Raw genomic sequence first — 56,726 nt, 5'->3', positions numbered from 1 at the left:
GCCAAAGACGTCGCCCATCCGGGTGGTGACGGTGCCGAACGCGATGCCGACGCGCAGCGCGGGCATCGACTCGTCGTGCGTCATGGTCTCGATGAGCCGCAGCGCGATCTCCGCGGCCGTGCCCGCGTCGTCTGCCGCGTACAGGACCTCGTCGCCGAGGGTCTTGATGAGCCGGCCGCCGTGCGCGGCCACCAGGTCCGCGCAGGTCGTCTCGAACGCCTCGACCAGCTCGCCTAGCTCCTCCTCCTCCAGTCGGCGGGTCAGCCGCGTGAAGCCGACGAGGTCGGCGAACCCGACGGCGAGACGGCGGTCCACCATCTCCTCGTCGTCGGCGGCCTGGACGACCCGTCCGGTGGCGGCGGCGAGCTGGCGCCGCCACACGTACACCAGGAACTCCTCCAGTTCCGGGAGCAACAGCTCGACCAGGGGATACGTGACCTCGGTCCGTGTCATCCCGGGCTCGGGCGGCTCCGTGAGGCCGGCGAGGAAGGAATCGATCTGCCACTCCGCCAGGCGGGCGGTGGTCTGTCCGGTCGACCGGGCGACCTGGATCGCCATCGGCTCGCTCAGCAGACCGGCCTCGACGAGGCCGGCGAGCCGCCGCAGCGCCAGGACGTCGGCCTCGGTGAGTGCCCGTGCCTGGCCGATGTCGGCGAAGCCCATCGCCCGCCAGAAGCGGGACGCGAGGTCCATCGAGACACCGGCGGTACGGGCGGCCTGGAAGGGGGTGTAGCGGCGCTCGGCGCCGAGGATCAGCTGTTCGAGCCGGATGGCGAGGGGGTCGTCGGTGGGCTCGGCCGTGTGGTCGACGGCGTGGTGCGGGGTGGGGTGACCGGAGGACTCCGACGGCGGCTTTTCGTCCCCACCACCGGAGGTCGTGTCGTCGACCGTCACCAGCCGCCTCCTGCCCGTTCCCTGCGCACTGCCCTGCCGATCTGTCGTGGGTCGCCTCAACGATACGGCAGGTCGGGGCTGCCGGGGTCGCCTTCGGACGCGGGCATTACGGCCGCTTGACCGGGGGTTCTCCGGGGTGGGGTCGCGCGGCGGCGGAGCGGGTGTGCCGTGCCCGTCCGGTGATCGCGGACACCGCGCGGCGGGACGAGGCGCCCCGGCGCCGGCGCGCCCTACGCGGCACGCAGATGCACCACGTCCCCCGCGCCCACGGCCTCCCGGCCGCCGCCCTCCGTCGCGATCACCAGCCGTCCGTCACCGTCGACCGCCACCGCGTCCCCCACCAGTCGCCGTTCCCCCGGCAGCTCCGCCCGCACCGGGCGGCCCAGCGTCGCGCAACCCGCCGCGTACGCCTCCTGGAGTCCCGACACCGCCGGGTCGCCCGCCGCGTCCCGCCACGCGCCGTACCAGTGCTCCACCCCGCGCAGCACCGCCCGCAGCAGTGGATCGCGGTCGACGGACACCGCGTTCGCGAGGGCGAGCGAGCCGGCGCCGGGAACGGGCAGTTCCGATTCGGTGAGGCTGACGTTCAGGCCGATGCCGACGACCACAGCGTCGTCGCCCGCGCGCTCCGCGAGGATGCCGCCCGCCTTGCGTTCCTCGCCGCCGACCGTCACCAGCAGGTCGTTGGGCCACTTCAGGGCCGTGTCCACACCGGCCGCACGCGCGACGGCCGTCGCCACCGCGACTCCGGTGAGCAGCGGCAGCCATCCCCACCGCCCGACGGGGACGTCCGGTCCCGGCCGCAGGAGTACGGAGAGGAACAGTCCGGACCGGGCGGGCGCCGACCAGGTACGGTCCAGCCGCCCGCGCCCGCGCGTCTGCTCCTCGGCGACGAGGACCGCGCCCTCGGGCAGCTCGCCGGCGCGGGCGGCGAGGTCGGAGTTGGTGGAACCGGTCGCCGTGACGATGTCGAGCGAGGTCCACAGGCGCCCCGGCACGATCAGGCCGCGCCGCAGCGCGGTCGTGTTCAGCGGCGGGCGTTCGAGATCGGTCCAGCGGCTGCCCGCGGCATTGTGCTCCGTCATGCGCGCCACCCTAGGGTCTGGGGTGCGGTTCGGTGTTGGTGCGGTGCGGTGCGGTGCGGTCGAGGGCGATGAGGGCGGTGTGTGCGGGTACGTCGCGGGCCGTGCGTGGTGTGGCCAACGACGCACTGCCGATCGCCGGACCCGCCGATACGCTACGGATCGGTAGCCACACGCCGAGCCGCAGCAGACAGATCCGCAGACCCGCAGGGAGCCGCATCCCCATGTCCGAGCCGGAAATCGACCGCGGAACAGAGCACAGCCACACCACCGCGGGCAAGATCGCGGACCTCCAGCGCCGAATCGAGGAGGCCACGCACGCGGGCTCCGCGCGGGCGGTGGAGAAGCAGCACGCCAAGGGCAAACTGACGGCTCGCGAGCGGGTCGAGCTCCTCCTCGACGAGGGGTCGTTCGTCGAACTCGACGAGTTCGCCAGACACCGTTCCACCAATTTCGGCATCGAGAAGAACCGCCCGTACGGGGACGGTGTCGTCACCGGTTACGGCACGGTCGACGGCCGCCCGGTTTGCGTCTACTCGCAGGACTTCACGATCTTCGGCGGTTCGCTCGGCGAGGTCTACGGCGAGAAGATCGTCAAGGTCATGGACTTCGCGCTGAAGACCGGCTGCCCGGTCATCGGCATCAACGACGGCGGCGGCGCCCGTATCCAGGAGGGCGTGGTCGCGCTCGGCCTCTTCGCCGAGATCTTCCGCCGCAATGTGCACGCGTCGGGCGTCGTCCCGCAGATCAGCCTCATCGTGGGCCCGTGCGCGGGCGGCGCCGTCTACTCCCCGGCGATCACCGACTTCACGGTGATGGTGGACCAGACCTCGCACATGTTCATCACCGGGCCCGACGTCATCAAGACGGTCACCGGTGAGGACGTCGGCTTCGAGGAGCTGGGCGGGGCGCGTACGCACAACACGACGTCGGGCGTGGCGCACCACATGGCCGGTGACGAGAAGGACGCCGTCGAGTACGTGAAGTCGCTGCTGTCCTATCTGCCGTCGAACAACCTCTCCGAGCCGCCCTCCTTCCCCGAGGTGGCCGAACTGGAGCCCACGGCCGAGGACTTGGAGCTGGACACGCTCATCCCGGACTCGGCGAACCAGCCGTACGACATGCACACCGCCATCGAACACGTGCTGGACGACAGCGAATTCCTGGAGACGCAGGCGCTGTTCGCGCCGAACATCATCACCGGCTTCGGCCGGGTCGAGGGCTATCCGGTCGGCATCGTGGCCAACCAGCCGCTCCAGTTCGCGGGTTGCCTGGACATCGACGCGTCCGAGAAGGCCGCGCGGTTCGTCCGCACCTGCGACGCGTTCAACATCCCGGTCATCACGTTCGTGGACGTACCGGGCTTCCTGCCCGGTGTCGACCAGGAGTACGGCGGCATCATCCGGCGCGGCGCCAAGCTGATCTACGCGTACGCGGAGGCGACGGTCCCGCTGATCACCGTGATCACGCGCAAGGCGTTCGGCGGCGCGTACGACGTGATGGGCTCCAAGCATCTGGGCGCCGACCTCAATCTGGCCTGGCCGACGGCGCAGATCGCGGTGATGGGCGCGCAGGGCGCGGTCAACATCCTGCACCGGCGCACGATCGCCGCCGCCGAGGACCAGGACGCGACGCGGGCCGGTCTGATCGCGGAGTACGAGGACGCGCTGCTGAACCCGTACATCGCGGCCGAACGCGGCTACGTCGACGCGGTCATCATGCCGTCCGAGACACGGGCGCACCTGGTCAAGGGGCTGCGGCAGCTGCGTACGAAGCGGGAGAGCCTGCCCCCGAAGAAGCACGGCAACATCCCTCTGTAGGACGGCAGGAGGCCGGAATGATCAAGGTCGTACGAGGCAATCCGACCCCCGAGGAGCTGGCCGCCGCGCTCGCGGTGGTCCGGGCGAGGGCGGCGGCGGGCGCGGAGCGGGCACCGGGCTCCACACCACCGCCTCCGGGCTGGTCGGACCCGGCCCGCATCGCCCGCCGCGAGACCCACCGCCCGGGACCGCGGGCGTGGGCACGTACGTACTGGCCGGGCTAGACCGCGCCCGCGAAGCGGCGCCGCCCGCCCGCAGGGCGGGACCCGTGGGCCGCACGCCAAGCGCGCGCCCCACGGGGTGTCCGCGACATGGCGCCGCCCGCCCATAGGGCAGGGCGCACGGCGTCGCCCGTGCCGCGCGCCAGGCGGGAACCGCCGGACACGACCCACGCGGTGTCCCCGAAGCGGCGCCGCCCGCCCGCAGGGCAGGGCGGCGTCCGGTGCGGTGCGGCGCGAGGCGGAGGGCCGGCCTCGTACCGGGCGTCGCGGTCCGGGCGGGACGTCGCGGACACTGCCGGGCGGTCCGGCGGGAGGCTTTGAGTACGGGTACTCAGGCGTCCCGCCCGGCACGGCCCCAGGATCGAAGGCATGCTCTGGTCCGATCCCGAGAACGAACCCCCCGAGGACATGCGGGACATGCAGGCGATGATGCGCCGCGCGGGCGTCATCCTCGCCCTGGCGATGATCCTGGGAATGCTCGCGGCGGGTATCCGCTAGCCCACTGAGCCCGCCGGGGGCTGACCCCACCCCCGCACGGCGGGCACGTCGAGCCCGTCCGGCGATCGGGGACAGCCGGCCTCCGGGGGACGCCCCCGATACCGGGCCCGCCACGGCAGGACGCGCCGCGTGCCCGCGTCCCCGCCGTCTCGTTGAGCCCCGCGTACGGGCCCGGCACCGCCCCCGGGCGTGAGCCACCCTCCCGGAGAGCCCATGACCGCGTCCCAGGTGATCGTCGTCTCGCTGCCCGGCAGCGGCACCCCGCTGCTCGCCGATCTCACGTCCGCCCTCGGCTACCTCTCGTACGGAACGATGAGCGCCACCCCCTCCCCCGGCGCCCGCCCCACCCGCGCCCCCGAGATCGTGGCGATGCGCCCGCTCCTGACGGCGGCTCACGGCAAGGACGAGGCCGAGTTGCTCGTCAAGCGGGCCGCCGACGAGCGGGAGGCGCTCGACACGGCCTTCCGGGAGGCGTCCGACGCCCTGTGGCGCGTCTGGTGGATGCGGCTCGGGCAGCCCGTCGCCGTCGCCTCCCCCGCGGATCCGGGGCTCGAAGGCCGGCTCGCCCGGCTGCCGGACGCCGAACTGCCGGGCCTGCTGCCCGGCCACGGCTGCTGGTACGTCGACAGCCTCGACCTCCAGCGTGCGGACGCCGGCTTCCTGCGCGCCTGGCGGCACGGCGGGCAGCCGCCGATCGTCTTCCACCACCGGGACGTACGGGACCGGATCGTCAGCCAGATCCGCTCGCTGTCCCGGCCCGGAAGCCCCTCGGGCTCGCCGCCCGGACAGCTCATCTACCGCGACATCGTCGGCGCGCTCCCGACGATGGACGCGAAGATCACCTTCGCCCTGACGGACCCGGGCTTCCCGGGCATGGAGGAGGCCCGGCGCTGCCAGTGGCTCCTGCACCATCCGGCGGTGACCGTGATCAGCCACGAGGACCTGGCGGGACCGGCCCACGGCGGTACGGCGGGGGGCCGCGACCGCGCGGTGGCCCAGCTGCTCGGCGCCGGGCTCACCACGCCCGCGGCCGAGCACCCCACCACGCAGGTCACCGAGCAACTCCGGTGCGAGGAGGACGATCTGACGGTGGGCCAGTGGCGCGACTGCTTCACGCCCGCCCATGAGCGGCTGCTCGAACAGCGCCACGGCGACCTGCTGGCCACGCGCCCCGAGTTGAGCCCGTACGACGGCTGAGGACCGCCGCCGCTCGCGGAGACTCCCCGGGACCCTCGCCGCCCCGGTCCGGTGGCTACCCTGCTCGTCATGACCGATCAGCGCCGCCGTCTCGTCCTCGCCTCCGCCTCCCCCGCCCGCCTCGCACTGCTCCGGCAGGCGGGTCTCGCGCCCGAAGTGATCGTCAGCGGCGTCGACGAGGACGCGCTGTCCGCCGCCACACCCGCCGACCTGGCGCGGGTGCTCGCCGAGGCCAAGGCCGCGGCCGTGGCGGCCCGGCCGGATGCCGCGGGCGCGCTCGTCGTCGGCTGCGACTCGGTGCTCGAACTGGACGGCGAGGCCCACGGCAAGCCCGCCGACGCGGAGGCCGCCACGGCGCGCTGGAAGGCGATGCGCGGCCGGTCGGGCGTGCTGCGCAGCGGGCACTGCGTGATCGACACGGTGACGGGGCGGGCCGTGTCCGAGACCGCCTCGACCACGGTCCGCTTCGGTGAGCCCACGGACGCGGAGATCGCCGCGTACGTCGCGACGGGTGAACCCCTGCACGTGGCGGGGGCGTTCACGCTGGACGGACTCTCGGCGCCGTTCGTCGACTCGATCGACGGCAACCACGGGAACGTGCTCGGGCTGTCGATGCCGCTGCTGCGCACGCTCCTGTCGGCGCACGGTGTCGCGATCACCGATCTCTGGGCGTGAGCCCTCAGGCGGCGGAGGGACCCGTCTCGGCGGGCCCGGCCGCCCCGTTCGCGGCAACGGCGCCCGCACCCGCGCCCGCGCCCGCACCGGGGGTGCGCGCGTCGCCCTTCGGCGGCTCGCCGTACGCGACCAGCGTCAGCACCAGCAGCGCCAGTACGACCATCATGACCACGAACGCGGTCCAGCCCACCAGTCCCACCGCCAGCGCCCCGAGCACCGCGTGCAGGACGGCGCAGCAGATCAGGGCGGGTCGCGCGACGCGGCCGAAGCCCCGGTCGGTGAGCGCCGCGCGTATCAGCAGGGCCGCGCACACGACCAGGTAGAGGCCGAGCGCGACGCCCGCCGCCCAGGCCCCGTTGGACATGGCGTCGGGGTCGAGTCCGGCGAGGGACATCTGCTGGTTGTCCACGATCGTGGCCATCAGCCCGTTGACGAAGACGAAGCCGACGGCCTCCGCGAGAAGCACGATCGCGGCCACCCATGCCACCGGTCTGCGCACCACGGCACCCACCCTCTCCCCTGTTACCCCAAGTACGTACGGCACCGGGAAGGCTACTCACCGGTAAACCCCCGGACAAGGGCCCGGACAGAGGCAAAGAATCCGGCACGCGTTAGTTGGAACTCCACAAAGATTCGAGAGACGCGCCGGGGCTCCCTGACAGAGACCTTGAGCACATACGGCGATTACTGTGCCCGTGTGAGTCCGGGCGTACCCTGGCGTCACAAGGGATTTCGCGACTTGAGCGGGCCTCGGGTCACACTCCGTGTGGGCAAGCTCACCATTGGGGACGGGTCGATCGGTCGTGTCGGCAGTCCCTAAACTCAGCTTGTTTCCAGGAGGGAGCCATCGTGCGCAAGGTGCTCATCGCCAACCGTGGCGAAATCGCTGTCCGTGTTGCTCGTGCGTGCCGGGACGCCGGGATCGGTTCGGTGGCTGTGTACGCCGATCCGGACCGGGACGCGTCGCATGTGCGCGCGGCCGACGAGGCGTTCGCGTTGGGTGGTGACACTCCCGCGGCCAGCTATCTCGACATGGCCAAGGTCCTCCAGGCGGCCAAGGACTCCGGCGCCGACGCGATCCACCCCGGCTACGGATTCCTGTCCGAGAACGCCGAGTTCGCCCAGGCGGTGCTGGACGCCGGACTGACCTGGATCGGCCCCCCGCCGCACGCGATCCGCGATCTGGGTGACAAGGTCGCCGCGCGGCACATCGCCCAGCGCGCCGGCGCCCCGCTCGTCGCGGGCACCCCCGACCCGGTCTCCGGCTCGGAGGAAGTGGTCGCGTTCGCACGTGAGCACGGTCTGCCCATCGCGATCAAGGCCGCGTTCGGCGGTGGCGGGCGCGGTCTGAAGGTCGCCCGCACCCTGGAGGAAGTACCCGAGCTGTACGACTCCGCCGTCCGTGAGGCGGTGGCTGCGTTCGGCCGCGGCGAGTGCTTCGTGGAGCGTTACCTCGACAAGCCCCGCCACGTGGAGACCCAGTGCCTGGCCGACACCCACGGCAACGTGGTCGTCGTCTCCACCCGTGACTGCTCGCTCCAGCGCCGCCACCAGAAGCTGGTGGAGGAGGCCCCCGCGCCGTTCCTCTCCCAGGAGCAGAACGAGAAGCTGTACGCCGCGTCGAAGGCGATCCTGAAGGAAGCCGGCTACGTCGGCGCGGGCACGGTCGAGTTCCTGGTCGGGACGGACGGCACGATCTCCTTCCTCGAGGTCAACACCCGCCTCCAGGTGGAGCACCCGGTCACCGAGGAGGTCACCGGCATCGACCTCGTACGGGAGATGTTCCGCATCGCCGACGGCGAGGAGCTGGGCTACGACGACCCGCCGGTCCGCGGTCACTCGATCGAGTTCCGTATCAACGGTGAGGACCCCGGCCGCGGCTTCCTGCCCGCCCCCGGCACCGTCACCCTGTTCCGGCCGCCGACCGGCCCCGGTGTGCGGCTGGACGCGGGCGTGGAGAGCGGCTCGGTCATCGGCCCCGCCTGGGACTCGCTCCTGGCCAAGCTGATCATCACGGGCGCCACCCGTAAGCAGGCGCTCCAGCGCGCCGCGCGTGCGCTGGCCGAGTTCCAGGTAGAGGGCATGGCCACCGCCATCCCGTTCCACCGCGCGGTGGTGACCGACCCGGCCTTCACCGCCGATCCGTTCACCATCCACACCCGCTGGATCGAGACCGAGTTCGTCAACACGATCCCGCCCTTCGCCACCCCCGCCGACGGGGAGGCGGAGGACGAGGCGGGTCGCGAGACGGTCGTCGTCGAGGTCGGCGGCAAGCGCCTGGAGGTCTCGCTGCCCTCCAGCCTCGGCATGAGCCTGGCCCGGACGGGTCTGGCCGCCGGTGCGCGCCCCAAGCGCCGTGCCACGAAGAAGGCCGGTTCGGCGGCGACGGGCGACACCCTCGCCTCGCCGATGCAGGGCACGATCGTGAAGGTGGCGGTCGAGGAGGGGCAGCAGGTCTCCGAGGGAGATCTCGTCGTCGTCCTGGAGGCCATGAAGATGGAGCAGCCTCTCAACGCCCACCGTTCGGGCACGATCAAGGGCCTCACCGCGGAGATCGGCGCGTCGCTCACCTCGGGCGCGATGATCTGCGAGATCAAGGACTGACCCTCGTCGTCGCCGAAGGCCCCGCCGGCTGTGCCCGGCGGGGCCTTCGGCGTACGCGGACGGATCCCGCCGCCCGCGGTGGCATCCTGGGACGCACACCGGAGCGGGCCCGTGGGGCCCGCGCGCAGCGACAGGAAGGACCGCGATGGCGAGCAGCAGCGGCGCGCCGCCCCGGCCCATGCGGGCCGACGCTCGGCGCAACTACGAGCGGGTGCTCGGCGAGGCCCGTACCGCGTTCGCCGAGCACGGCACCGACGCCTCGCTGGAGGATGTCGCGCGCCGCGCGGGAGTCGGCATCGGCACGCTGTACCGGCACTTCCCCACCCGGCACGCCCTGATGAACGCGGTCTTCCAGGAGGCGCTGGCCGATCTGCTCGACCGCTCGCGCGAACTCGCCGACGCGGACCGGCCCTGCCACGCACTGGTGGCGTGGCTGCGCGCACTGATCACTCACGCGGGTGAGTACCGCGGTCTCGCCCGCGCGCTCATGTCGGCGTCGCACGACGCGAGTTCGGCCCTGACGCAGTGCAGTTCGGGCCTCCGTGCGGCGGGCGAGCTGCTGCTCGTACGGGCGCAGGAGAGCGGCGCGGTACGGGCGGACACGTCGATCGACGACCTGATGCAACTGACGAACGCGATCGCCCTGGCGGCCGAACAGTCCCCGACGGACCCGGAACTGGCGGACCGCCTGCTGACCCTGACCCTCACGGGCCTGGCCAACACGCCCTGAGAACCGGGGATCGCCTTGCCACAGCCCCGCCGCCGACGCACGACCACGGCCCACCGAGGGGCCGCCCCCGGCGGTGCGGCGCGGGCGGCGAACGGGCCGGTCGAGTCCACGCAGACGCGCTGGAACGGCCGGAGCCCGCGCCCGGCCAACACCTGGGCACAGCCCACCGACAACCCGTCGGAGAACACGCGACGTGCAACGGGCACAGCCCAGCGCCGGCCCGTCCTGGCTGGCGCAACGACCTCCGAGGGGGGCACCCCGGCAGCGCGGTGTGGGCAGTGAGCACAGCGGGCGAACGGTCGGGCAGACCGCCCGTCGGCCCGGACCGGCAGAGCCCGCGCCCCCGGCCAACACCTGGGCGAAGCCCACCGACAAACCGTCCGGGCAGACACACCGGGCGGGCGCACGGCCCCACCGAAGGGCCATCCCCGGCGGCGCGTCGCGGGCGGCGAACGGGCGGGCAGACCACCCGACAGATCCACGCCGACGCGCTGGAACGGCCAGAGCCCGCGCCCCCGGCCAACACCTGGGCACAGCCCACTAACAGCCCGTCCGGGCAGGCGCACGGCCCCACCGAGAGGCCGCCCCCGGCGGCGCGGGTGGCGGCCCGGCCCGTGCCGGACGCGTCAGCGGTGGCGCAGGTCCGTCACCCGGGCGCGTTCGCCCGGCTGGTCGGCGAGCAGCCCCGCCGACGCGCCGCGACGCGTCTGCGGGCCCGGTCCGGCGCCCCCGTGGGTACGGCGCTGGCCCGGCAGTGGTGTGTCCCGCCGGGGCCGGCTCCCCGGCGGGGCGCCCTCACCGCCGGACCCCGACCCCGCCGACCCGCCCGCGACCGTGATCTGCACGCCCTGGTCGGCGAGCGCCTGGAGTTCCGTCGCCGCGCGGTCGTCGTGCGCGGGCGGGTCGTCGGTGACCAGCCGGGTGATCACATCGGTCGGCACCGTCTGGAACATCGTGTCGGTGCCCAGTTTGGTGTGGTCGGCGAGCACTACGACCTCGGCCGCCGCCTGCACCAGCGCTCGGTCGACGCTGGCCGAGAGCATGTTGGAGGTGGACAGGCCGCGCTCCGCGGTCAGCCCGCTCCCGGACAGGAACGCACGGGAGACCCGCAGCCCCTGGAGCGACTGCTCCGCGCCGCTGCCGACCAGCGCGTAGTTGGAGCCGCGCAGGGTCCCGCCGGTCATGACGACTTCGACCCGGTTGGCATGGGCCAACGCCTGGGCGACGAGCAGGGAGTTGGTGACGACGGTCAGTCCGGGGATCCGCGCGAGCCGGCGGGCCAGCTCCTGCGTGGTCGTACCGGCACCGACCACCACGGCTTCGCCCTCTTCGACGAGGCTCGCGGCGAGATCGGCGATGGCCGTCTTCTCCGCCGTGGCGAGATGGGATTTTTGCGGAAAGCCGGATTCTCGCGTGAATCCGCCCGGCAGTACCGCACCGCCGTGCCGGCGGTCGAGGAGTCCTTCGGCCTCCAGCGCCCGCACGTCCCGACGTACGGTCACTTCGGAGGTCTGGACGACGCGGGCGAGCTCACGGAGCGACACGGCTCCGTTGGCGCGCACCATTTCGAGGATTAACTGGCGACGTTCTGCAGCGAACACGAAACTGACAGTAACCCCAACACCCGTCTGCTTTCAGCGGTTCGCCCCGAAATACGGAAGGTGAACATACGGAGCTGCGCCAAGTGGTATAGGAGCGCGGGCCGATGCCCGCGCACGCCCATGACCTGCGTCAACCCTCGTCGTCGCTCTTGCGGCTGTGCAACTGCCGCGCCACCTCGGCGATCGAACCCGAAAGAGAGGGGTACACAGTGAATGCGTTTGCGATCTGTTCGACGGTCATATTGTTGTCGACCGCGATCGAGATGGGATGAATCAGCTCGCTGGCGCGCGGCGCCACGACGACGCCGCCGACGACGATCCCGGTGCCCGGCCGGCAGAGTATCTTGACGAAACCGTCCCTGATGCCCTGCATCTTGGCGCGCGGATTGCGCAGCAGCGGCAGCTTGACGACCCGCGCGTCGATCTTCCCGCTGTCCACGTCCGACTGGCTGTAACCGACGGTCGCGATCTCCGGGTCGGTGAAGACGTTGGACGAGACGGTCTTGAGGTTGAGCGGGGCCACCGCGTCGCCGAGGAAGTGGTACATCGCGATACGGCCCTGCATCGCGGCGACCGAGGCGAGCGCGAAGATGCCGGTCACGTCGCCCGCCGCGTAGACGCCGGGCGCGGACGTACGCGACACCCGGTCGGTCCAGATGTGGCCCGAGTCCTTGACGCGGACCCCCGCCTCCTCCAGTCCCATGCCCTCGGCGTTGGGGATCGCTCCGACGGCCATCAGACAGTGCGTGCCGGAGATGACCCGGCCGTCGGCCAGCGTCACCTCGACGCGGTCGCCGACGCGCTTGGCGGACGAGGCGCGGGAGCGCGACATCACGTTCATGCCGCGGCGCCGGAAGACGTCCTCCAGTACGGCGGCGGCGTCCGGGTCCTCGCCGGGCAGCACCCGGTCGCGCGAGGAGACGAGCGTGACGCGGGAGCCGAGCGCCTGGTAGGCACCGGCGAACTCGGCGCCGGTGACACCGGAGCCGACCACGATCAGCTCCTCGGGCAGCTCCGTGAGGTCGTACACCTGCGTCCAGTTGAGGATGCGCTCGCCGTCGGGGAGCGCGTCGGGGATCTCGCGCGGGTGCGCGCCCGTCGCGATCAGCACGGCGTCGGCGGTCAGCGACTCCTCCGAGCCGTCCGCCGAGGTCACGATCACCTGGCGGGAGCCGTCGGTGGCCTGCCGGCCGTCGAGCCGGCCCCGGCCGCGGAGCACGCGGGCGCCGGCCCGGGTGACGGAGGCGGTGATGTCGTGGGACTGGGCGAGCGCGAGACGCTTGACCCGCCGGTTGACCTTGCCGAGGTCCACGCCCACGACTCGGGCGGCCTGTTCGAGCGGCGGGGTGTCGTCGGCGACGATGATGCCCAGCTCCTCGTAGGAGGAGTCGAAGGTGGTCATCACCTCGGCCGTCGCGATGAGGGTCTTGGACGGTACGCAGTCGGTGAGCACCGAGGCCCCGCCGAGGCCGTCGCAGTCCACGACGCTCACCTCGGCGCCGAGCTGTGCGGCCACCAGGGCCGCCTCGTATCCGCCGGGTCCGCCGCCGATGATCACGATCCGGGTCACGAAAAAGTCCGCCTACCGTTGTCGACCCGACCCGTCTGCCGTCCCGGCCGGGAGTCCGGGGAGCCCCCGGAGGATGCAGTACGTACGCCATTGTCCCGCACTCTTCAAGTTGCTTCGCCCCGGGTCCCTCCCCGCGGGTAACGCGGAGCCCGCGCACGTGTGATTCACCGTGCACGCGCGTCCCTCCCGTACCCTCGTCCCCATGTCGCTCTACGCCGCGTACGCCGGCAACCTCGACGCGCGGCTGATGTCCCGCCGCGCCCCGCACTCCCCGCTGCGCGGCACCGGCTGGCTCAACGGCTGGCGGCTCACCTTCGGCGGCGAGCACATGGGCTGGGAGGGCGCGCTGGTCACCCTCGTGGAAGCGCCCCGTTCCCAGGTGTTCGTGGCGCTCTACGACATCGCCCCGATGGACGAGGACTCGATGGACCGGTGGGAGGGTGTCGGCCTCGACATATACCGGCGGATGCGGGTCCGCGTGGACACGCTGGACGGCAAGGAGCCGGCCTGGCTGTACGTGCTGAACGGGTACGAGGGCGGGCTGCCCTCCGCGCGCTATCTGGGCGAGCTGGCGGAGGCGGCCGAATCGGCCGGGGCGCCGCACGACTATGTGATGGAACTGCGAAAGCGCGCGTGCTGAACGGTCACCCGACCCGCACGCGCGGGTCCTGACAGGCGGCTGACCCGGGCGTTCGTCGAAAACGACAACACAACGATCCGAAGACCGTATGCTCGATCATCTACGCGCGTAGGGCCTGAGCGGTTACCCTCTTCCGCGTGAACGCATCTGTTATCCCGGCCACGGCCGACGGATCCGCCGACCCCCACGCCGCAGCCTCCGCCGCCGCGGTGCGCCTGCGCGAACTCACCGGCGCCGAGACCCATGACGTCGCCCTGGTGATGGGCTCCGGCTGGGCACCCGCCGTCGCCGCGCTGGGCGCACCCGAGGCCGAGTTCCCGGTGACCGAGCTGCCGGGCTTCCCCCCGCCGGTCGTCGCCGGCCACGGCGGGACGATCCGCTCCTACGCGATCGCCGACAAGCGCGCCCTGGTCTTCCTGGGCCGTACGCACTACTACGAGGGCCGTGGCGTCGCCGCCGTCGCCCACGGTGTCCGTACGGCCGTCGCCGCCGGCTGCAAGACCGTGGTCCTGACCAACGGCTGCGGCGGGCTGCGCGAGGGCATGCGTCCGGGGCAGCCGGTGCTGATCAGCGACCACATCAATCTGACGGCGGCCTCGCCCATCGTCGGCGCGAACTTCGTGGACCTCACGGACCTGTACTCGCCCCGGCTGCGCGCGCTGTGCAAGGAGGTGGACCCCGCTCTGGAGGAGGGCGTGTACGTCCAGTTCCCCGGCCCGCACTACGAGACGCCCGCCGAGATCAACATGGTCCGGGTGATGGGCGGCGACCTCGTCGGCATGTCGACCGTGCTGGAGGCCATCGCGGCCCGTGAGGCGGGCGCCGAGGTGCTGGGCATCTCGCTGGTGACGAACCTGGCGGCGGGCCTGTCGGGCGAACCGCTGAACCACGAGGAGGTCCTCCAGGCCGGCCGGGACTCGGCCACGCAGATGGGGGCCCTGCTGGCGCGGGTGCTCGAACGCATCTGACAGCTTGCCGACAGCTTGTCGTGACCTCCGAGCGGGCCCAGGAAGGGACATCCACAGTGCAGCAGGACCTCATCGCGCGGGCCGAGGCGTGGCTCGCCGAGGACCCGGACGGCGACACCCGGCGCGAGTTGCGGGAGCTGATCGACTCCGGTGACCCGGACGCGCTCGCCGAACGGTTCGGCGGCACGCTCCAGTTCGGCACGGCCGGACTCCGCGGCGAGCTGGGCGCCGGGCCGATGCGGATGAACCGGTCGGTCGTCATCCGCGCCGCCGCCGGTCTCGCGGCGTACCTCAAGGCCACCGGCCAGGCCGGCGCTCTCGTCGTCATCGGATACGACGCCCGCCACAAGTCGGCCGACTTCGCGCGGGACACCGCCGCCGTGATGACCGGGGCGGGGCTGCGGGCCGCCGTACTGCCGCGTCCGCTGCCCACGCCCCTGCTCGCGTTCGCCGTACGGCATCTCGGGGCCGTGGCCGGGGTGGAGGTCACCGCGAGCCACAACCCGCCGAGGGACAACGGCTACAAGGTCTATCTCGGCGACGGCTCCCAGATCGTGCCTCCCGCGGACGCCGCGATCGCGGCGGAGATCGACGCCGTCGGACCCCTGGACTCGGTACCGCGCCCCGGGGACGGCTGGGAGATCCTCGGCGACGAGGTGCTCACCGCGTATCTGGAACGCACGGACGCCGTGCTGAGCGCCGGGTCGCCCCGTACGGCGCGCGTGGTCCACACGGCGCTGCACGGGGTCGGTACCGGGACGCTGAACGCCGCGTTCGCGCGGGCCGGCTTCCCCGCGCCCGTGCCGGTGGCCGAACAGGCCGAGCCCGACCCGGACTTCCCCACCGTCGCCTTCCCGAACCCGGAGGAGCCGGGCGCGATGGACCTGGCCTTCGCCACGGCCCGCCGCGCCGCCCCCGACATCGTCATCGCCAACGACCCGGACGCCGACCGCTGCGCGGTGGCCGTCCCGGACGCGGACGCCGAGAGCGGCTGGCGGATGCTGCGCGGCGACGAGGTGGGCGCGCTGCTGGCGGCGCACCTGGTGAACAAGGGCGCGACGGGCACGTCGGGCGTCTTCGCGGAGTCGATCGTGTCGTCGTCGCTGCTCGGGCGGATCGCGGAGGCGGCGGGGGTCGGCTACGAGGAGACGCTGACCGGCTTCAAATGGATCGCCCGCGTCGAGGGCCTGCGGTACGGCTACGAGGAGGCGCTCGGGTACTGCGTCGACCCCGGCGGCGTACGCGACAAGGACGGCATCACGGCGGCGCTGCTCGTCGCGGAGCTGGCGTCCGAGCTGAAGGAGCGGGGCCGGGGACTGGCGGACCTCCTGGACGACCTGGCGGTCGCGCACGGCCTGCACGCGACGGACCAGCTCTCGGTGCGGGTGAAGGACCTGTCGCTGATCACGCGGGCGATGGACCGCCTGCGTGACGACCCGCCGACGGCCCTGGCGGGTCTGACGGTCACGTCGACGGAGGACCTCTCGGCGGGCGCGTCGGGCCTGCCGCCGACGGACGGGCTGCGCTACCGGCTGGACGGGGCGTACCGGGCCCGGGTGATCGTCCGCCCGAGCGGTACGGAACCGAAGCTCAAGTGCTACCTGGAGGCGGTGATCCCGGTCCCCACGGCGGCGGACCTGCCCTCGGCGCGCGGGACCGCCGCGGAGCTGCTGGCGTCCCTGAAGCAGGACCTGTCCCGGGCGGCGGGCCTCTCAAGCCCGTCGGCCACTTGAGGACACACCCCACGCCCAGCCCACCCGGCGGCACCTATCAAGCCCGCCCGCCGGGGACTCTCAAGCCCGTCCGGCGATTGAGGACGGACCGGCCTCCGGGCGGGCCCGGGCAAGGACCCGCCCCCGGCATCACCCCGTCGCGAGCAGCACCAGCATGACCACCAGCCCCGCCAGCGCCGGCGCGATCACCTCGTAGGCCCACCGCACCTGCGGCTCCCCCCGCGCGGTGTCCCGCGACGCGCACCGCTCCGCCTGCTCGCGCAGCCCCGCGACGGTGTGATCCGCGTCCGCCGTCCTCGCGCTCGCGTCGGACACGTCCACGCTCACCGACGTCCTGCCGTGCGGGTCGTCGTGCGCGCGCTGCGACTGCCGCCGCGCGGCGCGCTTGCGCTTGCGGAGCGAGACCGGCACCGCCCACAGCTGGTACTTCGCACCGCCCTTGGTGAACACCTCGCTGGAGTAGCCGGCCCGTACGTCGGCCACGGACGCCCACGGCAGGAGGATCGTGCGGAACGGGTTCCGGATCCGCAGCCGGTCGTCGTTGGCGAACACCGCCGGCCGCATGGTGAAGGCCACCACCAGCGGCACGACGAGCAGCAGGGCGGCGAGCGCCAGCCACGGTGTCCTGCCGTGGCCCCGGACCACCGCGTCGATCCCGATCCAGGCGCCGAGCCCGAGCAGCAGCACACCGCCCGCGATACCGGCGGGCGACCGGAAGACGCGCTCTGCGTAGGCCGGCTCGGGGGACTGATCGGGACTCGTCATGCCTCCGATTCTGCCGTACGCGCCGCGGTCCCGGTCCGGCCGCCCGGCCAGGGCCGGGCACCGTACCGCGGCCCCACCGGGGCCCGCCTCCCCGCCGTTGCCTCGCCCCGGACCCGCCCCCGAGAGACAATGGCCACTGCGGGCCCGTGGAAGAAGCCACGTCGATTGGCGGGCGAGTGCATGACCGTGAACCCACGAAACGGACAAGGTCCGCGGCCGACAGCGGCACGATCGGCGACCGATCGCTTGCGCATACTCGCCGCGGTGGGGGACGGCGTCTCCGAGACCGAGGCGTTGCGCTGTGCGCTGCACCACGCCGTCGCCGGTCTGGGCGGACCCGGCGGGATGGTGCATCTGCGGAACCTGTGGCAGGAGACCGGACTGCATCTGATGCTCACCGACGGCCTGCCGCCGGCGGGGACGAAGCGCTGGCTCGACCTGTCGGGGAAGGACACGACGGTCCCGGCCCGCGCCGCGCGCGGCGGTGAGTACGCGTGGAGCCCGGCGCCCGCTTTCGCCGACCGGCCAGCCGGTGACGGCCCGGCACGCGCGCGGGCATCCGGCGGCCCACGGGACCCCGGGCCCGGCGACCCTCCCGACCCTCCCGAGTCCACCGAATCCCCCGAGGACGCGGTTCCGGACGTGCTCGCCGCCTGCGGCCTCGCCTCCGTACCGCTGCTCGCCCCGACCGGACCGCTCGGTCTGATGGGCGTGCTCTCCGTACTGACCCCCGCCGGCGGGGAACCGACCGCCGATCAGCGTGCCTTCCTCGATGAGGTGGCCCGTTGGGCGGCCGGGCATCTCGCCCACTCCCTCACGGCCCGGCGCGGCTCGAATCCCGAGCTGTGGCCGGAGCCGCCGAACGGCTCCCGTCTCCAGGAGGCGCTCAAGGCCGTCAGGATCGGCGCCTGGGACTGGAACATCCGGACGGGTGAGCTGAACTGGGACGAGGCGGCGATGACGGTCCTCGGCGTCGATCCGACCACCTTCGACCACCGGATCGAGACCTGGCTCGGTCTGGTGCACCCCGACGATCTGCCCTGGGTGATGGTCGACACCGACGAGGCGATCCGCACCCGCCGGGTGTACGGGGTCGAGTACCGCGTACGCCGCCCGGACGGGACGTCCGGCTGGGCCCAGGCACGCGGGCGCGTGATCCTCGGCAACGACGGGGAGCCTCTCCACATGGTCGGCACCGTGTGGGACACGACGCAGACCCATGTCGCCCGGGAGTCGGTGGACCACGCGCTGCGGCACATGAGCGACGGGTTCCTCGCGGTCGACACCGACTGGCGGGTCACCTACACCAACATCGAGGCCCAGCGCGCGCTCGGCTCCTCGCACGAACTCCTCGGCCGGGTCCTCTGGGAGATCCCCTTCGCCCGCGAGCCCGGTCTGGAGGACCTCTGCCGGCAGGCCGTCGCCAGTCACCGGCCCGTCGGTCTCGACGTCCTGTCACCGGCCAACGAGCGCTGGTACCACCTGCGTCTGGTCCCCGTACCGGGAGGTCTGACCGTCTACCTCACCGATGTCACCGAGAAGCGGGCGCGCGAGGCCGAGCGCACGGCCAGGGAAAAGGAGGCTGCCGAACGGGCCGCCCGCATCGTCGAGTTGACCACAGCACTCGCGGAGGCGCTCACCACCGACGATGTGGTGAAGGCCGTCGCCCAGCAGTGCATACAGCCGTTCCACGCCACCGGCCTGGTCGTCCTGGCCTTCGAGGGTGATCTGACGCGGCTGATCGGTTCCGTGGGATACGAAGCGGCGGACCTCGAACGGATCCTCTCGTTCCCACTCACCGCGACCACCCCCCTGTCGGACGTACTGAGCAGCCGCGCGCCCCTGTTCATCTCCTCCGTGGCGGAGATGAGGGCACGCTATCCCGCACTCGCCGATGCACCTGGCCAGGAACGTCAGGCGTGGGCTTTTCTGCCGCTGATCGCCTCGGGGCGGGCCACAGGCTGCTGCGTCGTCGCCTTCGGCACACCCGGACTGCTCACCGAGGAGGAGCGCACCCTGCTCGGCGCGCTCAGCGGACTCTTCGCACAGGCCCTGGAGCGGGCCCGGCTCTACGACTCCGAGCACCTGCGGGCGAAGGAGCTCCAGCGCGGTCTGCTCCCCCGGCACCTGCCCTCGCCACCCGCCGCGTCCGCCGCCGCCCGCTATCTGCCCTCCGACCGGCGACTGGACGTCGGGGGTGACTGGTACGACCTGATACCGCTGTCGGCCGAGCGGGTGGCCCTCGTCATCGGCGATGTGATGGGACACGGTCTGTCGGAGGCGGCGACGATGGGGCGGCTGCGGACGGCGGTGCGGACGCTCGCGGATCTCGAACTGCCACCCGACGAGATCCTCGGCCACCTCAACGGCATCGTCAGCGACCTCGGCGACGACTTCTACGCGACCTGCCTCTACGCGGTGTACGACCCCACCACCCACAGCTGCGTGTTCGCGAGCGCCGGGCATCTCCCGCCGGTCGTCGTGCACCCCGACCACACGGCGCGCGTCCCGGAGATCTCCGCCAATCCGCCGCTCGGCGCCGCTGTTCCGCCCTTCGACACCGTCGAGCTCGCGGTACCCGACGGCAGTCTGCTGGCCCTGTTCACGGACGGGCTGGTGGAGGCGGGCGGCCGGGACGTGGAGGCCGGTACGCGGGAGCTGACCCGGGTGCTCACCGGCGCGCTGCGTGCCGGCGGCGAACCGGACCTGGACCAGCTGTGCGACACCGTCGTCTCCGCGCTGCTGCCGGCCGGTGAGCGGACCGCGGACGACGCCGTGCTGTTCATCGCGAGGCTGCACCGGTTGGCCGCCGAGGACGTCGCGTCCTGGCCGCTGCCGCAGGATCCGGTCGCCGCCGGCCAGGCGCGGGAGCACATCCGTACCCAGCTCGACGCCTGGCACCTCGACGACCTCGCCGTGACCACGGAGCTGCTCGCCAGCGAGCTGGTCAGCAATGTCATACGGCACGCGCAGGGCCCGGTGCGGCTGCGGCTGCTGCGTGGCCGGACCCTGGTGTGCGAGGTCTCCGACGGCAGCCTGACCACACCGCATGTGCGACGGGCCTCCGCCACCGACGAGAGCGGACGGGGGCTCCAGCTCGTGTCCGCCCTCGCGCAGCGCTGGGGCGCCCGTTACACCGCGTCGGGCAAGTCCATCTGGACCGAGCAGCCGCTGCCCGCCGACCCGGCCCCGGCTCCGGCCGCGTGATCGTTGCCCGCGGAGGCGGCGGGGACGGCGCCATCGCCCCCGAGGGTGCGACGAATGTGAGGTGTTCGTGCCGTGCGTTGTCGGGTCACCCCCTGTACATGCTGCTACGCGCGTAGATATGCTCATGTGGTGACCATGCCCACGACTGCACCCTCGCCCACAGGCTCCGCCGTGGGCGGTGCCCCCCTCGCCGACGTGACCGCGTCCGACAGTTCGCTGCGCCGGTTCCTCCACGGGCTGCCCGGCGTCGACGCCGTCGGCCTGGAGGCGCGCGCGGCATCGCTCGGTACGCGCTCGATCAAGACGACGGCCAAGGCGTACGCCATCGACCTGGCCATCTCGATGATCGACCTGACGACCCTGGAAGGCGCCGACACCCCCGGCAAGGTCCGCTCGCTCGCCGCCAAGGCGCTGCGCCCGGACCCGACGGACCGCACCGTCCCGACGACGGCCGCGCTCTGCGTCTATCCGGACATGGTGGAGACCGCCGTCGCCGCTCTCGCCGGGAGCGAGGTGAAGGTCGCCTCGGTCGCGACCGCCTTCCCCGCCGGGCGCGCCGCGCTCGCCGTGAAGCTCGCCGACGTACGGGACGCCGTCGCGGCCGGTGCCGACGAGATCGACATGGTGATCGACCGCGGTGCGTTCCTCGCGGGCCACTACCTGAAGGTCTACGAGGAGATCGCGGCCGTGAAGGCCGAGTGCGGCGCCGCCCGCCTCAAGGTCATCTTCGAGACCGGCGAACTGTCCACGTACGACAACATCCGCCGCGCCTGCTGGCTCGGCATGGTCGCCGGCGCGGACTTCATCAAGACCTCGACCGGCAAGGTGGCCGTCAACGCCACCCCGGCCAACACGCTGCTGCTGCTGGAGGCCGTACGGGACTTCCGGGCGCAGACCGGCGTCCAGGTCGGTGTGAAGCCCGCGGGCGGGATCCGTACCAGCAAGGACGCGATCAAGTTCCTCGTGCTGGTCAACGAGACCGTGGGCGAGGACTGGCTGGACAACCACTGGTTCCGCTTCGGCGCCTCCAGCCTCCTCAACGACCTGCTGATGCAGCGCCAGAAGCTGGCCACCGGCCGCTACTCCGGCCCCGACTACGTCACGGTGGACTGATACACGATGGCTTTCGAATACGCACCGGCCCCCGAGTCGCGCTCGGTCGTGGACATCGCGCCGAGCTACGGCCTGTTCATCGACGGCGAGTTCACCGACGCCGCCGACGGCAAGGTCTTCAAGACGGTCTCCCCCGCCACCGAGGAGGTCCTGTCCGAGGTGGCCCGCGCGGGCGCCGAGGACGTCGACCGGGCCGTGAAGGCGGCCCGCAGGGCGTTCACGAAGTGGTCGGCGCTGCCGGGCGCCGAGCGCGCCAAGTACCTCTTCCGGATCGCCCGGATCATCCAGGAGCGCTCACGCGAACTGGCCGTCCTGGAGACCCTCGACAACGGCAAGCCGATCCGGGAGACCCGCGACGCGGACCTCCCGCTGGTCGCCGCGCACTTCTTCTACTACGCGGGCTGGGCCGACAAGCTCGACCACGCCGGGTACGGTCCCGGTCCCCGCCCGCTGGGTGTCGCGGGCCAGGTCATCCCGTGGAACTTCCCGCTGCTGATGCTGGCGTGGAAGATCGCCCCGGCGCTTGCCACGGGCAACACGGTGGTCCTGAAGCCCGCCGAGACGACCCCGCTGAGCGCGCTGTTCTTCGCGGACATCTGCCGCCAGGCCGGTCTGCCGCGCGGCGTCGTCAACATCCTTCCCGGGTACGGCGACACGGGGGCCGCCCTGGTCGAGCACGAGGACGTCGACAAGATCGCCTTCACGGGTTCGACCGCCGTCGGCAAGGCCATCGCCCGGCAGATCGCGGGCACGGAGAAGAAGGTCACGCTCGAACTCGGCGGCAAGGGCGCCAACATCGTCTTCGACGACGCCCCGGTCGACCAGGCCGTCGAGGGCATCGTCACCGGCATCTTCTTCAACCAGGGCCAGGTGTGCTGCGCCGGATCGCGGCTGCTGGTCCAGGAGTCGGTCCGGGACGAGCTGCTGGACTCGCTCAAGCGCCGGCTGTCCACGCTGCGCGTCGGCGACCCGCTGGACAAGAACACGGACCTCGGCGCCATCAACTCCGCCGAGCAGCTGGCCCGGATCAGGACACTGGCCGACACGGGCGAGGCCGAGGGCGCCGAGCGCTGGTCGCCGGAGTGCGAACTCCCCTCGTCCGGCTACTGGTTCGCGCCGACCCTCTTCACCAACGTCACGCAGGCGCACACCGTCGCGCGCGACGAGATCTTCGGCCCGGTGCTCTCCGTGCTGACGTTCCGCACGCCGGACGAGGCGGTCGCCAAGGCCAACAACACGCAGTACGGCCTCTCCGCCGGCATCTGGACGGAGAAGGGCTCCCGGATCCTCGCCGTCGCGAACAAGCTCCGCGCGGGTGTGGTGTGGGCCAACACGTTCAACAAGTTCGACCCGGCCTCGCCCTTCGGCGGCTACAAGGAGTCGGGTCACGGCCGCGAGGGCGGTCGCCACGGTCTGGAGGCGTATCTCGATGTCTGAGTCCGAGCGACTGTCAGTCTTCAAGACCTACAAGCTGTACGTCGGGGGCAAGTTCCCCCGCTCCGAGAGCGGCCGGGTGTACGAGGTGACGGACTCGAAGGGCAGGTGGCTGGCCAACGCGCCGAAGTCCTCCCGCAAGGACGCGCGTGACGCGGTCTCGGCCGCCCGCAAGGCGTTCGGCGGCTGGTCCGGCGCCACCGCCTACAACAGGGGCCAGGTGCTCTACCGCGTCGCCGAGATGCTGGAGGGCCGCGGCGCGCAGTTCACCGCCGAGGTGGCCGCCTCCGAGGGCGTCTCCAAGGCGAAGGCGGCGGCCGTCGTGGCCGCGACCGTCGACCGCTGGGTCTGGTACGCGGGCTGGACGGACAAGATCGCCCAGGTCGCGGGCGGCGCCAACCCGGTGGCGGGCCCGTTCTTCAACCTGTCCACGCCGGAGCCCACCGGTGTCGTGGCGGTCCTCGCGCCGCAGGACTCGTCGTTCCTCGGGCTGGTCTCGGTCCTCGCCCCGGTGATCGCCACCGGCAACACGGCGGTCGTCGTGACGAGCGAGCGCTCCCCGCTGCCCGCCCTGTCCCTGGGCGAGGTGCTGGCCACCTCCGACGTACCGGGCGGCGTCGTCAACATCCTCTCGGGCGGTACGGCGGAACTGGCCGCACCGCTCGCGGCGCACCAGGACGTCAACGGCATCGATCTGTACGGCGCCGACGAGACGCTGGCCAAGGAGTTGGAGATCGCGGCGGCGGACAACCTGAAGCGGGTACTGCGTCCGTCGCCGGTGGACTTCACCGCCGATCCCGGTGTCGGGCGCCTGACGGCGTTCCTGGAGACGAAGACCGTCTGGCACCCCACGGGCAGCCTGGGCGCGTCGGGCTCCGGCTACTGATCCCCCACCGGTCGCGGGCGGGCGGTGCGCGGCCCGTCCCGCGGCCGGGGGAACGGGATCTGCGCGCTCAGCCCGGCAGCAACCCGGTGACCGGTCCGACCAGCGGCAGGTCCTCAAGACCGCCGCCCTGGGTGATCGAGTCCGTCACCAGCGCCGTCGACAGCGGCTTGAAGTCGGCGATCTGCGTGCCCACCGCGTTGTCCAGCGGGTCCACGCCCGTCTTGGCCAGCGGGTTGAGCTGAAGGCTCTTGACCGGTCCCAGACCCCCGGCGAGGGTGTGCCCGACCGCGCCCCCGAGCCCCTGACCGGCCGCCGCACCGGCCGCGGCGAGTTCGCTGTCAGGTCCGGAAGCGGGCACGGGCGCGGCCGGCGCGGCCTGCGCGGCGCCACCGCCGAGACCGATGACCGCGCCCGCCGCGGTGAACGTCAGCCCGGCGCGCAGCAGGGCGCGGCGCCGGGAGGTGGGAGCTGAGTGACGTGCCATGGGGTTCCTGCCTGGGCGAGGGAGACGAGTAAGCGGAATGACACGCACAGTAGTTGAGATGTGACGCTCGATACCAACACCGCAGGCGGGGGTCCCCTGGGCGGGTGTATGCCTCACACTGGTGTCCCGTGAGTCCCCACCGAACCGCCTCCGCGCGCGTCGTCCTGCTCGCGGGCCCCTCCGGCTCCGGCAAGTCGTCGCTCGCCGCCCGCGCGGGCCTGCCCGTGCTCCGTCTCGACGACTTCTACAAGGAGGGCGACGACCCGACGCTGCCGCTGGTCGCGGGCAGCACGGACATCGACTGGGACTCCGCGCTGTCCTGGGACGCGGACGCGGCGGTCGCCGCGATCCTGGAGCTGTGCCGTACGGGCCGTACGACCGTCCCCGTCTACTCGATCGCCACCAGTTCCCGTGTCGACACCGAGGAGTTGGACATCGGGCGTACGCAGCTGTTCATCGCCGAGGGCATCTTCGCGGCCGATGTCGTCGCGCGCTGCGAGGAGTTGGGGGTCCTGGCGGACGCGCTCTGTCTGCGGGGCCGTCCCTCGACGACGTTCCGCCGCCGGCTGGTCCGGGATCTGCGCGAGGGCCGGAAGTCGGTGGCGTTCCTGCTGCGGCGGGGCTGGCGGCTGATGCGCGCGGAGCGCGGCATCGTCTGCCGTCAGACGGCGCTGGGGGCGCATCCCTGCGCGAAGGCGGAGGCGCTCGGCCGGATCGCCAACGCCGCGGCGGGCAGCACCCGGCCGCGTACGGCGACGGCGGACCCGTCGGCGCCGGTGCGTCCGGCGAGCACCGGCCGCTGAGCGCCGGACGGACCGCGCGCGGGGCCCTTGAACGCGCGAAGACCGGACAGGCCCCCCAGCCTGTCCGGTCCTGCTCGGTGCACCCCCGTGCCCCCGTACCGTTCCTGCCGTCTCCCCCGAAACGGCAGCCCTTCCCCGGGCCCCCCGGCCCCGGGTCCTGCTCCCCCCGCCGCCTTCAGGCCACCAGCTCGCCGAAGGACTCCTCCTCGTCACGTCCGAAGCTGAGGACCTCGTCCTCGCGCAGCCGGCGGAGCGACCGCCAGATGCTGGACTTCACCGTGCCGACACTGATGTCGAGGATGTCCGCGATCTCGGGATCGGTGCGGCCCTCGTAGTAACGCAGCACCAGCATGGTGCGCTGCGTCTCGGGAAGGCGCGAGAGCGCCTGCCAGAGCACCGTGCGCAGCTCCGTGCCGCGCATCGCGTCGGTGTCGCCGACCGTCTCCGGCAGCTCCTCCGTCGGGTACTCGTTGAGCTTGCGCCTGCGCCAGGCGCTGATGTGCAGGTTGGTCATCGTGCGGCGGAGATAGCCGCCGACGGCCGCCTTGTCACTGATCCTGTCCCAGGCGCGGTACGTGGAGAAGAGCGCGCTCTGGAGCAGGTCCTCCGCCTCGAACCGGTCCCCGGTCAGGTGGTAGGCGGTGGCGTACAGAGAGGCCCGGCGCTCCTGGACGTAGGCCGTGAACGCCGTCTCGGCGTCCGTGACCTCCGTCACCCTGTCGCGCTCCCCCGTGGCCTCTCCGTACGCCGCGCCCTCTTTCCCCCGTCCCTCGGCGTTGTCCGCCGTGGGCCTGCGCGCCGCCTCGACCACCGTGATGTACGGCGGCCGATGCTGACGCCCGGCGCCGCGAACGCACCCCCGCCCGTTCACGGCGCCGGACTTCTCGGTGCTCCGTGCGACGTCGTGGAGACGCGTGATTACTGCGCTAGAGGTCGTGCTGTGCAGTGAGTTCATCTCGCGCCCCCCGTCGGCTGGAGTCTGCTTGTTCCGTCTGCCAAAGAGATTGCCGGGCCAGTTTCATGGGCCTGTCCGCCGACTGTCACAGGGCTGTCACAGGGGTTCTGGATCATGGCGGGATATGTGGTGGAACTGTGGGAGCGCTCCGACTGTCGAACTGTGGTCCCCCCATGGGCCAGAATGACCTACGTGCCTTTCCTGTTGCTGATCGAGGACGACGACGCCATCCGCACGGCCCTCGAACTCTCGTTGTCACGCCAGGGCCACCGAGTGGCCACTGCGGCGACGGGAGAGGACGGCCTGAATCTGCTGCGAGAACAGCGGCCAGACCTGATCGTTCTGGATGTGATGCTGCCCGGTATTGACGGTTTCGAGGTATGCCGTCGTATCAGGCGGACCGACCAGTTGCCGATCATCCTGCTGACCGCGCGCAGCGACGACATCGACGTGGTCGTCGGGCTGGAGTCCGGGGCGGACGACTACGTGGTCAAACCCGTGCAGGGCCGGGTGCTCGACGCCCGCATCCGGGCCGTACTGCGGCGCGGGGAGCGGGAGTCGACGGATTCGGCCACCTTCGGCAGCCTGGTCATCGACCGCTCCGCCATGACCGTCACGAAGAACGGTGACGACCTCCAGCTCACACCCACCGAGCTGCGGCTGCTCCTGGAGCTGAGCCGGCGGCCCGGACAGGCGCTGTCCCGGCAGCAACTGCTTCGGCTGGTGTGGGAGCACGACTATCTGGGCGACTCGCGGCTGGTCGACGCCTGTGTGCAGCGACTGCGCGCGAAGGTGGAGGACATTCCGTCGTCGCCGACGCTGATCCGTACGGTCCGAGGCGTGGGATACCGGCTGGACGCGCCTTCGTGAGCGGCGGGGAACCCACGGCCGGCGGGTCCGCCGGGGGAGCGGACCCACCGGGCGGACCTGACGGCGCGGACGTCCCGGACGGCCCGGACAGCTCGGGCGGGGACGCGGCCGGCGGAACGGCCCGGCGGCGGACGCGGAAGCGCGCGATTCTGGCGGGGCTGCGCTTGACGAGCCTGCGGCTGCGGCTGGTCGTCGTCTTCGGCGCCATCGCGCTGACCGCCGCCGTCTCGGCGTCGGGGATCGCGTACTGGCTCAACCGCGAGTCGGTGCTGTCCCGTACGCAGACGGCCGCGCTCAAGGAGTTCAAGCAGGAGATGCGGGACAAGGCCGCGCGGCTGCCGCTGCGGCCGACCCAGCCCGAGCTGGAGTACACGGCGCGGGAGATGGCCGACGGCGGCTCGGGCTTCAGCGTGCTGCTGATCGGTGAGCGTGCCGAGGACAAGCCGGTGGCCGGCGTCTCCGACCAGGACGCTTTCACCCTGGACGACGTGCCCCAGTCGCTGCGGACGGCGGTGAACGACCGGCAGGAGGTCACGTCCGGCAACTCGTCGCCGTACCACGTCTTCTGGCAGCGCACGGAGCGCGAAGGGACGCCCTACCTGGTGGGCGGCACCCGTATCGTCGGCGGCGGGCCGACCGGTTACGTCTTCCTCTCGCTGGAACAGGAGCGGGAGGACCTCAACGCGCTGGCGTGGTCGCTGGCGATCGCGACGGGCCTGGCGCTCATCGGGTCCGCGCTGCTCGCGCAGGCGGCGGCCACGACCGTGCTGAAGCCGGTGCAGCGGCTCGGTGACGCGGCGCGGCGGCTCGGCGAGGGCAAGCTCGACACCCGGCTGCGGGTGTCGGGGACGGACGAACTGGCCGATCTGTCGCGGACGTTCAACAACGCCGCCGCCTCCCTCCAGAAGAAGATCGACGACATGAGCGCGCGTGAGGAGTCGAGCCGCCGCTTCGTCGCCGACATGTCGCACGAGCTGCGCACCCCGCTGACCGCGCTGACGGCGGTGACCGAGGTGCTGGAGGACGAGGCGGACACCCTCGACCCGATGATCGCGCCCGCCGTGACCCTGGTCGTGAGCGAGACCCGCAGGCTCAACGACCTGGTGGAGAACCTGATGGAGGTGACCCGCTTCGACGCGGGCACCGCCCGGCTCGTCCTCGACGACGTCGACGTCGCCGACCAGGTCACCGCCTGTATCGACGCGCGGGCCTGGCTGGACGCGGTGGAGCTGGACGCCGAACGCGGCCTGATGGCCCGTCTCGACCCGCGCCGGCTCGACGTGATCCTGGCGAACCTGATCGGCAACGCGCTCAAGCACGGCGGTTCGCCGGTGCGGGTGTCGGTGCGCACGGTCGGCCGGGAGCTGCTCATCGAGGTACGGGACAACGGGCCGGGCATTCCCGAGGACGTACTGCCGCACGTCTTCGACCGCTTCTACAAGGCGAGCGCGTCACGGCCGCGGTCGGAGGGCAGCGGTCTGGGTCTCTCCATCGCGATGGAGAACGCGCACATCCACGGGGGCGACATCACCGCGGCCAACGTCCCCGACGGAGGCGCGGTCTTCGTCCTGCGGCTGCCGCACGAGATATCCGAGGACTCCGCCGAGGGGTTCACGGACGGCTTCGACGAGGGTTCCGGAGACGGACGCGGAGCCGGAGACGGACGTGGAGAAGGAGGCGGGGCGCGGTGAGGCGCGGAACACCGGCCGGGCGGTCCCTGGCCGTGCTCGCGGGCGCGCTCGCGCTGGCGGGCCTCGCGACGGGCTGCGGGATCAGGACGACGGCGGTGCCGGTGAACGCGGGCGCCGCGCCCTCCCGGGTGCCGTGCGAGGTGTCGGAGGGGAATCTGACCACCCAGGCGCAGCCGGGGGTGGCGGTCAGGGTCTATCTGGTGTGCGCGTCGGAACTGGCGCCGGTGGAGCGGGCGGCGTCCATCCCGGCGGAGAAGGCGCTCGGCGACCGCGTGCAGGTGGCTCAGGCGCTCCTGGACGAGCTGACGGAGGAGCCGTCGTCCACCGAGCGGGACGCGGGCTTCGAGTCGTACGTACGGGGGCCCCTGACGGTCACCGGGGCGCGCGCGGACGATCCGCTGGGGACGCTGCGGCTGAACCGCCAGCCGGAGGACCTGCCGACGGCCGCGCTGGCGCAGATCGTGTGCACGCTCATCGAGGGCACGGCGACGGACGGTTCGGTGGTGCTGGGCGGGCCGGGGGCGTACGGAGCGCGCGGGTACCGGTGCGACGACGACACCAAGCGCAGCCCCGGGTCGGCTCTGCCGACGACGGGCCCGCTGCCGTCCGCTTCCTGAGGAGGCGGGCCCGGCGGGGCGGTACGCGTCCGGTGCGCGGGGCCGGGTGGTGGCTTCGGGGTGACCCCCGTCTCACGTGGGCCTCCATTTGGAACTCGCCGGAACCGTTCCCGGCGGTGGCCGCGTCTTGGGGTTCGTGCAGCGCCAAGGTTGGGGCGGCAGTGCCGCTTTCCGTTTCCGCGTGGCGGGGGTCGTCCTCCTCCTCGTGCATCTGCTGCTCGTCGCGTGGCTGACGTTGCGCCCGCTGGACGTGGTGTGGATGACGGCGGCGAACTTCGAGCCGCTCGCGGGCATCAAGGCCGATCTCGCCCTCGGCCCGCTCCAGGCTGTCCGCCGGATCGGCGAGGGGCTTCTGCTGCTGGCCCCCCTCGGGGTTCTCCTCCCCATGGCGGGGGGCAGGCTGACCGTCTCGCCGCTGGCCTCGCTGGCCCGCACGACGGCCGCGGGGGCGTTCATCTCGCTGGGGATCGAGCTGCTCCAGACCGGGATTCCCGGACAGGTCGTCGACGTGGACTCGCTGCTGCTCAACACGGCCGGGGTGGGCATCGCGCATCTGCTGTTCGTCCCGGCGGGACGGGCGCGGCTGCGGCGCCGGCGCGGGCCCGGACGGAGGCGGGCGCCGGCGCCGGCCCCGGGCGGGACGGGTGGCGAGCCGCCGCGCGTCCTGCGGGAGAAGGCTCCTCAGGGGAGTCAGGGGACGACCCCGACGATTACCAGGGTCGGTATCGCCCCGTAGAGCGACGCTTTGTCCCGGCGCTCCGGGCCAGCATGGAGTCATCGGGAGCACGACGAGAGGCTCCCGCCGAGGACTCGCGAAGGAGCCCATCATGTCCGCGATTGCCCGCCCGAGTCAGGGACGCATGATCGGTGGAGTGTGCGCGGCGCTGGCACGGCGCTTCGGCACCTCCGCGAACACGATGCGTGTGATCTTCCTGGCCTCGTGCCTGCTGCCCGGCCCGCAGTTCCTGCTCTACCTCGCACTGTGGGTGTTCCTGCCGGGCGAGAAGCGCGCGGCGGCCACGGCCTGGTAGCCGGACCCGGCCGCCGGACGGGCCCGTTGAGCCCGTCCGGCGACTGAGTACGGAGACACGTGGCGCGCCCGGCGAGGGTGGCACGCCGGGGCTGCCCCGGCGGCCGGGGGGCGGGCGGTGGGTCAGCCCACCGGCAGCGTGCCGACCGGGAGACCGCCCAGCAGGCCCGTGAGGGGGTTGGCGGTCGTGACGGCGGACAGGGCCGTGGGGGCGACCTGCCGGACCGTGCCGACGCCGCTGCCGACCGCGCCCTGTGCGGCGGTCAGGCCCTCGGAGGTCCCGTTGGGAAGGCTCTTGGTCAGACCTTCGGTCGGCAGGTTCTGGGTGACGCTGTCGAGAGCGCCGCCGGCGTCCGGAGTGACGGGCGCGGCGGACGCGCCACCGGCGGCGGTGGCGGCGAAGGCGGCACCGAGAGCGGCGACGCCGAGGGTCTTGGCAGCGGTCTGCTTCATGAGGAATTACGTCCCTTGGGGAATGGGGAATTGAGCGGCCCTGCAAATTAGCGGTCGCCGCGCATCGCCCGCAAACACCCGGAAGCGGGCCGGATGGTGTGTCCCGGCCCGCTTCACTGGAGCGTTGATCGCCTTACTCAGCTGAGAGAGTCGCTGGTCGTGGCGGTCTGGGTGAACAGCCATTCGGATTTCAACTCGGCGTATCCGGGCTTGATCACGTCGTTGATCATGGCCAGTCGTTCATCGAAAGGAATGAATGCTGATTTCATCGCATTGACCGAGAACCACTGCATGTCGTCGAGCGTGTAGTCGAACGCGTCGGCCAGCAGCTCGAATTCACGGCTCATGCTCGTCCCGCTCATGAGCCGGTTGTCCGTGTTCACGGTCGCCCGGAAATGCAGTTTGCGCAGCAGGCCGATGGGGTGCTCGGCGATCGAGGCGGCGGCGCCCGTCTGGAGGTTGGAGCTGGGGCAGAGTTCCAGCGGGACGCGCTTGTCGCGTACGTAGGAGGCGAGGCGGCCCAGTGTCACCGACCCGTCGTCGGCGACCTCGATGTCGTCGATGATGCGCACGCCGTGACCGAGCCGGTCGGCGCCGCACCACTGGAGGGCCTGCCAGATCGACGGGAGGCCGAACGCCTCGCCCGCGTGGATGGTGAAGTGGTTGTTCTCGCGCTTCAGGAACTCGAAGGCGTCGAGGTGGCGGGTGGGCGGGAAGCCCGCCTCGGCGCCGGCGATGTCGAAGCCGACGACGCCCGAGTCCCGGTAGCGGTTGGCGAGTTCGGCGATCTCCAGGGCGCGGGCCGCGTGGCGCATCGCGGTCAGCAGGGCGCCGACGCGGATCCGGCGGCCCGCCAGACGGGCGCGGCGCTCGCCCTCCTTGAAGCCCTCGTTGACGGCCTCCACGACCTCTTCGAGTGTGAGGCCGGCCTCCAGGTGCTGCTCTGGCGCGTACCGCACCTCCGCGTAGACGACACCGTCCAGCGCGAGGTCCTCGGCGCACTCGGCGGCGACCCGGAACAGCGCGTCGCGGGTCTGCATGACGGCGCAGGTGTGGGCGAAGGTCTCCAGATACCGTTCCAGCGAGCCGGAGTCGGCCGCCTCGCGGAACCAGAGCCCGAGCTTGTCGGGCTCGGTCTCGGGAAGGCCCTCGTAGCCCGTCTCACGGGCGAGTTCGACGATGGTGCCGGGGCGCAGGCCGCCGTCGAGATGGTCGTGGAGAAGCACCTTGGGGGCGCGGCGGATCTGGTCGGCCGTAGGAGGTCGGTAGGTCTGGCTCGTCATCTGCGCACCCTATAGCCTACGCGCGTAGATCGCCTCTCGCCGATACGTAACAGTGACCGTGCGTACGGGCGGCGTACACCTCACCTTCTGAGACTGTTCTGCTATGGGACAGCAGGCAGTTCCCGGTCCGGGCGGGCGCGCGCCGGGCCGTGGCGCTGGGGTGCGCGGACGTCGTACGGAGGCACGGGCGCGGCTGGGGCGGGCGGTCTCCGCGCCGGCCCCGCCGACGGAGGTGGGAGGGGTCGTTCTCGTGCTGCCGCCGGGGGAGCCCGTCTCCGCCCGCGGGCCCTCCGCCCTGGCCTACGCGTCGATGCTGCCACTGGCGCGGACGCTGGCCCGCGCGGGCGCCGCCGAGGGGGTGCTCGTGCACATGGTCCGCTACCGCTCGCGCGGCTGGAACGGCGCGGACGCGCAGCTCTCGGCGGACGCGGCGTGGGCGGCGGAGGAGGTCGTGAGGCGCTACGGCGACGTACCGGTCTGTCTGGCCGGACACGGCATGGGCGGCCGGGCCGCGCTGCGGGCCGCCGGGCATCCGGCCGTCAGCTCGGTGCTGGCGATGGCCCCCTGGCTGCCGGACGGGACGGCGGGCGCGGAGCCGGAGCCGGTGACGCAGCTCGCGGGCCGGCAGGTGCTGATCGTGCACGGCACCAACGACGAGCGCAGCGACCCCGAGTTGTCGCTGCGGCTCGCCGAGCGCGCCCGGCAGGCGAACCGGCACACCTGTCGCTTCGAGGTCCACTCGGACGGGCACGCGCTGCGCCAGCACCACAGTGAAGTCCTGGCGCTGGCCAAGGACTTCGTGCTGGGGGCGCTGCTGTCGCGTACGTACTCGCGGCCGGTGGCCGACGCCCTGGCCGCGCCGCCGCCGCTGGGTCTGCGGATGCCGCTCGCGGCGGGCTTCGGGCGGTCGTTGCGGCCTTAGGTCTGTCGTCGCGGCGGACGTCCACCGGGGCCGTCGACGGTGGCCGTCAACCCGGGTCAGTCGTGCAGCAGATGGCCCCGGCGGGAGAGCAGGAAGCGTTTGAAGGCTGCCACCGGCGGGGTGTCGGGGTGGCCGTCGAGCCAGGCGACACCGACCTCGCGCACCGCGCGGGGCGCGGTGACCGTCAGCTCCACGACACCGGGGCGGGCCACCGCGGGGGGCGGCAGCAGCGCGACGCCGAGGCCGGCCGCGACCAGGCCGCGCAGGGTCTCCGCCTCCTCGCCCTCGAAGGCGACCCGTGGGCGGAACCCGGCGGCCTCACAGAGGTCGTCGGTGATCCGGCGCAGCCCGTAGCCCGGTTCGAGGGTCACGAACGTCTCGTCGGACGCCTCGGCGAGCCGGACGCGTCTGCGGCCGGCCAGCCGGTGGTCGTCGGGGACGACGAGCCGCAGCCGCTGTTCGTCCAGGCGGCGGGCGACCAGGTCGGGGGCCTCGGGGACCGGTGAGGTGAGGCAGAGGTCCAGCTCGCCCGCGCGCAGGCGTTCGAGCATGGCCTCCCCGTAGTTCTGGACGAGCTGGAAGCGGATGCGCGGGTGGTCGGCGCGGAAGGCGCGGATCAGTTCGGGGACGGTCTCGGAGCCCATCGTGTGCAGGAAGCCGAAGGCGACCTTGCCGGACGCGGGGTCGGCGTCCGCCCGTACGGCCTCGGCCGCCCTCTCCACCTCGGCGAGCGCGCCTTCCACGGAGGTGAGGAAGGCGCGGCCGGCGGGGGTGAGCGAGACGGTACGGCCCTTGCGGGCGAACAGCGCGACGCCCAGGTCCTGTTCGAGGCGGACCATCGCGCGAGAGAGCGTGGACTGCGGGACGTTCATGTCGTGCGCGGCGCGGGTGACGTGTTCGTGGCGCGCGACGCCCGCGAACTGGGCCAGTCGGGGGGCCAGCAGCGCGGACCAGGACTCGGGGTCGAGCCCCGCGGTGGGCGGCGCGCCCGGCGCCGTCGTCGGCGGCGCGGCGGCACCCGGGTTCGACGGGGCGATGTCTTGTGCGTAACTGCTTGATGACAGCCGGGGTCCGGACCTGCGTTGATGCGCCATGGGAACGATTATGACGATTCCATGCATTGGACGCATGAGACGGGTGTCCGTACGTTCGTCGTATGCCCTACGCCAGTACAGAGGCGCCCGTCACCACGGGTGCCCTCGCCTCCGCGTCCCCGGCGTCCCCGCCGTCCCCGCCCGACGAGTCCCTCTCCCCCGGACGGCCCGGCTACCGGCGCATGAGCCTCGGTCTCTTCGCCGCCGGTGTCGCGGCCTTCGCGCTGCTCTACTCCACGCAGGCGCTGCTGCCCGCCGTCTCCGCCGACTTCGGCGCGACGGCCGGACAGGCCAGCTGGACGGTGTCGGCGGCCACGGGCGCGCTCGCGCTGTTCGTCCTGCCGCTGAGCGCGCTGTCCGAGCGCTTCGGGCGGCGCACCCTGATGACCGTCTCGCTGACGGTCGCGGTGGTCGTCGGGCTGCTCGTGCCGTTCGCGCCGAACCTCGAATGGCTGATCGCGCTGCGCGCGGTGCAGGGCGCGGCGCTGGCCGGGCTGCCCGCGTCGGCGATGGCGTATCTCGCGGAGGAGGTACGGCCCAAGGCGCTGGTCGGGGCGATCGGGCTGTTCGTCGCGGGCAACAGCATCGGCGGTATGAGCGGCCGCATCGTGGCCGGCTGGGTCAGCCAGCTGTGGGGCTGGCGGGCCGGGCTCGCGGCGATCGGGCTGATCGCGCTGGTGTGCGCGGTGGCCTTCCGCGTACTGCTCCCGAAGGCGCGCCACTTCACGCCCGGGACGCTCGACCCGCGCGCGCTGGCGAGGACGGTGGGCGGGCATCTGGCCGACCCGCTGCTGCGCCGGCTGTACGCGATCGGCGCGCTCTTCATGACGGTCTTCGGCGCGGTCTACACGGCGATCGGGTTCCGGCTCGTGGAGGCGCCGTTCAACCTCCCGCAGGGCGTGATCGGTTCGATCTTCCTGGTCTATCTGGTCGGTACGGTCTCCTCGGCGGCGGCCGGGAAGCTGGTGGCGCGGCTGGGGCGGCGCGGCGCGCTGTATCTGGCGGTCGGCACGACGACGGCGGGGTTGCTGCTGTCGCTGACCGATTCGCTCGCCGCCGTACTGCTGGGCCTGGTCCTGATCACGGCCGGCTTCTTCGCGGGCCACGCGGTCGCCTCGTCGGCGGTGAGCCGGACGGCGAAGACGGGCCGCGCGCAGGCGTCCGCGCTCTACCAGAGCGCGTACTACGTGGGCAGCAGCGTGGGCGGCACCCTGGGCGCCGTGGCGTTCCACACCGGCGGCTGGGCCGCGACGGCGGGGCTCGGACTGCTCGCCGTGTTCGGCGTGGTCTCGGTGACGCTGTACGGGACGCACGCCGCCCGCGCCGAGGAGCGGGCCCTCGCGGCGGCGGCGGGGCGGTAGGACCGGCGCCGGGCGGCCCCGGACGAGGGGCGGGCCGCGGCGCGCACCCCGGCCGAGCAGGCAGTTCCCGCCGTGGGGCGCCGATTGTCAGTGGGCTGCGGTAGCTTCCGAAGGACTGGGTTCCAAGGGTGCTACTGGGGTGACCATCGATGAGTGATACGGCTACCACGCAGGATCTCGACTCACGGCTGGAGAAGCACCGCACGGAGCTGACCGGCTACTGCTACCGGATGCTCGGCTCCGCCTTCGAGGCCGAGGACGCCGTGCAGGACACGATGGTCCGCGCCTGGCGGAGCTTCGACAAGTTCGAGGGCCGTTCGTCGCTGCGCTCGTGGCTCTACCGCATCGCGACGAACGTCTGTCTCGACATGCTCAACGCGGGCAATCGGCGTGCCAGGCCCATGGATCTCAGTGAGGCGACCCCCGTGTCCCAGGCGAAGCTGAACTCACGTCCGGAGGTCACCTGGCTGGAGCCGGTTCCCGACGGCCGGGTCCTGCCCTCGGTGGTCGACCCGGCGGAGACGGCGGTGGAGCGGGAGACGATCCGGCTCGCCTTCGTCGCCGCCCTCCAGCATCTGCCGCCGAAGCAGCGTGCCGTGCTGATCCTGCGGGAGGTCCTGGCCTGGCGGGCCGCCGAGGTCGCCGAGCTGCTGGAGACGACGGTCGCCTCGGTGAACAGCGCGCTCCAGCGGGCCCGCGCGACGATCGCGGAGTCGCGGCCGGCCTCGACGGACGCCTCGGACCCGCTCGACGAGGAGCAGAGGGCGCTCCTGGAGCGGTACGTGGCCGCGTTCGAGGGCTACGACATGAAGGCGCTGACCGCGCTCCTCCACGAGGACGCCACGCTCTCCATGCCCCCGTACGACCTGTGGCTGCGCGGGCACGACGACATCGTGGGCTGGATGCTCGGTGTCGGCGAGGTCTGCCGCGGTTCGCGGCTGGTGCCGACGGTCGCCAACGGCACGCCCGCGTTCGCGCACTACCACCCGGCTCCGGACGGCGACGGTTACACACCGTGGGCGCTGATGGTCATCGAGATCGAGGAGGGCCGGGTCAGCGGGATCACCTCCTTCCTGGACACCGAGCGGTGGTTCCCGCTGTTCGATCTCCCGGCGCGTCTGGAGAAGGACGGGAGCCCGGCCTGATCCGAACGACGGGCCCCGGTCGGGGGCGGGGGCGCGTTTGCTCCTGGGCTGGCCCCGGCCCATGGTGGAGGTATCGGGGTGTCGGCGGGAAGGGCACGATGACGCCAACCGAAACCGCCAGTGAGAGCCGGAAGCCGCGGCCGGACGACGCCGCGGCGGCAGCGGGCACCGCCAGAGTCACGGTGGACCCGCACGGCACGGTCACCGGGTGGAACGAGGGCGCTCGGCGGCTGCTCGGCCATGCCCCCGAGGAGATCGTCGGGCGGCCCGCGCGTGAGCTGCTCGCCGGGGGGCCGTCCGCCGGGTCGCCGCGCTTCTCGGCGTCACTGCGCAGGTGGGACGGGACGGTGCCGCTCCTGCACCGGGACGGTCACCGGGTCACGGTGCGTCTGCTCGCCCACCGGCGGACCCCGGACGACACGGGCGCCGACGGTGACACCCCCGACGAGGGGTGGTTCGTGTTCTCCGCCCTCACCCCGGAGTCGTCGCCCTCGAAGGACGACCAGCTGGTGAAGTGGGCGTTCGCCGGGTCACCGACCACGGCCGCCCTGTACGACGCCGACCTGCGGCTGCGGCTCGCCAACTCGGACATGGAGCGGGCGGTCGGTCTGTCCGAGGAGGCGATGCGGGGGCTGCGCGTCCCGGAGATCATCGCCGACCCGCAGGCCGTACGGACGGAGCGGCTGATGCGCCGGGTGCTGGAGACCGGCGAGCCGGACCAGGTGCAGGCCGTCCTTCAGCTGGCGGGGCACCAGGGCCGGAGCACGTGGACGATCTCCCTCGCCCCGGTGCGCGACCCCGGCGGAGAGGTGCGTGGTGTCCTCGTCTCCGGCCAGGACATGACCGAGGAGAACCGGGCCCGCAGCCGTCTGGCCCTGCTCAACGAGGCCAGTATCCGCATCGGCACCACCCTGGACCTCACCCTCACCGCCGATGAGCTGGCCGATGTGTCCGTCCCCCGGCTCGCCGACTTCGTCACCGTCGACCTGCTGCCCTCCATCGAGAACGGCGAGGACCTGCGCGCCGGTCCGCTGAGCAGCCCCGTCAGGCTGCGCCGGGTCGCCTGCCGCTCCATCCTGGACGGCTGCCCCGAGGCCGTGATCGGTCAGGGGGCGGTGGCCGTCTACCCGAAGGGCTCGCCGGCCGCCGAGTGCCTGTCCACGGGCCGGCCGCTGATCCGGGAAGTGACCCCGGCCAGGGTGACGGCGTGGGAGAAGAACGCCCCGGAACGGGCCGAGCGGGTGCGGAAGTACGGCTTCCATTCGGTGCTGGCCGTGCCGATGCGCGCCAGGGGCATCACCCTCGGAGCCGTCACCTTCTCCCGCCACCGCCGCCCGGAACCGTTCGAACAGGACGATCTGCTGCTGGCCGAGGAGATCACCGCGCGGGCCGCGGTGTGCATCGACAACGCCCGCCGCTACGGCCGCGAGCGCCGTACCTCCCTCACCCTCCAGAGCAGTTTCCTGCCGGGACGGCCGCCCCGGCAGGCCGCTGTCGAGATCGCCAGCCGCTATCTGCCGGCCAGCGCGCGGGCGGGCGTCGGCGGCGACTGGTTCGACGTGATCCCGCTCTCCGGCGCCCGCGTCGCCCTGGTCGTCGGTGACGTCGTCGGCCACGGCATCCAGGCGTCGGCCGCCATGGGGCGGCTGCGCACCGCCGTGCGCACCCTCGCCGACGTCGATCTCCCGCCGGACGAACTGCTGACGCATCTGGACGACCTCGTCATCCGGCTCTCCGCCGAGGCGGACAGCGCGGAGGTCCCCTCCGGCGACATCGGCGCCACCATGCTGTACGTGGTCTACGACCCGGTCAGCCGGCGCTGCACGCTGGCCCGTGCCGGGCATCCGGTGCCGGCCCTGATGACGCCGGACGGCGGGGTGGAGTTCCTCGACGTGCCCGCGGGCCCGCCCCTGGGGGTCGGTGGTCTGCCGTTCGAGACCACCCAGCTGGAGCTGCCCGTGGACAGCGTCCTGACGCTCTACACCAACGGTCTCGTCGAGGCCCGCGACCGCGATCCCGAGGAAGGCGCCGACACCCTGCGCGAGGTGCTGTCGCGTTCGGCCGGGTCCCTGGAGGAGAGGTGCGACACCGTGCTCCGGACGCTCCTCCCCGACCCGGACCGGCCGGCCGACGACGTGGCGCTGCTGATGGCCCGCACCCGCGCCATGGACGCGGCCCACGTCGCCACCTGGGACGTGCCGCACGAGGCGGCGGCCGTCGCCAGGGTCCGCAAGGACGCCTGCCGGCAGCTGGGCGAATGGGGGCTGGACGACGCCGTGTTCATCACCGAGCTGGTGGTCAGCGAGCTGGTCACCAACGCGATCCGTTACGGCGACTCCCCCATCCGCCTCCGGCTGATCCGCGATCGCAACCTGATCATCGAGGTGGCCGACGGCAGCAGCACCGCGCCCCATCTGCGCCGCGCCCGGGTCTCCGACGAAGGCGGGCGCGGACTGCTGCTGGTCGCGCAGCTGACACAGGGCTGGGGCACCCGCCAGACGTACACCGGCAAGACGATCTGGGCCGAGCAGAGTCTGACGCCCGTCTGACCGGCGGGGGGTCGGGGCCCGTTTCGACCGGGCCGCCGGGCCCGTCGGCGGCCGGCAGGACATCCGTCAGTCCGACGAGTTCGAGCAGCGTCAGCAGCTCGGGCCCCGCGCCGGCCAGCCGGATCCGGCACCCGCGCCTGCGGGCGACGAGTTGCAGTCTGGCGAGGGCGTTCACGGCGGCGGCGGTCGGCCTGCCGAGCGCGCCGACGTCACAGACCGCGTCTGTGGCGCCGCTGTCCCTCAGCCGTGCGGCGAGCTGGTCGCAGAGCTGGGGGACGTCGGCCGCGGTGACCGGTCCGCGCAGGGCGAGGAGGATCGTCTTGGTGGCTTCCACACCCGTTGAGACCGGCGCGCCCGCCGGAACTCATCGCAGCGCACCGGACACAGTCCGTCAGGCGATGCGGTCCAGGACGATCGGGGCGGCGGTGAACGCGGTGCCGGCCGGGGCGATGTCGTACGCCGAGGCCAGCGATTCGAGCGCGTAGCCGAACTTCTCGGGCGTGTCGGTGTGCAGGGTGAGCAGCGGCTGCCCCGCCGTCACGGTCTCCCCCGGCTTGGCGTGCAGCTCCACGCCGGCGCCCGCCTGCACCACGTCCTCCTTGCGGGCGCGGCCCGCGCCCAGGCGCCAGGCGGCGACACCGACGTCGTACGCGTCGAGCCGGGTCAGCACCCCGGAGGACGGCGCGGTGACCACCTGGTGCTCGCGCGCCACCGGCAGCGCCGCGTCGGGGTCGCCGCCCTGGGCCGCGATCATGCGGCGCCAGACGTCCATGGCCGAGCCGTCGGTGAGGGCCTTGGCCGGGTCGGTGTCCGGCAGGCCGGCGGCGTCCAGCATCTCGCGGGCCAGGGCGAGCGTCAGCTCCACGACATCGGCCGGGCCGCCGCCGGCGAGGACCTCGACCGACTCGCGCACCTCCAGGGCGTTGCCCGCGGTGCGCCCGAGCGGGGTGGCCATGTCGGTGAGCAGCGCCACGGTGCGTACGCCGTGGTCGGTGCCGAGGCCGACCATCGTCGAGGCCAGTTCGCGGGCGTCCTCGACGGTCTTCATGAAGGCACCGGTGCCGACCTTGACGTCCAGGACCAGTGAGCCGGTGCCCTCGGCGATCTTCTTGGACATGATCGAGGAGGCGATGAGCGGGATCGCCTCGACGGTGCCGGTGACGTCGCGGAGCGCGTACAGCTTCTTGTCGGCCGGGGCCAGTCCGTCACCGGCGGCGCAGATCACGGCGCCGGCGGAGTCCAGCACGCCGAGCATCTCGGCGTTGGAGATCCGGGCCCGCCAGCCGGGAATGGACTCCAGCTTGTCGAGGGTGCCGCCGGTGTGCCCGAGGCCGCGTCCGCTGAGCTGGGGAACGGCCGCGCCGCAGGCGGCGACCAGCGGTGCCAGCGGCAGTGTGATCTTGTCGCCGACACCGCCCGTCGAGTGCTTGTCGGCGGTGGGGCGGGACAACGACGAGAAGTCCATGCGCTCGCCGGAGGCGATCATGGCGGCGGTCCAGCGGGCGATCTCCGTGCGGTTCATGCCGTTGAGCAGGATCGCCATGGCGAGGGCCGACATCTGCTCGTCGGCGACGTCACCGCGCGTGTAGGCGTCGATGACCCAGTCGATCTGCTCGGGGCTCAGCTCACCGCGGTCCCGCTTGGTACGGATGACGGAGATGACGTCCATGGTGTTCCTCGATTTTCTAGGAGAGGTGCTGCGGCCCGAAGGCCTGAGGCAGCATCTCGGAGAGCGGGAGGACCCCCTCCGGGGTGTCCAGCAGCAGGCCGGGGCCGCCGAACTCGTACAGCAGCTGGCGGCACCGGCCGCACGGCACCAGGAGCGCGCCCGCGCCGTCCACGCAGGTGAAGTGCGTGAGCCGGCCCCCGCCCGTCGCGTGGAACGCGGAGACGAGCCCGCACTCGGCGCACAGGCCGAGGCCGTAGGAGGCGTTCTCGACGTTGCAGCCGGTGACCGTCCTGCCGTCGTCCGCCAGGGCGGCGGCGCCGACCCGGTAGCCCGAATACGGCGCGTAGGCACGGGACATGGCGTCCCGGGCCGCCGCGCGCAGGGCCTCCCAGTCCACGCCGCCGGTGGCGGTGCCGGCGCCCGTCATGTGCCCTGGCCTCTGCGATACGCCAGGCCGTTGGCCTTGGGCATCCGCAGCCGTTGTGCGGACAGGGCGAGGACGAGCAGGGTCGTCACGTACGGCGCCGCGTCGACGAACTGGCTCGGGACCTGGTCCACCAGCGCGTACCAGGTGAACAGCAGCGCGGAGACGGCCGCGGAGATCGCCGCGGAGACGTACTTGCGCTTGTAGAGCTGCCAGCCCACGACGAGTACCAGCAGGATCGCCAGCAGCAGGAGCATGGCGTGCACGTTCTCGGCGCCGCCGCGCAGCTTGAGGCTGTCGGTGAAGCCGAACAGTCCGGCGCCCAGCGCCATGCCTCCCGGCATCCAGTTGCCGAAGATCATCGCGGCGAGACCGATGTAGCCCCGGCCACCGGTCTGGTTCTCCTGGTAGATGCCGGTGGCGACGATGGCGAGGAACGCGCCGCCGAGTCCGGCGAGACCGCCGGAGACGGTGACGGCGATGTACTTGTACTTGTAGACGTTGACGCCGAGCGTCTCGGCCGCGATCGGGTTCTCACCGCAGGAGCGCAGGCGCAGTCCGAAGGACGTACGCCACAGGATCCACCAGGTGGCGGGGATCAGCAGCAGGGCGACGATCGTCAGCAGGGACAGGCCCGTCACGAGACCGCCGAGCACTCCGGCGATGTCGGAGATCAGGAACCAGTGTTTCTGCTGGAGATCGGCCAGCGCGTCGGCCAGTCCCGGAATGGTGATCTCGGTGATCGAGTCGATGCGGGGGGACTGCTTGGAGGAGCCGCCCTCCTCGTGGGCGAAGGTGAAGTTGGAGAGGTAGCGGGTCACACCGACGGCGAGGATGTTGATGGCCACACCGGAGACGATGTGGTTCACGCCGAAGGTGACGGTGACGATCGCGTGCAGCAGACCGCCGAGCGCCCCGCCGAGTATGCCGAACAGGACACCGACCCAGGGACCCCACTGGAAGCCGGCCCAGGCACCGAACCAGGTGCCGAGGACCATCATCCCTTCGAGGCCGATGTTGATGACGCCCGCGCGTTCGGCCCACAGGCCGCCGAGTCCGGCGAGGCCGATGGGTACGGCGAGTTCGAGCGCGCCGGCCACCTGTCCCACGGAGGTGATGTCCTCCGCGCCGCTGATCAGCCGGACCAGGGAGATCAGTGCCAGTCCCGCCGAGATGATCAGCAGGATGACGGGCAGGGTGAGCTTGCGCCGCCCGCCGCCCTTCTTGGGAGCCGCACTCGCTGCGGTAACGGTGCTGGTACTCACAGGGCAGCCCCCTTGTCGTTCTTGTCGGTCTTGTCGTTCTCGTCGCTCTTGGAAAGGGAAGCGGAAGCGGAGCCCGGACCGCTGCCCGGTCCGGAGCCTCCGGAGTCGGCCTCGGTACGGATCGCGCCGCCCGCCGCGAGCTCCTCGCCGACCTTCTGCTGCTGACGGCGGAGACCGTAACGGCGGACCAGTTCGTAGCTCACCACGACGGATATCACGATCAGGCCCTGCATGATCGTCGCGATCTCCTTCTCGTACCCGTACTGGTCGAGGGAGGCGGACGACTTGTCGAGGAAGGCGATCAGCAGCGCGCTGAACGCGATGCCGAGCGGGTGGTTGCGGCCCAGCAGCGCGATGGTGATGCCGGTGAAGCCGATCCCGGTGGGGAAGTCGAGGCTGTACGTGTGGGTGTCGCCCAGCAGCGTCGGCATACCGACCAGACCGGCGATGCCGCCGGAGATCAGCATCGAGGTGAGGATCATCTTCTTGGCGTCGACGCCGGATGCCTGCGCGGCGCTCTCGCTGGCGCCGGTGGCGCGCAGGTCGAAGCCGAAGCGGGTGCGGCCGAGGACGAACCAGTAGATGACACCGCAGAGCGCGGCGACGAAGGTGAAGCCGTAGATCTCGCCCGCCTCGGCGCCCATGGACAGTCCGGGGAACCAGCCGGACTCCGGGATCTCACCCGTCGTCAGGTTGTTGGAGCCGGCGGGCTGCTCACCGAAGTTCTTCGGCAGGATCAGCCAGGCGACGAGGCTGGTCGCGATCGAGTTGAGCATGATCGTGGAGACGACCTCGCTCACCCCGCGCGTGGTCTTGAGGATGCCCGCGATACCGGACCAGAAGGCGCCGACGAGCATCGCCGTGAGCACGATCAGGGCGATCTGGAGGGGGCCGGGCAGGGTCACACTGGCACCGACGAGCGCCGCGATCATCGCGGCGAGCCGGTACTGGCCGTCGACCCCGATGTTGAAGAGGTTCATCCGGAAGCCGACGGCGACGGCGAGCGCGGCGAGGTAGTACGTACCGGCCTGGTTGACGATCAGGACCTGTACGTCGACGTAGCTCGCCGACTCGAACATGATGCGGTACGGCTCCCACGGGTTGGTGCCCGAGGCGAGCAGCACCACCGTGGTGAGGGCGATGGCGACGACCAGCGCGAGCACCGGGCCGGCCAGGCCCAGGATCAGCCGGTCCTTGTCGAACTTCTTCATCGGGCCTCGTCCTCCGGGGCTGCCTCGAGATGGCCGGTGGCGGCACCGGTCATGGCGGTGCCGAGTTCCTCCGGGGTGATGGTCGCGGGGTCCGCGTCGGCGACGAGCCTGCCGCGGTACATCACGCGCAGGGTGTCGGAGAGGCCGATCAGCTCGTCGAGGTCGGCGGAGATCAGCAGCACCGCGAGGCCTTCGCGGCGGGCGGCCTTGATCTGGTCCCAGATCTGGGCCTGCGCGCCGACGTCGACACCGCGTGTGGGGTGGGCGGCGATGAGCAGCTTCGGGCTGTGGCTCATCTCGCGGCCGACGATCAGCTTCTGCTGGTTGCCGCCGGAGAGGGAGGAGGCCGTGACGTCGATGCCGGGGGTGCGGACGTCGTACTCGACGACGATGCGCTTGGTGTCGGTGCGCGCCGCCTTGGGGTCGAGGAGTCCGCCCCGGCTGTTGGGGCGTTCGGTCACATGGCCGAGGATACGGTTCTCCCAGAGAGGGGCTTCCAGCAGGAGTCCGTGCCGGTGCCGGTCCTCGGGGATGTAGCCGATGCCGCTCTCGCGGCGCGTGCGGGTGGGCGCGTGCGAGATGTCCGCGGAGTCGAGGGTGATCACGCCGCCGTCGGGGTCGCGCAGCCCCATCAGCGTCTCGATCAGTTCGGTCTGGCCGTTGCCCTCGACGCCCGCTATGCCCAGGACCTCGCCGCGGTGGATGGTGAAGCCGATGTCGGCGAGCACCTCGCGTACGACACCGTCGGGGTCGGTGGCGGTGAGCCGCAGGTCCGCGACCCGGAGTACGGGGACGTCGGTGACGGTGGACTCGCGGGTCTCGGGCGAGGGGAGTTCGCTGCCGACCATCAGCTCGGCGAGCTGCTTGGTGCTGGTGTTCGCGGGGTCCGCCGTGCCGACGGTCGTGCCGCGCCGGATGACGGTGATGTCGTCGGCGACGGACAGCACCTCGCCCAGCTTGTGCGAGATGAAGATGACGGTGAGGCCCTCGGCCTTGAGCTCGCGCAGGTTGTCGAAGAGCGCGTCGACCTCCTGCGGGACGAGGACCGCGGTGGGCTCGTCGAGGATGAGGATGCGGGCGCCCCGGTAGAGGACCTTGAGGATCTCCACGCGCTGGCGGTCGGCGACGCCGAGTTCCTCGACGAGGGCGTCGGGGCGGACCCCGAGGCCGTAGGCGTCGGAGATCTCGTTGATCTTCCGCCGCGCCCCCTGGCCGATGCCGTACAGCTTCTCGCCGCCGAGGACGACGTTCTCCAGGACGGTGAGGTTGTCGGCGAGCATGAAGTGCTGGTGCACCATGCCGATGCCGCGCGCGATGGCGTCGGCCGGGCTGTTGAAGGTGACCTGCGTGCCGTCGACGGTGATGGTTCCCTCGTCCGGCTTCTGCATGCCGTAAAGGATCTTCATCAGGGTCGACTTGCCGGCACCGTTCTCACCGACGAGGGCGTGGACGGTGCCCTTGCCGATGGTGATGGCGATGTCGTGGTTGGCCACGACGCCGGGGAACCGCTTGGTGATGCCGTGCAGTTCTACGGCGGGGGGACTGCTGGACGCGTTGATGACGCACTCTCCTTGGCCGGACAGGAGCTGGGGCGGGGCGGAGGGCAGGGCGGGGTGAAGCTATCGCGCCGGAGGGGCGTCTACACGCGTAGCGCTGCCGAATCGTGAGCGTAGATCTTGGGGAGAAACCGGTACCGCCGTCGTGACCGGGGGCCCGGAGCGCCGGCGGATGTCGCCGTCGCTCCGGGCCCCCGTGCACGACACCGGTTACGGAGCCGTCTTGACGGTGATCTTGCCGTCGACGATGTCCTGCTTGGCCTTGTCCACCGCGGCGGTCACGTCGGTCAGCTTGACGTAGGCCGGGTTGGAGTCGGTGAGGCCGACGCCGTCCTTGTCGAGGCCGTAACGGATCTCGCCGTTCTGGGGCTCACCGTCCTCGACCGACTTGATCAGGTTGAACACCGCGTCGGCGATGTCCTTGGTGACCGAGGTCAGGATGCTGTCCTTGTACTGGGCGAGACCGGCCTGCTTGTACTGGTCGGAGTCGACGCCGATGTTCCACTTGCCCGCGGCCGAGACGGCCTCGATCGAGCCGGAGCCGGCCAGACCGGCCGCCGCGTATATGACGTCGGCCTTCTTGTCGAGCTGGCCCTGCGCCGCGGCCTTGCCGAGGTCGGGCTTGGAGAAGCCGTCGAAGTTCGGGGGCTGGGTCAGGTACTGCGAGAGCACCTTCACCGAGGGGTCGGTGTCCTTGACGCCCTGCGCGTAGCCGGCCTCGAACTTCTTGATCAGCGGGGTCTCGACACCGCCGATGAAGCCGACGGTCTTGGACTTGGTGGCCTTGGCCGCCGCGACACCGGCGAGGTAGGAGCCCTGCTCCTCGTTGAACACCATGTTGGCGATGTTCTTGCCGGTCACCGAGGAGTCGTCGATTATGCCGAAGGTCGTCTTCGGGAACTTCGGGGCGACCTTCTTGATGGCCGGGGCGTAGGCGAAGCCGACGCCGATCACCGGGTTGTTGCCCGCGCGGGCCAGCTCGGTCAGGCGCTGGACCTTGTCGGCGTCGGACTCGCCGTCGGACGGCTCGGCGTCGTTGCCCTTGACCTTGAGGTCCTTCTCGGCCTTCGCCAGACCCGCGTACGCGGCGTCGTTGAAGGACTGGTCACCGCGGCCGCCGATGTCGTACGCGATGGCGACGCTTTTCTCCTTGGAGTCGGACGCTGCGTCCGAGGAGGAGGTGTTGCCACACGCGGTGGCGGTCAGCGCGAGCGCCGCGGACGCGACGCCCACGGTTGCGATCCTGGTGATCCGGCGCAAGGGAGGCTCCTTCAAAGCGACCTAAGCGCCTCTTCCGGCGCTGGTTTCGCCGCGATCGTAACGCGCGTAGATGTCAGATAAAGCCCTGTACGGAAGCCGTTATCGGATCGTCGCGAACAGGATGCGCGAGGTCCGATTACGGTAAGGGGGACGGCCGGTTACGAACGGTCGCCGTCGATGAGCGCGGCGGCGGTGAAAAGCTCCACCCCGACCTGAATCGCCCGTTCGTCCACGTCGAAATCGCCCCGGTGGAGATCGTGCCGGGCGGAGTCCCCCGGAGTCCGTACGCCGAGCCGCGCCATCGCGCCGGGGACCTGCTCCAGGTACCAGGAGAAGTCCTCGCCGCCGAGACTCTGCTCGGTGTCCTCGATCGAGTGCGTGCCGCGCCGCGCCGTCTGGGCGTCGCGCAGCAGTTCGGCCATCATCAGGTCGTTGACGACCGGCGGGACCCCGCGCACATAGTTGATCTGCGACTTGGCGTGGTAGAGCGCGGAGATCTCGTCGATCGCGGCGTGCACGAGGTCCGGGGCCTCGCGCCAGGACTTCAGGTCCAGGCAGCGGACGGTGCCGGACAGTTCGGCGTGCTGCGGGATGACGTTGCAGGCGTGGCCGGCGGCGATACGGCCCCAGGTGAGCGCGAGCCCGGACCGGGCGTCCACGCGGCGGGCCAGCAGCGCGGGCACCTCGGTGGCGACCTTCGCGGCGGCCGTGACCAGGTCGGTGGTCAGATGCGGGCGGGCGGTGTGGCCGCCGGGGCCGTCGAGGCTGACCTCCAGCCGGTCGCAGGCGGAGGTGATGGGGCCGGTGCGCAGACCGATCGTGCCGACGTCCACACGCGGGTCGCAGTGCACCGCGATGATCCGGCCGACGCCCTCCAGGACACCGGACTCGATCGCGTCGAGCGCGCCGCCGGGCAGCACCTCCTCGGCGGGCTGGAAGATCAGCCGCACCGGGTGGGGCAGCAGGCCCTCACGGTCGAGCGCGGCCAGGACCAGACCGGCGCCGAGGACGGCGGTGGTGTGGACGTCGTGACCGCAGGCGTGCGCGCGGTCGGGCACGGTGGACCGGTAGGCGACCCCGGCCTTGGTGTCCGGGATGGGAAGCGCGTCGATGTCCGCGCGCAGCGCGAGCATGGGCCGTACGCCGGAGGCGGCGGTGGTGCCGTCGCGGGTGCCGATGTCGCAGAAGAGTCCGGTGCCGGTGTTGAGTACCCGGGGCACGAGTCCGGCCTGCTCCAGGCGGTGCTTGAGCGCGGCGGTGGTACGGAACTCCTGGTTGCCGAGCTCCGGGTGCATGTGCATGTCTCTGCGGAAGGCGATCAGCTCGGTACGGAGCGCTTCGGGCAGCTTGCCGGGGAGCGCCGCGGTGCTGGACTCACCGGAGAGGTCGGCTTCGGACTCGCGGGACATCAACTGGTTCACCTGTTGAAGGGTAGGCCCCCCGAGGGTGCGCCTGCCCGACGATCAACAAAACTTCAGCCCGAAAGGGCTAAGAAAACCGGACGGGAGGCGAATAGCCGCTTCCCGGGGTGGGTAAGCTCGCTTTTCCGTTGCGAGACGATGACGGAAAGTGACGATCGCCCGGAGCCGTCTCCCGTACGCGTCCGCCGGGCTGCGGCTGCCCGCCACCTCAGGCGGAGGCGGGCAGCCTCGGCAGCCGGGTTACGTCCCTGGCCGTGCCGGTGACACCGGACAGGAAGCCGTGGGCACGCGGTGAGGCGTTGTCCTTCAGCCACTCCGGTGCGATGTCCCACACGGCCACCCGCACACCCGTACCGGCGAGCGCGAGCGGCAGCGTGTGAACGACCGTCGAGGGGAAGCTGAGCACGGTCGACCCGATCGGGCCGCGCCGGGCGATCAGCTCCAGCGGCAGATCGGGCCGGACGATCTCCAGACCCGTCTCGGTGGCGAGCCGGTGCAGCTTCTCCACGCTCTCCCTGCGGTGCGCGAAGTAGCGCGTCGCACCGTGGCCGCGGGCGAGCGAGCCGACCGCCGTCAGATACCGCTCCAGGTCGACCACGCCCGTCTCCACGAGCGAGGTGCCGACCATGTCGGCGCCCTTGGTGATCCGGGGCGGCCCGAAGGTGGTCCTGGTCCAGCCGAAGGTGTTGGCCGTGACCGTGATGCCCGGCGGCGCCTCGACGGGCATCGAGGTGAAGACCTCGACGCCACGGGTGCGGGACGGTGTGAGCCGGCGCCGTGCGACGGCGGAGACCGGCGCGAGAACCATCTCGCGCGGTCCGCGCCTGCCGCCGCGCCGGTGCCAGCGCACCAGCGGCTCGCCGTGGACGAGCTGCGCGATGAACTCCATCGTCGCCGTCCCGTCGTCCACCACGGTCAGCTCCTTGCTGCTGACGAGGGTCAGCAGGAGCTGTACGTAGCGGGAGAACGGGTCGCCGATGACGATCCGCTCCGCCCCGCGCAGCAGCGGGGCCAGCTCCCGTATCGTCCGCAGCGGCGCGCTCGCGCCGCCGCGGGCCTCCTGCCAGCGCACGGTGAAGCCCGCGTCGCGGGCCAGCTCGGCCATCCGCCGGAGCTGGCCGCGCGACATGGGGTCGGTCGGCGACAGGACGACCACGGTGAGCTCCTCACCGGTCGCGCTCGCCCGCGCCCACTCCAGCACGTTCAGGAGTTGGACGGGGCTCTCCACGAATGCGATGGCGCGGGGGGACGGGGTGCGCACCCCGGAGGGACGGCTCATGGCTGTCAGACCGCCACGGGCTGTGCGCCGTCCGCGGCCTCGGCGACGACGCCGGTGACCCGGCGGAGCTTCTTCATCGGGCCGAGCTCCGACTCGTAGACCTTCTTGACGCCGTCGCCGAGGGACGCCTCGATGGTGCGGATGTCGCGCACGAGGCGGGTGAGGCCCTGCGGCTCGACGGAGGCGGCCTGGTCGGAGCCCCACATGGCGCGGTCGAGCGTGATGTGGCGCTCGACGAACGCGGCGCCGAGGGCGACGGCGGCGAGGGTGGTCTGGAGACCGGTCTCGTGGCCGCTGTAGCCGATCGGCACGTTCGGGTACTCGGCCTGGAGGGTGTTGATGACCCGCAGGTTCAGCTCCTCGGCCTTGGCCGGGTAGGTCGAAGTGGCGTGGCAGAGAAGGATGTTCTCGCTGCCGAGCACCTCGACCGCGTGCCGGATCTGCTTCGGCGTCGACATGCCGGTGGAGAGGATGATCGTGCGGCCGGTGGCGCGCAGGGCGCGCAGCAGCTCGTCGTCGGTGAGCGACGCGGAGGCCACCTTGTGGGCGGGGACGTCGAACTTCTCCAGGAAGGCGACGGCCTCGGTGTCCCACGGGGAGGCGAACCAGTCGATGCCGCGCTTCTTGCAGTGCTCGTCGATGGTGCGGTACTCGTCCTCGCCGAACTCGACGCGGTGACGGTAGTCGATGTAGGTCATCCGGCCCCAGGGGGTGTCGCGCTCGATGTCCCACTGGTCGCGCGGGGTGCAGATCTCGGGGGTGCGCTTCTGGAACTTGACGGCGTCGCAGCCGGCCTCGGCGGCGGCGTCGATCAGCGCGAGCGCGTTGTCGATGTCGCCGTTGTGGTTGATCCCGATCTCACCGGTCACGTAGACGGGGCGGCCGGGGCCCGCGGTGCGGGTGCCGAGGGTACGCAGACGGGAGTTGGTGCTCATTGGGGGGTCCTTAGCTGGTCGAGATGACGGTGATGGGACGGCGGGGGTTCGAGGGGGTGTTGACGTCCAGACCGGGACCGAGGAGCCAGCCGGCGATCTCGCGGATCGCGCCGGCGCCGCCGGGGGTTGTCGTGACGGCACGCGCCGCCGCGCGTACGGCGTCGTGGGCGCTCGCCACGGCCACCGGCCAGCCGGCGAGCGCGAAGCACGGGAGGTCGTTGACGTCGTTGCCGACGTACAGCACCCGGTCGGGTGTGACTCCGTGCTCGTCGCACCACTGCTTCAGTGCGAGGTCCTTGCGGTCGATGCCGTGGAGCACCGGCACGCGCAGCTTGCGGGCGCGTGCGGCGACGACCGGGTTCTGCTCGGTGGAGAGGATGAGCAGTTCCAGGCCGGCGCGGCGGAGGGCGGCGATTCCGAGGCCGTCACCGCGGTGTACGGCGACGGTCTCGCGGCCCTCCGAGTCGACGAGCACCCGGTCGTCGGTCTGGGTGCCGTCGAAGTCGAGGACGACCGCGTCGATGTCGGCGCGGCCGGGGAGCCCGGTGGTGTCCAGGAGCGGGGCGAGGGCGCGGGCGCGCTCCAGGTCGTGCGGGTCGTCGATCTCCAGCACCCGCTCGGGGTCGGTGGAGACGAGTCCGGTACGGCCGAAGAAGCGGTGGCCGGCCTCGCGGAAGCCGTCGGCGCGCATCGCGTAGGCGGCGCCGGTCTCCAGGAACTCCTGGGGGCGGTCCTGCCTGCGGGGCCGGTTCGACTTGTCGTGGTTGACGCCGAAGCCGTCGCTCTCGGAGCGCCAGATGAAGCCGTGGGTCGGGGCGACGGTCAGCGCGCTGTCGGCGCCGCCCTCGGTGACGGCGGAGACGACGCCGTCGAGGTCGCCCGGGGTGATGAAGGGGCTGGTGCACTGCACGAGGAGGACCACGTCGGTGCGGTGGGCGGTGCCGCGCATCGCGCCGTACGCGTCCATCGCGTGCAGGACGGCGGCCTCGCTGGTCGCGGTGTCGCCGGCGATGGCGGCCGGACGCAGGACGACCTCGGCCCCGGCGGCGCGGGCGGCGTCGGCGATGGCGGCGTCGTCCGTGGAGACGACGACGTCGGTCACCTGACGGGCGGCCCGGCAGGCGCGTACGGCCCGTACGACGAGGGGCACACCGCCGACCTGGGCGAGGTTCTTGGCGGGGACGCCCTTTGATCCACCACGGGCGGGGATCACGGCGAGGACGGTCATGGACGGGTCTCCTTGTTTCACTGCGTCGTGCTGAATCTCCACACCCACGCGCTGCTCGCCCTGCGCGGCCCAGCCGCCCCACCCGTATCCGGCGAGCACGTCGGCGGCCAGGGGCCGCCGACGCCCACGGATGCCACCGCCCGCGCGGACCTCCGGCGCGAGCGCACCGCCCGCGTCCGCGGACACCCGCCCGCCGGTGCCGGGCACCACACCCGCAGGCGCCGCAGTCGCGAACACCCGCGCGGCGCGCGGCCGTTCGGCGCCCGCGGCGGCGGGCGCATCGCCCGCGCCCAGCGCGGGCACCCACGTGTCGGCGCCCTGCGCCGCAGAGCCCTGTGCGGACGCAAGCGCGGCGCCGGACGCGCATCCCGAAACGTCGGCCTCCGGCGCGGACGCACCGCCTGCGCCTGCGGACACCTCTGCGCCGCACGCCGGTTCGGCGCCCACGGATCCCGGAGCGGCGAGCGCACCGCCCGCGTCCGCGGACACCCGCCCGCCGGTGCCGGGCGCCGCACCCGCAGGCGCCGCAGTCGCGAACACCCGCGCGGCGCGCGGCCGTTCGGCGCTCGCGGTCGGCGTGCGTGGCGTGAGGGGGGCCGTCACAGGTCGCCCATTCGGCGGATCACCGGGGCCACGCGCTGGACGCCGTGGCGGTAGGCGCCGCGGGCCGCCGCGCGGACCGTGTCGCGGACCACGCGGCGCACGCCCGTCGTGCCCGTCCGCGCCGTGCGGCCGGCCGCCGTCAGCGGGGTGCCGTCGGGTGCCAGGTGGTAGCGGGCGAGGAGGCCCGGCAGATAGCCGGGCGCCGTGGTCGCCGTGTAGTACGGGGTGACCGGCGGCAGTTCACCGTCGGCCAGCAGCTTCGCGACGCGCTCGCGGGCCGTGTCGAACGCCGAGGCGTAGCCGCCGTCGGCGGCGACCCCCTGCCGGTCGGCCCAGACGGGGTCGGCCTTCGGCCGCTGCCCGCCGTCGAGCTGGTCCCAGGAGGCCAGGCAGCCGGAGCCGATGAAGTGGTGGTTGCCGAGCGGTTCGCGGATCCCGAGGTCGGTGAGGATCGCGGTGGGGATCCGGCGGTGCAGCGACTCCAGCGCGGCCGTCGAGGAGACGGTGACCAGCAGGTCGGTGCCGTCCAGGACCTCGCCCATGTTCCCGTACACCAGACGGAAGTTGGGCGGCAGACCGCCGGGCAGCCTCTCGGCGAGGCGCTGGTACGGGTACTCCTCGACGTGCGTCGTCTGCTCACCCACGCGGCTGCGCAGCTTGAGCAGGACTTCACGGCGCGGGTGCAGCCTCGCGTGCTCGACCAGCCGCCGCAGCAGATACGCGCGGTCGGCGCGGGTCAGCGGGACGGACGGCTGGGCCGCGAAGACGACGGTGTCCCTGCCCTCCTCGGGGGTGTAGCGCGCGCCGCCGAGGAAGGGCAGCGCGGCCTCGGTCACCGAGCCGGAGTCGGCACCCACGCCCTCGTACACGGCGCGGAAACGCTGGGCGTCGTGGCGGGAGTTGGCGAGGACGATGTCCGCGCCGTGGCGCAGCAGCAACCCGTCGGAGAGCTTCTCGTAGACGACACCGACATAGCCGGTGACGAGCGCGGGCCGGTCGCGCGGACCCAGCGCGGATATCCCGTGCAGCATGGCCTGTACGGCGCCGCCGACGAGGGCGAGGACGACGACGTCGTACGTCTCCTCACGCAGCACGTCCAGGAACTCGGTCCCGGTCGTCTCGCGCAGCGCGTCCGCCTCTGCCCCCACCTCCGCGAGCTGGCGGGCCGTGGGCGTCGCTCGTCCGCGCAGCAGGAAGCCGCTGAGCTCGATGTCGCGGTCGTCGGGTGCGATGCGGCGCGCGGTCAGCGCGCCCCACTTCCACCGTGTGTCGGAGTCGGCGAGCACGGCGACCCGGACCGCTTTGCTGGTACGTGATGGCACGTGTTGGACGTTAGGAAGGCATGGGGATTGGCGGCCCAACGCAACAGCAATAAAGGGTTAACAGCGGGTCGACGGAGAGCGAAATGGCCCGGGGGCGGACTTGGTTAACCATTCCGCCATCCTTCGTTCACCTGGCATCCCCGCGGATGTCGGAACGAATGCCGGGCCGCCCCTTAGCGTCACCGGCGTGGTCAAGCTCTCTGTCGTCGTGCCGTTCTACAACGTGCAGACATACGTCCCCGAAACCCTCCGGAGCCTCGCGGCGAACACTCGAAAGGATTTCGAGTTCCTGCTCGTCGACGACTGCTCGACCGACGGCACTCCCGAACTCCTGCGGCGCGCGGAACGCGAACTGCCCGGCGCGGTCCTGCTGAGGCACGAGAGGAACGGCGGACTGGCGACCGCGCGCAACACCGGTCTCGACGCCTCACGCGGTGAATACATCACCTACCTCGACGGCGACGACTGGGTGCGGCCGGGCTACTACGAGAGCCTGCTGGCCACGATCGAGGGCCTGGGCTGCGACTTCGTCCGCACCGACCACGTGCAGTTCACCGGCCGGACCCGTACGGTGCACCGCGTCCCGGTCGGCCCGCGCGGCGAGGTCCTTCAGCCGCGCGCGACGATCCTGCCCGCGGACCGGACCACGTCGGTGGATTACGCGTACGCCTGGGCCGGGGTCTACCACCGGCGCCTCGCCGACCGGGGGCTGCTGCACTTCACGGACGGGCTGCGGACCGCCGAGGACCGGCCGTGGATCTGGCGGCTGCACCGGGAGGCGGAGTCCTTCGCCGCGGTGGGGCTGCTCGGGATCTTCTACCGGCGCGGCGTCGCCTCCTCGCTCACCCAGATCGGCGACGTACGGCAACTGGACTTCATCCGCGCTTTCGACCAGGTCGTGGCAGAAACGGCGGCGGACCGCGAAGGCGAGCGTTTTCTGCTGAAGGCGGTGCGTACCTATCTGGCCATCATTTCGCACCACTTGGCGGCGAAAGGACGATTCGAACCCGCCGTGGCCCGGAAATTGCGCACGATGAGCGCCGCCGCGATGAAACGGCTGCCGCAGGACGTACTGGGAGAAGCGCTGAATTCGATGGACCTGGACCGTTCGACGCAGTTGCGCCGGCTGCGCAGGCGGCAGGCAGCGAGCGGGAAGGCGGCGGCCTGATGACGACGTCCCTCTCCGGCGGCCGTACGACGCGGGTGTTCTACGCGTCCACCCTGTACGGCGCGGCCACGCTCGCCGCCGCGATCGACGCGGGTCTGTTCCCGGCGGCCGACCGGAGCGTCCTGGTCGTGAGCAACAACGCCGGTACGCCCGAACTGACCCCGGCCGTCCATGAGACGCCCGGCTTCGAGCGGCTGCGCCACCGGTTCGACTCCGTGCTGTCGTGGAACGAGACGATCGCGCCGTTCCACCCCGGCGGCTGGGTCCCGCGCGAGGACGACCTGCCGCTCTGGGAACGCCATCTGCGGCTCGCCTGGGGTCTGGGCGACGACACGGTGGAGCTGGTCCTCGAATCGATCCAGGTCAGCCCGGCGCTGACACTCGCGGAGATCTTCACGGCCGCGCGGATCGAGGTGTACGCGGACGGGCTGATGAGCTACGGCCCCACCCGGAACCGGCTCGATCTCCAGGTGGGCGCGCGGATACGCAGGCTGCTGCACCTCGATCTCGTACCGGGCCTGGTGCCGCTGCTGCTGACCGAGTTCGGGGTCCCCTCCGTGACGGTCCCGACCCCGGCCTTCCTGCGGGTGCTGGACCAGCTGTCGGACACCGCGACGGACTTCGAGACCCCGGCCGAACAACCCGCGCTGCTGCTGGGGCAGTACCTCTCCGCGCTGGGCATCCTCACCGAGCGCGAGGAGGAGGACCTGCACATCCGGATGGTCCGGGGCGTGGTCGGACTCGGCCACCGGCACGTGGTCTTCAAACCGCACCCCTCCACGCCGGCGGCCCGGTCGCGGCGGCTGGAGGAGGAGGCGGCGCGGCTCGGGGCCCGGCTGACCGTGCTGGACAGCCCGGTGCTGGCGGAGGTCCTGTACCGGCGGCTGAAGCCGGCCCTGGTGGTCGGCTGCTTCTCGACGGCGCTGTTCACGGCGTCGGCGTTCTTCGGCATCCCGGTGGCCCGCACCGGCACGGACACGCTGCTCGACCGGCTCTCGCCGTTCCAGAACAGCAACCGGGTGCCGGTGACGCTGGTGGACGCGCTGATCCCGCCGCTGGACGACGACGGCACGTTCCGGCCTGAGCCGGGCCCCGCCGAGCTGGTGACGGCGGTCGGCTTCACGATGCAGCCCCTGATGCACCCGGAGCTGCGGCCGGCGGCGGAGACCTTCCTGGCTGCGCGGCTGGACCCGCACACACTGCGTTACTTCAAGCGCCGGCGTCTCACGACGCTCGGGCTGCCGGGCGCGGTCGGCCCGCGGCTCGTGCGCGTTCCGCAGAACGCGGCGGCGCGGCGGGTGGTGCGCCGGGCGCGACGCCTGCGGCGCGCGGTGCTGCGGCTGCGCGCGTAGACGCCGCCGTCAACCACCGAACGGATCGCCGGTGTGTTCGATCGGTCAAAGGGCTTGTGAGGCAGGGCAATTGACTGTCAAGTCGCCTTTTCCGGTGAAACCGCTCCTTTGATCCATATGGCGGAAATCGATGCAAAAAAGCATTCACTTCCGTCCCGGTGGCGTTGATGGTCACGTGGAACCACGTGAACTCTGGGACCGGAACAGTGTCCTCGCCGAAGCCTTCTGCGCCAGCGACGAGCAGGTGCGGCAGGCTCAGGCCGTGCTGGACGAGGCGCAGGCGGAGCGGAGCCGTACGCTCGCCGCGTTCGCCGTCACGGTCGGCAACGACGGGGCCGTCGCCGACCTCATGGGGCTGAACGAGCGCGAGGTGCGGCTGGCGCGGCGCACGGTCGGCAAGACCGACGCGCGCCGCGTCGCCGAGGAGCTGCTGGAGCGCTGTCCGCAGGCGAGCACGCAGCCCATTCCCCAGGCCCAGGTATCCGCGGTGACACCACCCGCGCAGCCGGCCGCTCCGCCCCTGGTGCAGCCGCAGGAGGAGACGTTCACCGAGCAGGTGTACGCGCAGCAGGTCACCCAGGCGGCTCCGGCCGATGTGCACCTGCCGCATCCGCGCGCCGAGGGCGGCGGGACGCTCCAGGAGACGGCCCCGCAGCAGGACGTCGCCGCGCCCGTGATCCACCCGGCGGAGACCGAGAACAACCCGGTGGTCTGGTCGTCGAGCATGGACTCGGTACTGCTCTGGAGCTGGCAGTCCGGCCTCGACCTCCAGACAGTGGCCGGCGAACTGGGCCTGGACGTCCGGGCGTTGCTGCTGCGCGTCCAGGCGCTGGCCGACAACGGGATGCTCACCCCGTCCACCACGCAGAGCGCCGAGGTCAACCGGGCGGGCCGGCACCGCAGACACCACGAGGAGGGGTACGCGGCGCTGTTCAGCCCCACGGCCACGTTCCCGACGCAGGTGCACTACTGACCCGGCGCCGAGCCGGGCCCGGGGGGGGGGGGGGGGGGGGGGGGGGGGGGGGGGGGGGGGGGGGGGGGGGGGGGGGGGGGGGGGGGGGGGGGGGGGGGAGAGGGGGGGGGGGGGGGAGGGGGGGGGGGGGGGGAGGAGGAGGGTGAGGACCGCGCCGTACGCCTA

The 56,726-nt window shown here is 72.1% G+C and carries 48 protein-coding genes and 2 pseudogenes (1 of these 50 cut by a window edge); 27 read left to right on the top strand and 23 right to left on the bottom strand.

Going from position 1 to position 56,726, the window contains the following annotated elements; translation table 11 throughout:
- Positions 1-894, bottom strand: partial view of an adenylate/guanylate cyclase domain-containing protein gene (locus tag ACZ61E_RS04790; RefSeq protein WP_469697560.1) — the 5' portion only. It extends 270 nt beyond the left edge of the window; the window shows 894 of its 1,164 coding nt (coding positions 1-894); its start codon is at positions 892-894; its stop codon lies off the left edge, out of view.
- Between the two features lie 230 nt (positions 895-1,124).
- Positions 1,125-1,979, bottom strand: coding sequence for a biotin--[acetyl-CoA-carboxylase] ligase (locus tag ACZ61E_RS04785; RefSeq protein ID WP_469697559.1), 855 nt, complete (start codon positions 1,977-1,979; stop codon positions 1,125-1,127).
- 221 nt (positions 1,980-2,200) lie between these two features.
- Here ACZ61E_RS04785 and ACZ61E_RS04780 point away from each other — a divergent pair, with 221 nt between their 5' ends.
- From ACZ61E_RS04780 to ACZ61E_RS04760, 5 genes are all read left to right on the top strand, one after another.
- Positions 2,201-3,796: an acyl-CoA carboxylase subunit beta gene (locus tag ACZ61E_RS04780; RefSeq protein WP_469697558.1), complete on the top strand. Its 1,596-nt coding sequence runs from the start codon at positions 2,201-2,203 to the stop codon at positions 3,794-3,796.
- Positions 3,797-3,813: 17 nt separating this feature from the next.
- Positions 3,814-4,020: an acyl-CoA carboxylase epsilon subunit gene (locus tag ACZ61E_RS04775; protein WP_469697557.1), complete on the top strand. Its 207-nt coding sequence runs from the start codon at positions 3,814-3,816 to the stop codon at positions 4,018-4,020.
- A 366-nt stretch (positions 4,021-4,386) separates the two neighbouring features.
- Complete coding sequence (gene mmpB / locus ACZ61E_RS04770; protein WP_469697556.1) at positions 4,387-4,515, top strand: morphogenic membrane protein MmpB; 129 nt, start codon at positions 4,387-4,389, stop codon at positions 4,513-4,515.
- Between the two features lie 213 nt (positions 4,516-4,728).
- Entirely contained in the window at positions 4,729-5,712 is a 984-nt protein-coding gene (locus ACZ61E_RS04765) for a hypothetical protein (protein WP_469697555.1), read from the top strand.
- Between the two features lie 69 nt (positions 5,713-5,781).
- A complete protein-coding gene (locus tag ACZ61E_RS04760) occupies positions 5,782-6,387 on the top strand; it encodes a Maf family protein (RefSeq protein WP_469697554.1) in 606 nt (201 codons plus the stop codon).
- A gap of 4 nt (positions 6,388-6,391) precedes the next feature.
- On the opposite strand, the gene ACZ61E_RS04755 is transcribed toward ACZ61E_RS04760, so the two are convergent.
- Positions 6,392-6,898 carry a hypothetical protein gene (locus tag ACZ61E_RS04755; protein WP_469697553.1) on the bottom strand — a complete coding sequence of 169 codons (507 nt, stop codon included), beginning with the start codon at positions 6,896-6,898 and terminating at the stop codon, positions 6,392-6,394.
- Between the two features lie 338 nt (positions 6,899-7,236).
- Between ACZ61E_RS04755 and ACZ61E_RS04750 the strand changes: the two genes are divergently transcribed.
- Both ACZ61E_RS04750 and ACZ61E_RS04745 read left to right on the top strand, forming a co-directional pair.
- On the top strand, positions 7,237-8,991 hold the full coding sequence (locus ACZ61E_RS04750) for an acetyl/propionyl/methylcrotonyl-CoA carboxylase subunit alpha (protein ID WP_469697552.1): 1,755 nt from the start codon (positions 7,237-7,239) through the stop codon (positions 8,989-8,991).
- 145 nt (positions 8,992-9,136) lie between these two features.
- Entirely contained in the window at positions 9,137-9,721 is a 585-nt protein-coding gene (locus ACZ61E_RS04745) for a TetR/AcrR family transcriptional regulator (RefSeq protein ID WP_469697551.1), read from the top strand.
- Between the two features lie 626 nt (positions 9,722-10,347).
- Here ACZ61E_RS04745 and ACZ61E_RS04740 read toward each other — a convergent pair.
- Positions 10,348-11,286, bottom strand: coding sequence for a DeoR/GlpR family DNA-binding transcription regulator (locus tag ACZ61E_RS04740; RefSeq protein ID WP_469697550.1), 939 nt, complete (start codon positions 11,284-11,286; stop codon positions 10,348-10,350).
- A gap of 166 nt (positions 11,287-11,452) precedes the next feature.
- On the bottom strand, positions 11,453-12,892 hold the full coding sequence (locus tag ACZ61E_RS04735; protein WP_078075387.1) for an NAD(P)H-quinone dehydrogenase: 1,440 nt from the start codon (positions 12,890-12,892) through the stop codon (positions 11,453-11,455).
- A gap of 202 nt (positions 12,893-13,094) precedes the next feature.
- Here ACZ61E_RS04735 and ACZ61E_RS04730 point away from each other — a divergent pair, with 202 nt between their 5' ends.
- The 3 genes from ACZ61E_RS04730 to ACZ61E_RS04720 all read left to right on the top strand — a co-directional run bounded on the left by ACZ61E_RS04730 (position 13,095) and on the right by ACZ61E_RS04720 (position 16,233).
- The gene (locus ACZ61E_RS04730; protein WP_469697549.1) at positions 13,095-13,532 is read left to right on the top strand and encodes a gamma-glutamylcyclotransferase family protein; all 438 of its coding nucleotides are present in this window, start codon (positions 13,095-13,097) and stop codon (positions 13,530-13,532) included.
- A 137-nt stretch (positions 13,533-13,669) separates the two neighbouring features.
- The gene (locus ACZ61E_RS04725) at positions 13,670-14,500 is read left to right on the top strand and encodes a purine-nucleoside phosphorylase (RefSeq protein WP_405795349.1); all 831 of its coding nucleotides are present in this window, start codon (positions 13,670-13,672) and stop codon (positions 14,498-14,500) included.
- A 56-nt stretch (positions 14,501-14,556) separates the two neighbouring features.
- Complete coding sequence (locus ACZ61E_RS04720; protein ID WP_469697548.1) at positions 14,557-16,233, top strand: phospho-sugar mutase; 1,677 nt, start codon at positions 14,557-14,559, stop codon at positions 16,231-16,233.
- Positions 16,234-16,362: 129 nt separating this feature from the next.
- On the opposite strand, the gene ACZ61E_RS04715 is transcribed toward ACZ61E_RS04720, so the two are convergent.
- Entirely contained in the window at positions 16,363-16,998 is a 636-nt protein-coding gene (locus tag ACZ61E_RS04715) for a PH domain-containing protein (protein ID WP_469697547.1), read from the bottom strand.
- A 264-nt stretch (positions 16,999-17,262) separates the two neighbouring features.
- On the opposite strand from ACZ61E_RS04715, the gene ACZ61E_RS04710 reads away from it, so the two are divergent.
- The 4 genes from ACZ61E_RS04710 to ACZ61E_RS04695 all read left to right on the top strand — a co-directional run bounded on the left by ACZ61E_RS04710 (position 17,263) and on the right by ACZ61E_RS04695 (position 23,638).
- Positions 17,263-20,205, top strand: a complete 2,943-nt coding sequence (locus tag ACZ61E_RS04710; RefSeq protein WP_469697545.1) for a SpoIIE family protein phosphatase — start codon at positions 17,263-17,265, stop codon at positions 20,203-20,205.
- A gap of 135 nt (positions 20,206-20,340) precedes the next feature.
- A complete protein-coding gene (gene deoC, locus ACZ61E_RS04705) occupies positions 20,341-21,318 on the top strand; it encodes a deoxyribose-phosphate aldolase (protein ID WP_469697544.1) in 978 nt (325 codons plus the stop codon).
- Between the two features lie 6 nt (positions 21,319-21,324).
- Positions 21,325-22,755 (top strand): aldehyde dehydrogenase family protein, encoded by a 1,431-nt coding sequence (locus ACZ61E_RS04700; RefSeq protein WP_469697543.1) that lies wholly within the window; start codon positions 21,325-21,327, stop codon positions 22,753-22,755.
- Positions 22,748-23,638, top strand: a complete 891-nt coding sequence (locus tag ACZ61E_RS04695; RefSeq protein ID WP_469697542.1) for an aldehyde dehydrogenase family protein — start codon at positions 22,748-22,750, stop codon at positions 23,636-23,638. The genes ACZ61E_RS04700 and ACZ61E_RS04695 overlap by 8 nt, the downstream gene beginning before the upstream one ends.
- 67 nt (positions 23,639-23,705) lie before the next feature.
- On the opposite strand, the gene ACZ61E_RS04690 is transcribed toward ACZ61E_RS04695, so the two are convergent.
- Positions 23,706-24,122: a hypothetical protein gene (locus tag ACZ61E_RS04690; RefSeq protein WP_469697541.1), complete on the bottom strand. Its 417-nt coding sequence runs from the start codon at positions 24,120-24,122 to the stop codon at positions 23,706-23,708.
- A 60-nt stretch (positions 24,123-24,182) separates the two neighbouring features.
- On the opposite strand from ACZ61E_RS04690, the pseudogene ACZ61E_RS04685 reads away from it, so the two are divergent.
- Positions 24,183-24,925, top strand: a pseudogene (locus tag ACZ61E_RS04685) (uridine kinase family protein).
- Positions 24,926-25,100: 175 nt separating this feature from the next.
- On the opposite strand, the gene ACZ61E_RS04680 reads toward ACZ61E_RS04685, so the two are convergent.
- Complete coding sequence (locus ACZ61E_RS04680) at positions 25,101-25,880, bottom strand: SigE family RNA polymerase sigma factor (protein ID WP_469697540.1); 780 nt, start codon at positions 25,878-25,880, stop codon at positions 25,101-25,103.
- 192 nt (positions 25,881-26,072) lie between these two features.
- On the opposite strand from ACZ61E_RS04680, the gene afsQ1 reads away from it, so the two are divergent.
- The 5 genes from afsQ1 (at position 26,073) to ACZ61E_RS04655 (ending at position 30,089) form a co-directional block, all read left to right on the top strand.
- Positions 26,073-26,750: a two-component system response regulator AfsQ1 gene (gene afsQ1, locus ACZ61E_RS04675; RefSeq protein ID WP_187280095.1), complete on the top strand. Its 678-nt coding sequence runs from the start codon at positions 26,073-26,075 to the stop codon at positions 26,748-26,750.
- A 164-nt stretch (positions 26,751-26,914) separates the two neighbouring features.
- Positions 26,915-28,441 carry an ATP-binding protein gene (locus ACZ61E_RS04670; RefSeq protein WP_469697539.1) on the top strand — a complete coding sequence of 509 codons (1,527 nt, stop codon included), beginning with the start codon at positions 26,915-26,917 and terminating at the stop codon, positions 28,439-28,441.
- Positions 28,438-29,058, top strand: coding sequence for a hypothetical protein (locus ACZ61E_RS04665; protein ID WP_469697538.1), 621 nt, complete (start codon positions 28,438-28,440; stop codon positions 29,056-29,058). The genes ACZ61E_RS04670 and ACZ61E_RS04665 overlap by 4 nt, the downstream gene beginning before the upstream one ends.
- 181 nt (positions 29,059-29,239) lie before the next feature.
- Positions 29,240-29,794: a VanZ family protein gene (locus ACZ61E_RS04660; protein ID WP_469697537.1), complete on the top strand. Its 555-nt coding sequence runs from the start codon at positions 29,240-29,242 to the stop codon at positions 29,792-29,794.
- 91 nt (positions 29,795-29,885) lie between these two features.
- Positions 29,886-30,089, top strand: coding sequence for a PspC domain-containing protein (locus ACZ61E_RS04655; protein ID WP_469697536.1), 204 nt, complete (start codon positions 29,886-29,888; stop codon positions 30,087-30,089).
- A gap of 122 nt (positions 30,090-30,211) precedes the next feature.
- On the opposite strand, the gene ACZ61E_RS04650 is transcribed toward ACZ61E_RS04655, so the two are convergent.
- Positions 30,212-30,541 carry an ATP-binding protein gene (locus ACZ61E_RS04650; RefSeq protein ID WP_469697535.1) on the bottom strand — a complete coding sequence of 110 codons (330 nt, stop codon included), beginning with the start codon at positions 30,539-30,541 and terminating at the stop codon, positions 30,212-30,214.
- Positions 30,542-30,678: 137 nt separating this feature from the next.
- Positions 30,679-31,824 (bottom strand): adenosine deaminase, encoded by a 1,146-nt coding sequence (locus ACZ61E_RS04645; RefSeq protein WP_469697534.1) that lies wholly within the window; start codon positions 31,822-31,824, stop codon positions 30,679-30,681.
- A 103-nt stretch (positions 31,825-31,927) separates the two neighbouring features.
- Here ACZ61E_RS04645 and ACZ61E_RS04640 point away from each other — a divergent pair, with 103 nt between their 5' ends.
- Positions 31,928-32,746 carry an alpha/beta hydrolase gene (locus tag ACZ61E_RS04640; protein WP_469697533.1) on the top strand — a complete coding sequence of 273 codons (819 nt, stop codon included), beginning with the start codon at positions 31,928-31,930 and terminating at the stop codon, positions 32,744-32,746.
- Positions 32,747-32,802: 56 nt separating this feature from the next.
- Here the strand turns inward: ACZ61E_RS04640 and ACZ61E_RS04635 are convergent, their stop codons facing one another.
- The gene (locus ACZ61E_RS04635) at positions 32,803-33,840 is read right to left on the bottom strand and encodes a LysR family transcriptional regulator (RefSeq protein WP_469697532.1); all 1,038 of its coding nucleotides are present in this window, start codon (positions 33,838-33,840) and stop codon (positions 32,803-32,805) included.
- Between the two features lie 62 nt (positions 33,841-33,902).
- Here ACZ61E_RS04635 and ACZ61E_RS04630 point away from each other — a divergent pair, with 62 nt between their 5' ends.
- The 3 genes from ACZ61E_RS04630 to ACZ61E_RS04620 all read left to right on the top strand — a co-directional run bounded on the left by ACZ61E_RS04630 (position 33,903) and on the right by ACZ61E_RS04620 (position 38,895).
- Positions 33,903-35,201, top strand: coding sequence for an MFS transporter (locus tag ACZ61E_RS04630; protein ID WP_469697531.1), 1,299 nt, complete (start codon positions 33,903-33,905; stop codon positions 35,199-35,201).
- Positions 35,202-35,350: 149 nt separating this feature from the next.
- Complete coding sequence (locus ACZ61E_RS04625) at positions 35,351-36,346, top strand: sigma-70 family RNA polymerase sigma factor (protein ID WP_469697529.1); 996 nt, start codon at positions 35,351-35,353, stop codon at positions 36,344-36,346.
- 98 nt (positions 36,347-36,444) lie between these two features.
- Positions 36,445-38,895 carry a SpoIIE family protein phosphatase gene (locus ACZ61E_RS04620; protein WP_469697528.1) on the top strand — a complete coding sequence of 817 codons (2,451 nt, stop codon included), beginning with the start codon at positions 36,445-36,447 and terminating at the stop codon, positions 38,893-38,895.
- Between the two features lie 64 nt (positions 38,896-38,959).
- Here ACZ61E_RS04620 and ACZ61E_RS04615 read toward each other — a convergent pair.
- The 12 genes and pseudogenes from ACZ61E_RS04615 to ACZ61E_RS04560 form a co-directional block, all read right to left on the bottom strand.
- Positions 38,960-39,229, bottom strand: a pseudogene (locus ACZ61E_RS04615) (STAS domain-containing protein); the annotation flags it as partial.
- 57 nt (positions 39,230-39,286) lie between these two features.
- Positions 39,287-40,564: a thymidine phosphorylase gene (locus tag ACZ61E_RS04610; RefSeq protein WP_469697527.1), complete on the bottom strand. Its 1,278-nt coding sequence runs from the start codon at positions 40,562-40,564 to the stop codon at positions 39,287-39,289.
- Positions 40,565-40,580: 16 nt separating this feature from the next.
- Entirely contained in the window at positions 40,581-40,991 is a 411-nt protein-coding gene (locus ACZ61E_RS04605) for a cytidine deaminase (RefSeq protein ID WP_469697525.1), read from the bottom strand.
- Positions 40,988-42,253 (bottom strand): ABC transporter permease, encoded by a 1,266-nt coding sequence (locus tag ACZ61E_RS04600; protein ID WP_469697524.1) that lies wholly within the window; start codon positions 42,251-42,253, stop codon positions 40,988-40,990. The genes ACZ61E_RS04605 and ACZ61E_RS04600 overlap by 4 nt, the downstream gene beginning before the upstream one ends.
- Positions 42,250-43,464 (bottom strand): ABC transporter permease, encoded by a 1,215-nt coding sequence (locus ACZ61E_RS04595; RefSeq protein WP_469697522.1) that lies wholly within the window; start codon positions 43,462-43,464, stop codon positions 42,250-42,252. The genes ACZ61E_RS04600 and ACZ61E_RS04595 overlap by 4 nt, the downstream gene beginning before the upstream one ends.
- Positions 43,461-45,047 carry an ABC transporter ATP-binding protein gene (locus ACZ61E_RS04590; protein ID WP_469697581.1) on the bottom strand — a complete coding sequence of 529 codons (1,587 nt, stop codon included), beginning with the start codon at positions 45,045-45,047 and terminating at the stop codon, positions 43,461-43,463. Before ACZ61E_RS04590 ends, ACZ61E_RS04595 begins: the two co-directional genes overlap by 4 nt.
- Before the next feature lie 183 nt (positions 45,048-45,230).
- Positions 45,231-46,280 carry a BMP family lipoprotein gene (locus ACZ61E_RS04585; RefSeq protein WP_469697521.1) on the bottom strand — a complete coding sequence of 350 codons (1,050 nt, stop codon included), beginning with the start codon at positions 46,278-46,280 and terminating at the stop codon, positions 45,231-45,233.
- Positions 46,281-46,438: 158 nt separating this feature from the next.
- Complete coding sequence (locus ACZ61E_RS04580; RefSeq protein WP_469697580.1) at positions 46,439-47,689, bottom strand: amidohydrolase; 1,251 nt, start codon at positions 47,687-47,689, stop codon at positions 46,439-46,441.
- Between the two features lie 220 nt (positions 47,690-47,909).
- Entirely contained in the window at positions 47,910-48,980 is a 1,071-nt protein-coding gene (locus tag ACZ61E_RS04575) for a hypothetical protein (RefSeq protein WP_469697519.1), read from the bottom strand.
- Between the two features lie 5 nt (positions 48,981-48,985).
- A complete protein-coding gene (locus ACZ61E_RS04570; RefSeq protein WP_469697518.1) occupies positions 48,986-49,915 on the bottom strand; it encodes an N-acetylneuraminate synthase family protein in 930 nt (309 codons plus the stop codon).
- 10 nt (positions 49,916-49,925) lie between these two features.
- Positions 49,926-51,143 carry a cytidylyltransferase domain-containing protein gene (locus tag ACZ61E_RS04565; RefSeq protein ID WP_469697579.1) on the bottom strand — a complete coding sequence of 406 codons (1,218 nt, stop codon included), beginning with the start codon at positions 51,141-51,143 and terminating at the stop codon, positions 49,926-49,928.
- Positions 51,144-51,742: 599 nt separating this feature from the next.
- Positions 51,743-53,068 carry a DUF6716 putative glycosyltransferase gene (locus ACZ61E_RS04560; RefSeq protein WP_469697516.1) on the bottom strand — a complete coding sequence of 442 codons (1,326 nt, stop codon included), beginning with the start codon at positions 53,066-53,068 and terminating at the stop codon, positions 51,743-51,745.
- A 187-nt stretch (positions 53,069-53,255) separates the two neighbouring features.
- On the opposite strand from ACZ61E_RS04560, the gene ACZ61E_RS04555 reads away from it, so the two are divergent.
- The 3 genes from ACZ61E_RS04555 to ACZ61E_RS04545 all read left to right on the top strand — a co-directional run bounded on the left by ACZ61E_RS04555 (position 53,256) and on the right by ACZ61E_RS04545 (position 56,561).
- Complete coding sequence (locus ACZ61E_RS04555) at positions 53,256-54,236, top strand: glycosyltransferase family 2 protein (protein WP_469697514.1); 981 nt, start codon at positions 53,256-53,258, stop codon at positions 54,234-54,236.
- Positions 54,236-55,588: a polysialyltransferase family glycosyltransferase gene (locus ACZ61E_RS04550; RefSeq protein WP_469697512.1), complete on the top strand. Its 1,353-nt coding sequence runs from the start codon at positions 54,236-54,238 to the stop codon at positions 55,586-55,588. Before ACZ61E_RS04555 ends, ACZ61E_RS04550 begins: the two co-directional genes overlap by 1 nt.
- Before the next feature lie 244 nt (positions 55,589-55,832).
- A complete protein-coding gene (locus ACZ61E_RS04545) occupies positions 55,833-56,561 on the top strand; it encodes a hypothetical protein (RefSeq protein WP_469697578.1) in 729 nt (242 codons plus the stop codon).
- Positions 56,562-56,726 lie beyond the last annotated feature (165 nt).

This window comes from Streptomyces sp. NPDC104581 (assembly GCF_055583685.1).
The sequence above is the reverse complement of the archived record's forward strand: the minus strand, read 5'-3'. Positions and strand labels throughout refer to the sequence as shown.

Excerpts from the sequence above, each read along its gene's own strand:
- mmpB (WP_469697556.1), top strand. The coding sequence starts at position 4,387 with ATGCTCTGGTCCGATCCCGAGAACGAACCCCCCGAGGACATGCGGGAC.
- ACZ61E_RS04595 (WP_469697522.1), bottom strand. The coding sequence starts at position 43,464 with ATGAAGAAGTTCGACAAGGACCGGCTGATCCTGGGCCTGGCCGGCCCG.
- ACZ61E_RS04605 (WP_469697525.1), bottom strand. The coding sequence starts at position 40,991 with ATGACGGGCGCCGGCACCGCCACCGGCGGCGTGGACTGGGAGGCCCTG.
- ACZ61E_RS04760 (WP_469697554.1), top strand. The coding sequence starts at position 5,782 with ATGACCGATCAGCGCCGCCGTCTCGTCCTCGCCTCCGCCTCCCCCGCC.
- ACZ61E_RS04635 (WP_469697532.1), bottom strand. The coding sequence starts at position 33,840 with ATGGCGCATCAACGCAGGTCCGGACCCCGGCTGTCATCAAGCAGTTAC.
- ACZ61E_RS04730 (WP_469697549.1), top strand. The coding sequence starts at position 13,095 with ATGTCGCTCTACGCCGCGTACGCCGGCAACCTCGACGCGCGGCTGATG.
- ACZ61E_RS04625 (WP_469697529.1), top strand. The coding sequence starts at position 35,351 with ATGAGTGATACGGCTACCACGCAGGATCTCGACTCACGGCTGGAGAAG.
- ACZ61E_RS04785 (WP_469697559.1), bottom strand. The coding sequence starts at position 1,979 with ATGACGGAGCACAATGCCGCGGGCAGCCGCTGGACCGATCTCGAACGC.
- ACZ61E_RS04690 (WP_469697541.1), bottom strand. The coding sequence starts at position 24,122 with ATGGCACGTCACTCAGCTCCCACCTCCCGGCGCCGCGCCCTGCTGCGC.
- ACZ61E_RS04745 (WP_469697551.1), top strand. The coding sequence starts at position 9,137 with ATGGCGAGCAGCAGCGGCGCGCCGCCCCGGCCCATGCGGGCCGACGCT.
- ACZ61E_RS04570 (WP_469697518.1), bottom strand. The coding sequence starts at position 49,915 with ATGAGCACCAACTCCCGTCTGCGTACCCTCGGCACCCGCACCGCGGGC.
- ACZ61E_RS04610 (WP_469697527.1), bottom strand. The coding sequence starts at position 40,564 with ATGGACGTCATCTCCGTCATCCGTACCAAGCGGGACCGCGGTGAGCTG.
- ACZ61E_RS04680 (WP_469697540.1), bottom strand. The coding sequence starts at position 25,880 with ATGAACTCACTGCACAGCACGACCTCTAGCGCAGTAATCACGCGTCTC.
- ACZ61E_RS04650 (WP_469697535.1), bottom strand. The coding sequence starts at position 30,541 with ATGAAGCAGACCGCTGCCAAGACCCTCGGCGTCGCCGCTCTCGGTGCC.
- ACZ61E_RS04765 (WP_469697555.1), top strand. The coding sequence starts at position 4,729 with ATGACCGCGTCCCAGGTGATCGTCGTCTCGCTGCCCGGCAGCGGCACC.
- ACZ61E_RS04700 (WP_469697543.1), top strand. The coding sequence starts at position 21,325 with ATGGCTTTCGAATACGCACCGGCCCCCGAGTCGCGCTCGGTCGTGGAC.
- ACZ61E_RS04655 (WP_469697536.1), top strand. The coding sequence starts at position 29,886 with ATGTCCGCGATTGCCCGCCCGAGTCAGGGACGCATGATCGGTGGAGTG.
- ACZ61E_RS04775 (WP_469697557.1), top strand. The coding sequence starts at position 3,814 with ATGATCAAGGTCGTACGAGGCAATCCGACCCCCGAGGAGCTGGCCGCC.
- ACZ61E_RS04740 (WP_469697550.1), bottom strand. The coding sequence starts at position 11,286 with ATGGTGCGCGCCAACGGAGCCGTGTCGCTCCGTGAGCTCGCCCGCGTC.
- ACZ61E_RS04565 (WP_469697579.1), bottom strand. The coding sequence starts at position 51,143 with ATGACCGTCCTCGCCGTGATCCCCGCCCGTGGTGGATCAAAGGGCGTC.
- ACZ61E_RS04630 (WP_469697531.1), top strand. The coding sequence starts at position 33,903 with ATGCCCTACGCCAGTACAGAGGCGCCCGTCACCACGGGTGCCCTCGCC.
- deoC (WP_469697544.1), top strand. The coding sequence starts at position 20,341 with ATGCCCACGACTGCACCCTCGCCCACAGGCTCCGCCGTGGGCGGTGCC.
- ACZ61E_RS04580 (WP_469697580.1), bottom strand. The coding sequence starts at position 47,689 with ATGTCCCGCGAGTCCGAAGCCGACCTCTCCGGTGAGTCCAGCACCGCG.
- ACZ61E_RS04640 (WP_469697533.1), top strand. The coding sequence starts at position 31,928 with ATGGGACAGCAGGCAGTTCCCGGTCCGGGCGGGCGCGCGCCGGGCCGT.
- ACZ61E_RS04780 (WP_469697558.1), top strand. The coding sequence starts at position 2,201 with ATGTCCGAGCCGGAAATCGACCGCGGAACAGAGCACAGCCACACCACC.
- ACZ61E_RS04550 (WP_469697512.1), top strand. The coding sequence starts at position 54,236 with ATGACGACGTCCCTCTCCGGCGGCCGTACGACGCGGGTGTTCTACGCG.
- ACZ61E_RS04695 (WP_469697542.1), top strand. The coding sequence starts at position 22,748 with ATGTCTGAGTCCGAGCGACTGTCAGTCTTCAAGACCTACAAGCTGTAC.
- ACZ61E_RS04715 (WP_469697547.1), bottom strand. The coding sequence starts at position 16,998 with ATGACGAGTCCCGATCAGTCCCCCGAGCCGGCCTACGCAGAGCGCGTC.
- ACZ61E_RS04620 (WP_469697528.1), top strand. The coding sequence starts at position 36,445 with ATGACGCCAACCGAAACCGCCAGTGAGAGCCGGAAGCCGCGGCCGGAC.
- ACZ61E_RS04645 (WP_469697534.1), bottom strand. The coding sequence starts at position 31,824 with ATGACGAGCCAGACCTACCGACCTCCTACGGCCGACCAGATCCGCCGC.
- ACZ61E_RS04575 (WP_469697519.1), bottom strand. The coding sequence starts at position 48,980 with ATGAGCCGTCCCTCCGGGGTGCGCACCCCGTCCCCCCGCGCCATCGCA.